The organism is Blastococcus saxobsidens (assembly GCF_002938435.1).
GTDB lineage: Bacteria > Actinomycetota > Actinomycetes > Mycobacteriales > Geodermatophilaceae > Blastococcus > Blastococcus saxobsidens.
In genome coordinates, this window is the sequence record NZ_POQT01000008.1 from 114280 (window position 1) to 160039 (window position 45760).

Consider the following 45760-nt stretch of genomic DNA (forward strand, 5'->3'; position numbering starts at 1 on the left):
GGCGGTTCCCAGGGTCTGTCGGCGCGCTTCGCCGACAACCCGGAGTGGACCGGGCTCTACGACGACCAGTGGCAGCTGTACATCGTGCTGGTCATCGGCGGCATCGTCTTCCTGCTGACCCGCTACCTCGTGCGCGGCAAGTACGGCCGGGCCTTCGCCATCGTGAAGGGCAACGAGAACGTCGCGTCCTCCATGGGCATCTCGCCGTACCGGTACAAGGTGCTGGCGTTCACGATCGCCTCCCTCATCGGCGGCGTGAGCGGCTTCCTGTACATGCTCGTCGTCCAGTACACCTCGCCGGAGACCATGAGCTTCGGGCACTCGATCGAGCTGCTCGCCGCGATGGTGATCGGCGGCGCCGGGAGCATCGTGGGCTCGATCCTCGGTGGCGCCTGGTACGTGCTCGTCCCCCAGCTGACGAACGCGGTCGACGCCAGCCTCACGGCGTTGCTGCAGGGCGCCGTCCTGCTGCTCGTCCTGTTCGTCCTCCCCGGCGGCCTCGCGTCGCTTCCCCGCGCCCTCACCCGCGGCCGCCGGCGCTCCGGCGCCGACCGCGGAGTCGGCGCGCCACCAACCACTCCGTCGTCGACCGCAGGGTCGGGCACCGCGGCGGAGGGATCTGAGAGAGAGAGGCAAGGTCCCGCATGAACACGCACTTTCGATCGCGGACTGCCCGCGGTGTCGCTGTCGTCTCGGCGCTCGCGCTGACCCTCACGGCCTGCGGTCGTGAAGGCGGCGGTGGCGGCGGTGGCGGCGGTGGCTCGGCCAGCCCCGGCATCACCGACGACTCGGTCACGCTCGGCGTCACCACGCCGCTCAGCGGCGCCACCGCCGGGCCGGGCACCTGCACCGTCGCCGGCGTCAAGGCCTACTTCGGCGCGAAGAACGCCGAGGGCGGCGTCGAGTTCGGCGACGGGAAGACCCGCACCGTCGACATCCGGGCGCTGGACGACACCTACGACCCGCAGCAGGCGAAGGCCAACTACGACCAGCTCAAGAACGACGTCTTCGCGATGACCGCGGGCCTCGGGACGCCGACCAACCGTGCGTGGCGTGACGCGGCGATCGCCGACGAGGTGCCGCAGGTCCTGATCATGACCGGCGACCCGCTGTTCAGCGACACCGAGGAGAGCCCCTGGCAGCTCGGCTTCGTGCCGATCTACCAGAACGAGGGCGAGGCCTTCGGCGAGCTGCTCGCCACCTCGAGCGAGGAGCACAAGGTCGCGATCCTGTCGCAGAACGACGACTACGGCGAGGGCTACGTCGAGGGCTTCAAGTCGGCCATCGAGGGCGCGGACAACATCGAGATCGTCGACGAGCTGACCTACGAGGCGACCGACACCTCCGTCGACGCGCAGATCACCGAGCTCGCCAGCAGCGGCGCCGACATCTTCTTCAACGCGATGTCGGTGACCCCGCTGATGATCGCCTCGCTGCAGAAGGCGCAGCAGCTCAACTGGAAGCCCAGCTGGTTCCTGCCCTCGAACACCTCGAGCCCCGGGGCGATCCTGGAGCCCGGCGGCGCGGCGGCCTACCCCGGCATCTACTCCGTCTCCTTCGCGAAGGCGCCGCAGAGCCCGGCCTTCGCCCAGGACGAGGACGTCGTGGAGTACCTGGCGGCGCTCAAGGAGCACGGCGACTACCCGGACCCGCCGGCCTTCCCGCACTGCCAGTGGAGCTGGATGATCGGCGCGACGCTGGAGCAGGCGTTCGGCGAGATGACCGAGCCGACCCGGGAGAACTTCATGGAGGCGCTGCGCTCCATCGAGGACTTCCAGGCCCCGCTCATGCTGGAGGGCACCGCTGTGAACACCAGCGAGGAGGGCCAGCCGGCCGTCTCGACGCTGAACGTGCAGAAGTTCAACGGCAAGGGCTACGACACGGTCGAGTCCTTCGGGTGACCTCGTCGTGACGCGGAGGGGCGGCTAGTCCAAGGACGGGTCGCCCCTCCGTCCCGGCGCCCCGCCGGTGCGTCGGGGCACCCGGCAGGGGGACGTCGGCGTACCGGAAGGGTCGCATCTGTTGAGATCCCCGGCCCGCGGTCCCTACGGTGGGCCGGTGGCGCACACGACGGGGGAGAGCGCACACCTGCTCCGCGGCGCGCACGCCAAGCGCCTCGCCGAGCAGCGGCTGCGCGAGGAGATCGTGCGCGGGGTCGTCGTCCCGGGGCAGTGGCTGGTCGAGCCCGAGCTGGGGGAGCGGTACGGCGTGACCCGCAACAGCGCCCGGCTCGCCCTGGACGTGCTGATCACCGAGGGCCTGGTCGAGCGGATCCCGAACCGCGGGGCGCGGGTCCGGGTCGTCTCCACCGCCGAGGCGGTGGCCGTCCTGGAGTGCCGGCAGGTCCTCGACGGGCTGCTCGCCCGCAAGGCGGCGCAGCACGCGACCGCCGGCCGGACCGACTCCCTGCGCGACAACCTCCGGCGGATGCGTCGGGCCGGGGCCGAGCAGGAGCTGCTCGAGTACTCGGCGCTGGTGCGGGAGCACCACCGGCTCCTGCGGGAGCTGGCGTCCCAGCCCAGGGCGTCGGCGCTGGTCGAGCAGTTGGAAGGGCGGATGGTGCGGCACGAGTTCCAGCTGCTGCTGCGTCCGGGGCAGGCCCGGCAGTCGCTCGCCGGGCTGACGCGCGTCGTCGACGCCGTCGTGGAGCGCGCGGCCGACCGAGCCGAGTCCGCCGCCCGGGCGCACCTGCAGGACGTCATCGACGCACTGCTCCTTGAGCCGGCCGCGGCCTGATCCGGCCCCGCGTCGGAACGCCGGCGGTGGCGGTGCCCGCGGCGCCTCGCCCGTGCCGGCCGAGGGGCGCGACGATTGCATGCAGAATCGTTGGCAATCCCGCCCGGGTGGATTAACGTGCGCCCATGGCGTCCGCGGCTCAGGAAATGGCGGAGCGCGCCCTCCGGGTCGCGATCTCCCGCGGTGACATGCCGCCCGGATACCGGCTGGTCGAGGCCGAGCTCGTCACCCTGACCGGCGTCAGCCGCAGTGCCGTGCGGCAGGCGATCGACGTGCTGGCCGCGGAGGGTCTCGTCGAGCGGATCCCGAACAAGGGGGCGCGGGTACGGATCGTCTCCGCCGAGGAGGCCATCGAGATCACCGAGTGCCGGCTCCCGCTCGAGGGCCTGCTGGCCCGCAAGGCGGCCGAGCGGATCACCGACGCCGAGGTCGACCGGCTCCGCGCCCACCTGCACACGATGACGGCGGCGGTCGACTCCGGCGACGTCCAGAAGTACTCGCAGCTCATCCAGCAGCTGTACGGCATGGTCGCCGAGGCTGCCCGCCACCCGATCGCGGCGGACATGGTCGGCCGGCTGCAGGCGCAGCTGGTCCGCCACCAGTTCCGGCTCTCGCTGCGGCCCGGCCGTCCCCGGGTGAGCCTCGGCGGGCTCACCGCCCTGGTCGACGCGATCTCCGCCCGCGATCCCGAGCGGGCCGAGGCCGCGGTAGCCGCCCACCTCGGCAGCGTCATCGCCGCGCTGTCCGAGCCCCACCCGTCCGGAGGAGCAGCATGAGGAACGTCGTCGTCACCGATCCGCCGCGTGCGGACGTCGGAGATGCCCAGCAGCTCGGCGAGTACGGCGTCGCCACCGTCCACGAGGCGCTGGGCCGGGTCGGCTACCTGGGGCCCGAGTTCCGCCCGGCATGGTCCGGTGCGCGGATCGGCGGCACCGCGGTCACCGTCCTCTGCTGGCCCGGCGACAACCTCATGATCCACGTGGCGGTGGAGCAGTGCCGGCCGGGCGACGTGCTCGTCGTCGCCACCAACTCCCCGTCCAGCGACGGGTTGTTCGGCGAGCTGTTCGCCACCGCCCTGGCCCAGCGCGGGGTGCGCGGCGTGGTGCTGGCCAGCGGCGTGCGCGACGTCGCCGAGCTGCGCGAGATGGGCTTCCCGGCCTGGTCGCGGGCGGTGAGCGCCCAGGGCTCGGTGAAGGCCACGGCCGGCGCGGTGAACGTGCCGGTGGTCGTCGGCGGCCAGACGGTCCACCCGGGCGACGTCGTGGTCGCCGACGACGACGGCGTGATGGTGGTGCCCCGCGCCGACGTGCCGCGCGCGCTCACCTCGTCGCAGGCTCGGCTGGACAAGGAGGCCGCCAGCCGCGCCGCCTTCCAGGCGGGCGAGCTCGGGCTGGACCGCTACGGCCTGCGCGACCGCCTCGCGGACTTCGGCATCGAGTACGTGCCGTACGAGAAGTACGCGGAGGGAGAGAGGTGAGCTACGACGACGGCGGCGTCCGCTGCACGATGCTGCGCGCCGGTACCTCCCGCGGCCTGTACTTCGAGGCGGAGCACCTGCCGGCCGACCCGGCCGAGCGCGACGACCTGCTGCTGCGGCTCATGGGCACGCCCGACCCGCGGCAGATCGACGGCCTCGGCGGCGGCACCACGCTCACCAGCAAGGTCGCGGTGGTCTCCCGGTCCGAGGACCCGGAGGTCGACGTCGACTACCTGTTCCTCCAGCTCGGCGTCGACGAGGCGACGGTCAGCGACCGGCAGAACTGCGGCAACATCCTGGCCGGGGTGGGGCCCTTCGCCGTCGAGCGCGGCCTGGTCCCGGCCGCCGGCGACGAGACCAGCGTGCGCATCCGGATGGTCAACTCCGGGAGCGTCGCCGTCGCCACCTTCCCGACGCCGGAGGGCCGGGTCGAGTACCGCGGCGACGTGGCGATCGCCGGGGTGCCCGGCACGGCGGCGCCGGTGGTGCTGGGCTTCACCGACACGGAGGGTTCGGCGACCGGGGCGCTGCTGCCCACCGGGCACGTCCGCGACACCGTCGAGGGCATCGAGGTCACCTGCGTCGACAACGGCATGCCCGTCGTCCTCGCCCTCGCCGAGGCGTTCGGGCTGACCGGCTACGAGTCGCACGAGGAGCTGGCCGCCGACGCGGCCCTGCTCGAGCGGGTCGACACCTTCCGCCGCAAGGCCGCCCAGCTGATGGGCATGGGCGACGTCGCCACCGCGTCGGTGCCCAAGACCGTGCTGCTGGCCGCGCCCCGCGACGGCGGGCAGGTGTGCACCCGCTCCTTCATCCCGGTCCAGCCGCACTCCTCGATCGGCGTGCTCGGCGCGGTCAGCGTGGTCACCGGGATGCGCCTGCCCGGCGCGGTCGGCCACGAGCTGACCAGCGCCTGGCCGACGGACACCTCGCAGGTCGACGTCGAGCACCCGACGGGGCACCTGCTCGTCGACGTCGTCGTCGACGCCTCGACCACACCGCCGCGCGCCGTCCGGTCCGCGGTCGTGCGCACCGCCCGCAAGCTCTTCGACGGGACAGCGTTCCCGCGCTGAGGAGACACCCCGTCCCCTCGCGGGGCCGGGACGAGCCTCCGGACGACGCCACCGAACCTTCCGCCCCCGACTCCTAGGAGTGCCCGTGCCACCCCTGCACGACATCGCGCACCTCGCCCACATCGAGCTGCTCACGCACAAGCCGGAGGAGAGCCTCGACTTCTTCGTGCGGTACCTGGGGATGACCGAGAACGGCTCCTCCGGCGACTCGGTGTTCCTGCGCGCCTGGGACGACTACGAGAACACCACCATCAAGCTCACCGCCGCCCCGCAGCCGGGCGTGGGTCGCACGAACTTCCGGGCCAGCACGCCCGAGGCCCTCCAGCGCCGGGTGGCGGCCATCGAAGCGACCGGCCTCGGCAGGGGCTGGCAGGACGGCGACCCCGGCTACGGGCCGGTCTACGTCTTCACCGACCCCGACGGCCACGAGATGGGCGTCTACTACGAGACCGAGTGGTACCGGCCGGAGGGTGACCTCAAGCCGGCGCTGAAGAACCAGGCGCAGGCCTACCCCGGCCGCGGGGTCGGCGTCCGCCGGATCGACCACATCAACTACCTCGGTGTGAACCCGAAGGAGAACCGCGACTTCTTCGTCGACACCCTCGGCGCGATGACCACCGAGCAGATCGTGCTCGACAGCGGTGAGATCGCCGGCACCTGGACCACGTTCACCAACCAGGGCTACAACGCGGTCTGGACCAAGGACCGGACCGGTACCTCGGGCCGGCTGCACCACATCTCCTTCGCAGTCGACAGCCGGGACGACATCATCCGGGCCGCCGACCTGGCCCTGGAGCACGGCGTCCACATCGAGACCGGACCGCACAAGCACACCATCCAGCAGAGCTTCTTCCTCTACGTCTGGGAGCCGGCCGGCAACCGGATCGAGCTGGACAACCCCGCCGCCCGGCTGGTGCTCGCGCCGGACTGGCAGCCGGTCGACTGGTCGGAGGCCGAGCGGGCCAAGGGCCAGGCCTGGGGCCTGCAGACCATCTCCACGTTCCACACCCACGGCACGCCGCCGGTCGAGGGCCAGGAGTGACCCCGGTCGTCGCCGTCCTCGGGCTGGGCGAGGCCGGGTCGGAGATCGCCCGCGACCTGGTCGCCGTGGGCGCGGACGTCCGGGGGTACGACCCGCTGGGCCTGACCGTGGACGGCGTCGCCCGCTGCGGTTCCGAGGCGGAGGCGGTGGCCGGCGCCGACGTCGTCCTCAGCGTCAACAGCTCGCACGACGCCATGACGGCGCTGGAGAACGCACTGACCGGGCTGCGCCCGGACACCCTGTGGGCCGACCTGAACACCGCGAGCCCCGGGGCCAAGGTCGCCCTGGCGGAGCGGGCCGCGGCGCACGACGTGCGGGTGGTCGACGTCGCCCTCATGTCGCCGGTGCCGGACAAGGGCCTGCGCACGCCGATGCTCGTCTGCGGCGACGGCGCCGGCCGGTTCCTCGAGCTGCTCTCCGGGCTGGGCGCCGAGGTGACCCTGCAGGACGGTCCGGTCGGGACGGCGATCTCCCGCAAGCTGCTGCGCAGCGTCTTCTACAAGGGCCTGGCCGCAGCCGTGGTCGAGGCGCTGCGCGGCGCCGAGGCGGCCGGCTGCGCCGACTGGCTGCGCGGCAACATCGCCGCCGAGCTGGCCGGGTTCGACGAGCGCACGCTGGACCGGCTCGTCGACGGCACCTACACGCACGCCGGGCGACGGGCCGACGAGATGGCCGCGGCCACCGAGCAGCTGCAGGAGCTGGGGGTGCCCGCCCGCGTCGCCCCCGCCGCCCGCGACCTCCTGGTCGAGCTCCGGGACGCCGCCGACAAGGGGACGACGTGATCATCGACTGCCACGGGCACTACACGACCGCCCCCGCCGCGCACACCGCGTGGCGCGAGGAGCAGGTGTCGGCGTGGAAGGCGGGGACCACGCCGCCGGCGTACCCGTCGATCAGCGACGACGAGATCCGGGAGACGATCGAGACCAGTCAGCTGCGGCTGATGGACGAGCGCGGCATCGACGTCACGCTCTTCTCGCCCCGCGCCTCGGCGATGGCCCACCACGTCGGCGACGCGGCGGTCAGCCTGGAGTGGGCCCGCCGGTGCAACGACCTCGTCCACCGGGTCACCACGCTGTTCCCCGACCGCTTCGTCGGCGTCGCGCAGCTGCCCCAGTCCCCGGGCACGGGCATCACCGGGTCGATCGACGAGCTGCGCCGCTGCGTGGAGCAGCTCGGCTTCGTCGGCTGCAACCTCAACCCCGACCCCAGCGGTGGCCACTGGACGTCGCCGGCGCTGACCGACCGGAGCTGGTACCCGTTCTACGAGGCCATGGTCGAGCTCGACGTGCCGGCGATGGTGCACGTCTCGGCGTCGGCCACCCCGGTCTTCCACGCGACCGGTGCGTACTACATCAACGCCGACACCACCGCGTTCATGCAGCTGCTCCAGGGCGACCTGTTCACCGATCTCCCGGACCTGCGCCTGGTGATCCCGCACGGTGGGGGAGCGGTGCCCTACCACTGGGGCCGGTACCGGGGGCTGGCCGACATGCTCGGGCGGCCGCCGGTGGAGACCAACGTCATGGGCAACGTCTTCTTCGACACCTGCGTCTACCACCAGCCGGGCCTGGACCTGCTGCTGGACGTGGTCGACACCCGCAACGTCCTGTTCGGGTCGGAGATGGTCGGGGCCGTGCGCGGCGTCGACGAGCGCACCGGGCACCACTACGACGACACCCGCCGGTACGTGGAGGCCGCGTTCGAGAGGGGGGCGCTGGACGAGGAGTCCCGCGCCGCCGTCTTCGAGCACAACGTCAGGCGGGTCTACCCCCGGCTCGCCGCCGCGCTCGACTGACGCCGGCCCCCAGGGGTCCGGCAGCTCGTCGTGACGGTCGTCGAGCGGGCCCGTATCGCGGGCAGCTGCCCGGTGCGGTTCGGTGGCGGCCCGGCTGCCGGTCCGGCACAGAATGGCTCCCCGTCGGCGTCCGACAGGACGGTGGGGAGTTGGCCACCCGTCCGAGACAGATGTCGCAGGCGGCATGGGCTATCACGCCCTGTGACCTGGAACACCCCCGTATGAGGATGGCGTCGCCGGTGGCGAAGCGCCGGCATCGCACAGTCGTTCGGCCGGATGCCGGGCGGCCGGCTGCACCGAACCTGAGGAGACAACGCCCATGCGGTCACGTCCACGTCCGGGACATGCGCGCGCGACGCTCACCGTCCTTGCCACCACTGCGTCGAGTCTCGTGCTCCTCGCCCCGACCGCGCAGGCGGCACCCGGGGGGAAGAGCCCCCAGGCGCCCCACCCGGATCGGCCGGCGATCGCCTGCGAGGCGCTCAAGGCACGGGCCTTCGCGCCGGCGAACGCGACGGTCACGGAGGCGACGTCGGTCCCGGCGAGCAGCACGGCGCCGGCGACGTGCCAGGTCACCCTGACCGTCTCCGACCCGGAGGACGGCGGGAAGGTGACCGTCTGGGTGCACATGCCCGAGCGCACGTGGAACGGGCGGTACCAGGCCGTCGGGGGCGGCGGCTTCTCCGGCGGCGACCCCGGCCGCCTCGCCGGGGCGGTCCAGCAGGGCTACGCGGCCTCGGCCACCGACGCCGGGCACGTGGGCAGCTCCGGCACCTTCGGGCTGAACCCCGACGGCACCCCCAACCACACCGGCCGTGAGGACTTCGGCCACGAGGGCGTCCACGACATGGCCGTCGCCGCGAAGTCCGTCGTCACCACCTTCTACGGCCGGGCGCCGGAGTACTCGTACTGGAACGGCTGCTCCACCGGTGGCCGGCAGGGCCTCATGGAGGCCCAGAATTACCCGGACGACTTCGACGGCATCTTCGCGGGCGCGCCGGTCATCAACTTCCCGGAGATGCAGACCGGCCAGATCTGGGGCCAGATCGTCATGCTCCAGGAGAACAACCCGGTCCCCGCCTGCAAGTTCGAGACCGCGCTGAAGGCCGCGGTCGCGGCCTGCGACACCGTCGGTGACGGCGTGGTGGACGGAGTCATCGGCGACCCCTTCGCCTGCGACTTCGACCTGACCACGCTCATCGGAACCGAGACGGCGTGCGGCACCATCACGGCGAAGGACGTCGCGGTCATGCAGCGCATCCACGAGGGGCCACGCGGCACCGACGGCCGCTTCCTCTGGTACGGCCTGCCCTACGGCGCCCCCTACGCGGGCCTGCACAACACCAAGCTGGACGACCAGGGCCAGCTCGTCGGGGACCCGTTCATCTACGACATCTGGTGGATCAGGTACTTCCTGACCGACGACCCGTCGTTCGACTGGCGGACCCTGGACTACGCGTCGTTCGAGGGGCTGTTCGACCTGGCCGTCGAGCGGTACGGCGACATGATGGGCGCCAGCGACACGGACCTCTCGGCGTTCCGCGACAGCGGCGGCAAGCTGCTCATGTGGCACGGCGCAGCCGACTTCGGCGTCACCGTCAAGGGCACGGTCGACTACTACGAGCGCCTGGAGGAGCGGTTCGGCGAGGGGACGGACGACTTCGCCCGGCTGTTCCTGGCGCCGGGCGTCGGCCACTGCAGCGGCGGGGCCGGACCTGAGCTGACCAACGGCTTCGGCGCCCTGGTCGAGTGGGTGGAGAACGGCACGGCACCGGCGACCCTCGACGCCGCCAAGGCCGGGGTGACCCGCCCGGTCTGCGCCTACCCGCTGGTGGCCGAGTGGACGGGTTTCGGCGACTGGAGGGACGGCAGCAACTTCGAGTGCGTCGCCGGCACCAGGATGGAGCTCCGCCAGCCCTGACGGTCCGAAGGTGAGACCGGGCCCGGCCACGGCAGCCACCGCTGCCGTGGCCGGGTACCGGCGCGCCGGGCAGCATGTCCGCATGCCGCTGCGGGCGCGGCTGCCGATACCGAAGGAGGATGCGGTGCCCGACCTCACTGACAGCTCCGCCCCCGGCCCACCGCGGGCGGAGGCGTCCGGTCCGCCGTTCCCCGCCGACCACGTCGGCAGCCTGCCGCGCCGCGGCGCGGGGCCGGGAGCCTGGGAGCCGGTGACCGACGACCCGGCCGCCGCGAAGGCGACCCTGCGCGCGGGGTTCCTGGCGCGCCGGGTGGCCCGGCCGGAGAACGAGCGGGCGGCGGCCGCCGACGCGATCGCCGACGTGCTCGTCGCCCGGCTCACCGGGGTCCGCACGCTCGCGGCGTTCGTGCCCGACCCCACCGAGCCCGGGCACGGCCGGATCCCCGCGGCGTTCGCCGGCCTCGGCGCGCGGGTGCTGCTCCCGGTCGTCCCGGCGCAGGGGCGGCAGCTGGACTGGGCGGTCGACACCGGCCGGCACGAGCCCGGCCGCTTCGGCCTGATGGAGCCCGGAGGGCCCCGCCTCGACGCCACGGCGATCGGTGCCGCCGACGTCGTCGTCGTGCCGGCCCTGGTCGTCGACCGGGCCGGCATCCGGCTCGGCCGCGGGGGCGGCTACTACGACCGGGCGCTGGTGCACGCCCGCCCCGACGCGCTCCTGGTCACGCTCGCGTTCGACGACGAGGTCGTCGACGAACTGCCCGCGGAGGAGCACGATCGGCCCGTGGACGCCGTCGTCACGCCGTCCGGCTGGCTGGACCTCCCTGGACGGTCCCGGTGAGCGCGCGCTCGCGGGCCGTCGCCGCGTCCCTCCGGGGCGCCCCCACCCGTGGCCTGCGGACGCAGGTTCCGATCCCTATCCGAGGAGAGAACGATGGTGTCTCTGGATCAGCTACCGGAGATCAGGACCGAGCTGTTCATCGCCGGCGAGGTGCGCAGCACGGATGACCACCTGCAGGTGATCGACCCGTCCGACGGCCGGTCGGTCGTGGGTTATGCGGGCGCGGCCAGTGCCAAGCAGGCCGAGGAGGCCGTCGCCGCGGCGCACCGCGCCTTCCCGGCGTGGTCCGCCCGGACGCCGCAGGAGCGGGCGGAGATGATCGTCGCCGCGCTGGCCCCGCTCGAGGCCGACCGCGACGCGACGGCGGAGATCCTGACCCGCGAGAACGGGAAGATCCGGATGGAGTCGTTCATCGACTCCATCGTCTTCGCCCACCGCTGCCAGCTCGCCGCCGGGCTGGCGGACCGGGTGGGGGAGACGGTCACGCTGCCGGCGCCGCCGTGGCGGACCGAGGTCTCCTACCTGCCGCTGGGTGTCGTGACGATCATCGTGCCGTTCAACTGGCCGATGGCGATCCTGGGCGCGTCGCTGCCGTACGCCCTCGTGGCCGGGAACACCGTGGTGGTCAAGCCGCCGCCGACCACCCCGCTGGCCACGACCCGCACGGTGCAGAAGATGGCCGAGCTGCTGCCGCCGGGCGTGCTCAACGTGGTGACCGGGCACGACGCCGAGATCGGCTCCGCGCTGATCCAGGACGACCGGGTGAAGAAGGTCTGCTTCACCGGCAGCCCCGGCGGCGGCAAGCGGATCATGGCCATGGCGTCGGAGTCGCTGACCCGGGTGGCCCTGGAGCTGGGCGGCAACGACCCGGCGATCGTGCTGCCCGACGCCGACCTCGGCCCGGAGGCGCTGCAGAAGATGTTCGGGGGCACCTTCGACTCCACCGGCCAGATCTGCATGGCGACCAAGCGGCTCTACGTGCACCGCTCCCGGTACGAGGAGGTCGTGGAGGGGCTGTCGGGTCTGCTGTCGGCCACGCGCCTGGGCCACGGCCTGGACGAGGGCGTCACGATGGGCCCGCTGCACCAGAGCCGGCAGAAGGAGTACGTGCTGGAGCTGCTCGCGCAGGCGCGCGAGTCCGGCGCGGAGGTGCGCGAGTTCGGCGAGGCGGTGGACGGCGCCGACATCTCGGTCGGCAACTTCCTCAGGCCGAGCCTGGTCCTCGACCCGTCCGACGACGCCCGCGTCGTCGGTGAGGAGCAGTTCGGGCCGACCCTGCCGATCCTGCCGTTCGACGACGTCGAGGACGCGGTCGCTCGCGCCAACGACACCTGGTCGGGCCTGTGCTCCTCGGTGTGGACGGCGGACATGGACCGGGCGGCGGACATCGGCAAGCGGCTGCGCACCGGCTACACCTTCGTCAACTGCCACGGTGCGGCGTTCCTCGACGAGCGGGCGCCCTTCGGCGGCTTCAACCACAGCGGCTTCGGTCGCGAGATGGGCATCGAGGGTCTCCGGGAGTTCATGGACACCCACTCGGTCGGCTTCCCGGCCTGACCGGATCCCCCGTGGGGGTCCGCACCGTCGCGGTGCGGGCCCCCACGGGCACGTCGAGGCCCGGATGGTCCCGGGGGTGCGGCGACGGGCGTCCGGGCGGAGTCATCCGTCGTACGCCGCGCGCGACGGGGGAGGGCCGCCGGGGACGTCATCCGCGGGATCCACCGCGCGCACCGGTCGCCCTAGCGTCGCAGTCCAGCCCGGCTGCTCGGAGCCGGCCCGGCGGACGAGGAGGAGCGGACGGATGCTGATGAAGGCCACCGCCCGGCCGTCCGTCGTCCGGACGCCGGCGATCGTCCGCCCGCCGGACGGGCGGTGCGTCGTCGTCGGCATCCTCAACGTCACCCCCGACTCGTTCTCCGACGGCGGGCTCTGGTCCTCGCCCGCGGCGGCCGTCGAGCACGGCCTGGCCCTCGCGGCGGCCGGGGCCGACTACGTCGACGTCGGCGGCGAGTCGACCCGTCCCGGCGCCTGCCGGGTGGACGCGGCGGAGGAGCTCCGGCGGGTGCGGCCGGTCGTCGCCGAGCTGGCGGCGGCCGGCATCGCGGTCAGCGTGGACACCATGCGCGCATCGGTCGCCGAGGCAGCCGTCGACGCCGGTGCCGTGCTGGTCAATGACGTCAGCGGTGGGCTGGCGGACCCGGCGATGGCCGACGTCGTCGCAGCCACAGGGGTGCCCTGGGTGCTGACGCACTGGCGGGGCCCGAGCCGGCAGATGTACGCCGGTGCGGAGTACCGCGACGTCGTGGCCCAGGTGCGCGAGGAGCTGCTGGCCCGGGTCGACGCGGCGCTGGCCGCGGGGGTCGACCCGCAGCGGCTGGTCCTCGACCCGGGGCTGGGTTTCGCCAAGCTGCCCGAGCACGACCTCGCGCTGCTGGCCCGCCTGGAGGAGTTGACCGCGCTGGGGTTCCCGCTGCTCGTCGGCGCCTCCCGCAAGCGCTTCCTCGGCGCGGTCCTGGCCGACGCCGACGGCGAGCCCCGGCCGGCGGACCGGCGGGACGCCGCCACGGGAGCGACGACGGTGGTCTCGGCGCGGGCCGGCGCGTGGGGCGTGCGCGTGCACGACGCCGCCGCCAGCGCCGACGCGGTGCGCCTGCTCGCCGCGCTCCCGCCGCACGCCTGACCCGGCCGCTCGCGGTGCCGGGTCGTCGCCGTGCCGACCTCCCGGCACGGCGACGACCCGTGCGCCTCAGCGCTGGGCCAGGTAGGCCGCTCCGGTCTGCCGCAGCCGGTCGTGCACGCCGTCGGCGACGCGGACACCCTCGGTGCCCAGGTACCGCTTGGCCAGCTTGGCGACCATCGTGTAGTTCGTGTCCACGACGTTGCCGGCCGGCGCGAGACCCGCCTGGCTCACCAGCTGGTAGGCGTCTAGCGTGTCCCACCCGGTGAGCTCGGCGGCCCAGGTGACCAGGTCGTGCTGGCTCACCCGGTAGGCGTCCTCCAGCGGCCGGGCCGAGCCGGTCGACATGAGGAAGTCGTCGGTCTCCAGCCGCGGCCACGGGGTGCCCGCGCCCTTGATCAGGTCGACGACGACGACCGTGCGCATGGCCGCCTCGACGGCTGTGCCGCACACCTCGCCCTCGCCCTGCCGGCAGTGCCCGTCCCCGATGGCCAGCTGGGCACCGGGCACGTTGACGCCGAAGTACGCCGTCGTCCCGGCGCGCAGCTCCGGGGTGTCCATGTTCCCGCCGTGCGCCCCCGGCGTGATGGTGGCGAAGACCTCGCCGCCGGCGGGCGCCACGCCCACAGTGCCGTGCATGGGGTCGAGCGGGAGTTCCACCTCCGGGCCGCCGCGGCGCGGCCGGAACAGGCAGGTGCCCCGCTCCCGGTCCACCTCGTAGACCCACACGACCTCCTCCAGGGGGTCGTGCAGCATGGCCGTGCTGTGCGTGGCGGTGAGCGCCCCGAAGTGCGGGAACGTGGTGGACACCGCCCAGTCGCGGGCCGGTGCGATCTCCACGAAGTGCACGGCGAGCGTGTCGCCGGGCTCCGCGCCCTCCACGTGGATCGGGCCGGTGACCGGGTTGAGCTGCGAGAAGTCGCAGACCTGGCTGGGCAGGTCGCCGGTGCCGGTCACCCGGCCGCCGAAGCAGTCCTCGGTGGTGAGCTCGACGACGGTGCCCGGCCGCACCCGCAGCAGTGGCTCCGGCGCTCCGCCGAAGGTGTAGCGGTACTGGCCCGGTCCGGGGTCGAGCGGGACGACCTCGAGGGTCACAGGTTCTCCTCCGTCTTCAGCTCGGGCTTGCGGCCGGTGGCCAGCAGGAAGACCAGCAGCGCGACACCGATCGCGAACCACACGAAGCCGAGCTCCTGCGCGGCCACCTGCGCGTTGTAGACGACGTAGGCCAGGATCGCGAACCCGACGACCGGCACCACCAGGTGCAGCCACCAGTTCCGGCTGCCGAGCCGGCCGACGTAGTGGACGACCACCGAGACGTGCAGCAGCAGGAAGGCCGACAGGGCGCCGAAGTTGACCAGGGTCGACAGCAGCGTGATCCCGTCGTCGCGGGTGCTCATGTAGATGCCCAGCACCAGCGAGATGGCGGCGACCAGGAACGTGGCGTTCACCGGCACGCGGCGGACCGGGTGCACCGTGGCCAGGAAGCCCGGCAGCTGGCGGTCACGGGCCATCGCGAACAGCAGCCGGGAGGTGGCGGCCTGGGCGACCAGCGAGTTGGCGAAGCCCCAGGCGATGGCGGTGGCCACGGCGGTGAGCGTGGCCAGCCACGCGCCACCGGCGACCCCGGCGGCGTCGTAGAAGGCGGTGCCGGCGGCGTCGCCCTCGGCGATCAGCGTGTCCGGGTCGGGCACGAGCAGCGCGGCGACCCAGGTCTGTACGACGAACAGCGTCCCGGCGAGCACGAGCGCGCCGATCATCGCCTTGCCGAGCGAGCGCGCCGACTCCCGGTTCTCCTCGGCCAGCGTGGAGATCGCGTCGAAGCCCAGGAAGCTCAGCACGGCGATGGAGACCGCGCCGAACACCAGCTCCAGGGAGAACGTGTCGGAGTTGTAGATCGGGGTGAGGTCCCAGCCGCGGCCCTCGCCGGAGGACAGCGCGATGACGCCCACGACCAGGAAGACCGCCAGCACGACCAGCTCGGCGACCAGCACGACCTTGTTCACGCGGGCGGTGAACTCGATGCCGAAGTAGTTGACCACCGTGTTCAGCACGACGAACGCGACGACCCAGATCCAGACGGGGACGCCCGGCACGATCGAGTTCATGGCGAAACCGGAGATCAGGTACAGCAGGCCGGGGATCAGCAGGTAGTCCAGCAGGACCATCCACCCGGCGATGAAGCCCACCGGCCGCGCGATGCCGCGGCCGGCGTAGGTGTAGACCGATCCGGCCATCGGGAACGCGCGCGACATCTGGGAGTAGGACGCGGCGGTGAACGCCATGGCCAGCCCGCCGACCACGTAGGCCAGCGCGACCATGCCCCCGGAGGCCTGGAAGACGCCGCCGAAGATGCCGAACGGCGCGATGGGGACCATGAAGACCAGGCCGTAGACCAGCAGGTCGGTGAAGCTCAGCGAACGCTTGAGCTCCTGCTCGTAGCCGAAGGACTCCACGCCCTGCTCGCTCGCGGCAGGGGTCACGCCGCCGAGGGTGGGACCGGGGGTGGTGCGGGGTTCGCTCATGGGCGGTCTGCTCCGTCTCTCCTCCCGGCCTGTGCCGGGGCGCGAGCAGAGTAGGACGCTTTCCTTCCATCTGGAAGTAACCGTCTCAAGCGGTGAGAAGACCGGGGATCTCGCGCAGTGCCAGACCCTCGGCGCGGGCCAGCCGGGCAGCGGGTGTGCGGCGGGCCGCCCGGCGCGTGCCGCCGGGGGAGACGGCCAGCCGGACGCCGTCGTAGAGCCCGCGGGCGTAGGCGCACACGACCGGCGCGTCGGGCCCGGAGCGGGAGGCGTGCCGCTCCTCGAGCGCGAGCTGCGCCTCGTCGGGCCCGCTGCCGCCGGAGGCGAAGGACGGCATGCAGGCGTAGAGCTCGCCGGTGCCGTCGCCGCCCACGGCGTAGAGGCCGTTCTCCTCCAGCGCACCCGACAGCCGCACCACCCGCCGGTCGAGCCCGGCGCGGACGAACTCGCGGTTGAACGTGACCAGGTCACGGCCCACCATGCTCAGCAGCACCCCGTCGGCGCGGGTGCGCCGCACCAGGTCCAGCAGCGGGCCCATGTCCGTCGGGCCGAACGGCACGAGCGCCTCGCCGACCACCTCGGCGCCGGTGCCGGCCAGCGCCCGGTGCGCGGCGCGGTGCACGGCGCGCGGCCAGACGTAGTCGGTACCCAGGAGCACCCAGCGACGGGCGCGGCGGTGGCGGACCAGCCAGGCCAGCGCGGCGGCGTGCTGGTTCGCCGGGGAGACCCCGGTGCGCACCACCCCGGTCCGGTGGCGGCCGCCCTCGTGCGGCGGGGTGAACACGTAGCGCGCCCCGGGCGGCAGCACCCGCTCAAGCGCCCGGTGGACGTCGCTGGTGTGGAACCCGACCAGGACGTCGAACGCGCCCGCCTCGAACAGGGCCGCAGCCTCGGCCGCCACGACGGCCGGCGCGCGGCCGGAGTCGACCGCGACCAGCCGCAGCTCGCGACCGTCCACGCCACCCGTGGCGTTCACCTCGTCGACGGCCAGCCCGGCCAGGTCGAGCGCCGAGGGCGCGGTCAGCGCCAGCGGCCCCGACAGCGGCACCGCCAGGCCGACGTGCAGCACCCCGGACTCCGGACCCGTGAGCAGGAGGTCCCACGGGTCCAGCGGACGGAGGGAGCCGGGCACACCGAGAAGTATGGTGCCCCCATGGTCCCGGGAGCTCGCGGTGGCGTCGGGGCGCGCGAGGAGCGCGTCACCGACGACCTGGTCGAGCTGCTGACGGTCACCCAGCGCCGGGTCGCCGGTGGTGTCGCCGCGGCACTGGCCGAGGACGGCACCACGCTGGACGGCTACCGGTTGCTGCGGGCGCTGGCCGGAGGGGGCCGCACGATGGGGCAGCTGGTGGCGGTCCTGCACCTGCCGGCCCCCACCTGCACGCGGCTGGTCGACGCCGCCGTCGACCAGGCGCTGGCCTACCGGCTGCCGCACGCCGAGGACGGTCGCAAGGTCGTCGTCCACCTGTCGGACCCGGGCCGCTCCCGGCTGCACCGCTGGGAGGCGCTGGTCGCGGCGCACGAGGCGTCGCTGGCCGCGGCGCTCGGTCCCGACCGCGTGGCGGCGCTGCGCCAGGCGCTGACCGAGCTGGCCGGCCCCGGGGACTGAGGCCGCCGGCTCGCGGGCGACCACGGCCCCGCCGGGTGCCCGCGGGTCCGCAGCCTCGTGCGAGGGTGCCCCGAGACGCGATGGAGGAGGTGGCATGACCTGGCCCCGGCCGGTCCCGGTGATCGGTGACCGCACCCACGCCGCCGAGCGGGCCGCCGACCCGTCGGGCTGGGCGTTCGACCCGGCCACGGTCGAGGCGCTGCACACCGTGATCGGCGCCCGCCGCGACATCCGCCGCTACCGACCCGACCCGGTGCCGCCGGAGGTGCTGCGCGGCGTGCTGGAGGCAGGGCACCGCGCGCCGTCGGTGGGGCACTCCCAGCCGTGGCGGTTCGTCGTCGTCACCGGGCAGCAGACCCGCGACCGCGCCGCGGTGCTGGCCGACCGGGAGCGGCTGCGCCAGGCCGGGCAGCTCACCCCGGACCGGCGGGCCCGGCTGCTGGACCTGCAGCTGGAGGGCATCCGCGAGGCGCCGGTCGGCGTCGTCGTCGCCTGCGACCGCCGCACGCACGCCACCGGCGTGCTCGGCCGGGCGACGTTCCCCGACGCCGACCTGTGGAGCTGCGCCTGCGCCATCCAGAACATGTGGCTGGCCGCCCGGGCCGCGGGGCTGGGCATGGGCTGGGTGACGCTGTTCCGGCCGGCCGACCTCGCCGCGCTGCTGCACCTGCCCGACGGCGTGGAGACCCTCGGCTGGTTGTGCCTCGGCTGGCCGGACGAGCGCCCGCCGGAACCGGGCCTGGTGCGGCACGGCTGGTCCAGCCGCGCGCCGCTGGACGAGGTCGTCCTGCACGAGCGCTGGCCGGCCGACGGGAGCCCCGAGGCGCCGGTCTCGCACCTGGCCGGGCCGCAGCCGGAGGCCGTGGTGGCCGCCAGGGACACCGGTGACGACCTGCTCGCCGTGCCCGGATCGCTGGGCGTGCTGGACCGGGCGGTCGACCGGGTGCTCGCGCTGCCGGGCGCCGAGCCCGCGGGCGGCACGCTGCTGGTCGTCGCCGGCGACCACCCCGTCGCCGCCGCGCACGCCGTCTCGGCCTACCCGTCGTCGGTGACCGCCGACGTCCTCGCGGCCACCGGCACGGGGGAGTCGCTCGGGGCGTCGACCGCGCGCCAGGCGGGGCTCCGGGTGGTCGCCCACCACGCCCTCTCCCCGGACCCGCAGGGCGACCTCCTCACCGCCGACGCGCTCACCCCCGCCGCGGCCGCGGCGCTGGTGGCGGAGGGGCGGGCGCTGGGGCGCGCGCTCGCCGCACACGGGCTGGTCTGCCTCGGCGAGGTGGGCATCGGCAACACCACGGTGGCCGCCGCGCTCGCCTGCGGGCTGCTCGGTCTCGGTCCCGACGACGCGGTCGGTCTCGGCGCGGGGGCCGACGCCGCGATGCTGGAGCGCAAGCGGGCCGTGGTGCGCGGGGCGCTGGACCGCGCGCGGGCGGCGCACGGCGCCGCGCTGGCCGAGCCGATGACGGCCCTCGCCGCCCTGGGTGGCCCCGAGGTCGCCGTGCTGGCCGGTGTCACGCTCGGCGCCGCCGCGGCCGGTGTGCCGGTGGTGCTCGACGGCCTGGTCACCTCCGTGGCGGCCGCCGTCGCCGTCCGGCTGGAGCCGGCCGCGCAGGCGGCGCTGGTCGCCGGGCAGCGCAGCCGGGAGCGCGCGCACGCGGAGGTCCTCACCGAGCTGGGCCTCGAGCCGCTGCTCGACCTGCGGCTGCGCGCCGGCGAGGGCGTCGGCGCGGCGCTCGCCGCCCAGCTCCTGCTCACTGCGCTGCGCGCCCGCCGCACCGCCGGGCGGGTGTCGTGAACCTGCGGCGCCCCCGCCGCACGCTGGTGCTCGGCGGTGCCCGCTCGGGCAAGTCGCGGTACGCGGAGCAGCTGCTCGCCCGGGCACGCCGGGTCGAGTACGTCGCCTGTGGCCTCCCCGCGGACGACGGCGACCCGGAGTGGGCGGCGCGGGTGGCGCTGCACCGCGACCGCCGGCCGGGCAGCTGGCGCACCGTCGAGACCGTCGACCTGGTGCGCGTGCTCGGCGAGCCGGGCCCGCCGGTGCTGGTCGACTGCCTGTCCACCTGGCTGGCGCGGGTCATGGACGACTGCGACGTCTGGACCGGTGCCGAGGGCGCCGACGAGCGGCTGGCGCGGGCCGTCGACGACGTCGTCGCCGCCTGGGTCGGCACCCGGCGTCGGGTGGTCGCGGTGAGCAACGAGGTCGGCTCCGGCGTCGTGCCCGCGACGGCGTCCGGCCGCCGCTACCGCGACGAACTGGGCATCCTCAACGCGCGGGTGGCCGCGGCCTCGCAGCGGGTGTGGCTGCTGACCGCCGGGCTGCCGCAGCGGCTGCGGTGACCGGTCTGCTCGCGGCGCTCGGCATGTTCAGCGTGCTGCCGGTGCCCGCCTCCGCCCGCATGCCCGGCCCCGGGGTGCTGCGCTGGCTGCCGGTCGTGGGAGCGTTGCTGGGCGCGCTGTCCTTCCTCCCGGCGCTCGCCGTCTGGCGCGGAGGGGAGCAGGGGGCGCCACTGCTCGCGGCCGCCCTCGTCGTCGGCGCACTGGCCCTGCTCACCCGGGGGCTGCACCTCGACGGGGCCGCAGACCTCGCCGACGGGCTGGGCAGCGGGCGGCCCGCCGAGCAGGCGCTGGCGATCATGCGCCGGCCCGACGTCGGGGCGTTCGGCGTCGCGGCGCTGGTCTGCGGTCTGCTCGTGCAGGTGACGGCGCTGGCCGCCGTGCTGGGACGGTCCACCGTGGCCGAGGGGCTCGTCGTGGTGCTCCTGGCGACGACCACCGGCCGGGTCGCGGTGCTGCAGGCGGCCGCGCGGCCGGCGGCGCTCGGCTCCTCGTTGGGTGCCCTGGTCGCCGGGGCGGGCTCGCCCGCGACCCGGTGGACGCCGGCCCTCCTCCTGCTGGTCGCCGCCGCCGGGCTCCGGCTGCTGTCCGGCGGGTCGGCGGCCGACGCCGTGTGGGCCTTGGCCGCGGTGGTGGTCGCACTGGTCGCTGCCGCCGCGCTGACCGCGCACGCCGCCCGGCGCCTGGGCGGGGTGAACGGCGACGTCTTCGGTGCGGTCGTCGAGATCGGGACCGCGGCGACCCTGGTCCTCCTCGCCGCCGGCGCCACCTGGACCTGAGGACGTCCTGGGCGGGCCACCCGGCCTGGTCCCCGTCGCTGCCCGGGCCGGCATGACCGTGCCCAGTCCCGCAGCGCCCTGTTGACATGCGGGTCGAGCCGCGTCAGCGGACGTTGAGCCGCGCCCTGACGCGGCTCAACGTCCGCTGGAACGGCTTCACCTGTCCTTCGTGAGCTCCCTGGTCCTCAGCTTCCCGTCGCTGCCCGGGACGACCGCGCCCAGCGCCGCGGGCTGACCCCGGTCCACCGCTGGAAGGCGTGCACGAACGCCGAGGCCTCGGAGTAGCCGATGCGCTCGGCGACCTGTTCGACGGTGAGGCCCACGGTCACCAGCAGCTCCTCGGCCAGGTGCCTGCGTGTCTGGTCGACGATGGCGCGGAACGTCGTGCCCTCTTCCTCCAGGTGCCGGCGCAGCGTCCGGACGCTCATGTGCAGCTCCGCGGCCACCGCCTCCTGGCCGGGCATGGCCTGCGGACGGCGCAGCAGCAGGTCGCGCACCCGACCGCTCACCCCGCGGCGTGTCTGGCGCCGCTCGAGCAGCTCGCGGCACTGCGCCTCGCACAGGGCGGCGGTGAGCGGTGCGGCCTGGGGGAGCGGCTCGTCGAGCAGCGTCGCGGCGAAGACCACGACCGACCGTGGTGCCTCGAACCGGGGCAGCACCCCGAAAGCCGCCTCGTACGGAGCCGGATCCGCGGGGCGGGGCACCTGCAGCAGCACGCGCAGCGGGACGACGGGGCGGCCGAGGGACTCCCGCCACAACTGCACCGCAGCCGAGGTGTCGCGCAGCAGGACGAACCGGCGGACGGGTTCGGTCAGGTCCAGGTCGTCGAAGAACAGCGACAGCTCGCCGTCCTCCTCGTGCGCACTGATCCGGGTGAGCGCGTAGGTCAGGTCCAGGAAGCGCATCGCCACCTCGTGACCGGCGCGCAGGGTCGGGCTGGAGAGGAGCGCGAACCCCCAGATGCCGTAGGTGGCCAGGCGGTAGCGCGTGCCGGCCGCGAGACCGCCGTCAGCGGGCAGTTCTGCGGCGAGGGTGGCGACGAGCCGGGCCTCCTGCTCGGCGCTGATCTCGGCCAGGGGATCGCTCAGTGCAGCCGCGCTGATGCCCGTGCCGGCGAGCACCCGGACGTGCGGGATGCCGTGCTCCTCGGCCAGGGCGCACATCAGGGCCGCGCTGCCCGTGCCCCGGGCAGCGGCGTGGCGGGGGTTGGCCGAATTCATCAATTGGCGGCCGATTGTGCCATGGCTCACACCCGTCGCCCGTCGTTAGGTTCCGCGGACGAGCCAGATCGTGTCGCGAGTGGGGGCAGACCATGACAGTGACCGCGGAACAGCCGGTGGCGGCGGGGATCGAGCACGTCGACGTGCTCGTCGTCGGGGCCGGGATCTCGGGCATCGGGGCCGCGTACCACCTCAGGGAGCGGCTGCCGGGCCGGACCTTCGCGATCCTCGACGCCCTCGGCGCCCGGGGCGGCACGTGGTGGACCCATCGCTACCCCGGCGTCCGTTCCGACAGCGACCTGTTCACCTTCGGCTACGGGTTCAAGCCCTGGCGCGGCCCCTCGATCGCCACGTCGGAGGAGATCCTCCGCTACCTGGACGAGGTCATCGACGAGGGGCAGCTCGCCGGGCGCATCCGCTACCGCTCCCGCGTCACGAGCGCGAGCTGGTCGTCGGCGGACCGGCGCTGGACGGTGCAGGTCCGCCGCGAGAACACCGGTGAGGACCACACGGTCACGACCGACTTCCTGTGGATGTGCCAGGGCTATTACGACCACTCCCGGCCCTACCGCCCCCAGTGGGAGGGGATGGAGAGGTTCCGTGGGGTGGTCGCGCACCCGCAGCAGTGGCCCGAGGACCTCGACCACGCCGGCACGCGCGTCGTCGTCATCGGTTCGGGCGCCACCGCGGCGACGATCGTCCCGGCCATGGCCGAGACCGCCGCGCACGTGACGATGCTGCAGCGGTCCCCGACGTTCTTCTTCGCCCGGCCCCGCACGCACGAGCTGGCCGAGACGCTGCGCGCGCTCGACGTACCCGACGACTGGACGCACGAGATCCTCCGCCGGGCCTACATCGCCGAGGGTGACGAGATCACCCGGATGTCGTTCGAGTCGCCCGGCGAGCTGCGCGAGATGCTCCTCGAGGCGATGCGTCCCCTCCTTCCCGAGGACTTCGACATCACCAGGCACTTCAGCCCGACCTACCGGCCCTGGCAGCAGCGGCTCGCCCTGCTGCCCGACGGCGACCTGTTCACCGCCATCCGGGAAGGGAAGGCGTCGGTCGTCACGGACACGATCGACAGGTTCACCGAGACCGGCGTCCGCACCTCCTCGGGGGAAGAGCTGCAGGCCGACGTCGTGGTGACCGCGACCGGGTTCGACCTGTGCCTGTTCGGTGGGATCACCTTCACGGTGGACGGCGAACCGGTGGACTTCACCCGTCGGGTCACCTGGCGCGGCACGATGATCAGCGGCGTGCCGAACATGGCCTACGTGTTCGGGTACTTCCGGGCGAGCTGGACGCTGCGCGCCGACCTGGTGAGCGACCTCGTCTGCCGCCTGCTGGACCACATGCAGGAACGCGGCGCCACCGTCGTCGTCCCGACGCTGCGTACGGAGGACGCGGACATGCCCCTGCGGCCGTGGGCGGATCCGGAGAACTTCAACTCCGGCTACGTCATGCGCTCGGTCGACCGGATGTTCAAGCAGGGCGACCGCGAGCCGTGGACCCACCTGCTCGAGTACGCGCAGGAACGGACGGCGCTGCCGGCCGTCGACCTCGACGACTCCTCGCTCGTCTACCGATGACCGCGCACACGCCCGACCCTGCCCGTCCGTCCCGCGACTCCCAGGAGACTCCCGTGCCCGTCGACCCGCACATCGCCGCGATGCTCACCATGATGGAACAGGCGGGGCTGCCGCCGATGTACGAAGGCACCCCTGAGGCCGGCCGCGCCCTGTACCTGGCGCTGACCCACGGGGCACGCACCCCGGAACAGCTGGTACCCGTCGGCGGGACCGAGGACCGGGCCGTCCCCGGCGCCGAGGGCGACCTGAAGGCCCGCGTCTACCGTCCCGACGGGGACGGGCCGTTCCCGACGGTCGTCTTCTTCCACGGTGGCGGCTGGGTCATCGGTGATCTGGACACCCACGACAACATGGCCCGCAACGTCTGCCGGGGCAGCGGCGCCGTCGTCGTCGCGGTCGACTACCGGCTGGCCCCGGAGCACCCCTTCCCGGCGGCGGCCGAGGACGCGGTGGCCGCGGCGCGCTGGATCGCCGCGCACCTCGACGAGTTCGGCGGCGACCAGCGGCTGGGGCTCGCCGGGGACAGCGCCGGTGGCAACCTCGCCGCTGTCGTCGCCCAGGCCCTGCACGACGACGGCACGCCTCTGGCGGCGCAGTTCCTCATCTACCCGGCGGTGGACGCCGAGGGGGAGTACCCGTCCCGGATCGAGAACGCCACGGGCTACTTCCTCGAGAAGGACACCATGGACTGGTTCTACGGGCACTACGCCGAGGGCTGGGACGACGCCATGGACCCGCGCCTGTCGCCGCTGCACGGTGCCGACCTCGCGGGTCTGCCGCCGGCGGTGGTCGTCACGGCCGAGTACGACCCGCTGCGTGACGAGGGGGAGGCCTACGGCGAGGCGCTGCGCGGGGCGGGCGTGACCGCCGACGTCCGGCGCTACGACGGGATGATCCACGGCTTCTTCGACATGGGGACGATCTCGCCGGCCGCCCAGTCGGCGATCGACGAGAGCAGCGCCCGCTTCGGGGAGCTCCTGCGCGGTTGAGCGGCCGCACTGCGGCGGAGGACGTCGGCCCGTCCTCCGCCGCACCGGTCAGTCGGGAGGGAACAGGGCGCGCACACCGAAGCGGGTGGGGCGCTGGAACGGGCGCCAGGCGCCCTGCGGCTGGGCCAGCCGATCGGCGACGATCCACAGCACGGCCGGGTCGATGCCCATCCCGAGGTGGCCGGCGTGCACGGCCACGTTCTCGCTGATCGGCCCCTCCTCCTGCAGGCAGGTCCGCCAGTCGACGACGCCGTCCCACCGCGAGTAGACGGAGGTGCTCGGCACCCGGAGGGCCGGGGCCCGGCGCACCGTCCCGACGGCGCGCAGCTCCCGGTGGGCCTGGTACATCCCCGCCCCCGACGGCGCACGCTTCCGGGCCACGACCCCGGCAAACGGCGAGCCGAGCGAGACCACCTGGCGGACCAGGTGCGGGCTGCGCTCGGCCAGCCTGCGGGCGAAGATCCCGCCGAGGCTCTGGCCCACGATGCTCACCGTCGTCCCGTGCCGGTCGGCCAGCCGCTGGACGAGGGTGCGGACGCCCTCGACCACCTCCGCCCGTGCCCCGCGGTTGCGGCCCAGGTCCCAGCCCACCGTCGGGTGACCGAGGCCGCCCAGCCAGCGGCGCAGGGTGCGCGTGGAGACGTCGGAGGCGAGCCAGCCGGGCAGCACCAGCACGGGGTGCGGCTCCCCGCGCGGGGCCAGCCGCAGCAGCGGGAAGCCGGCGGCCAGCGCGCCGGCGCTGACGAGGGCGCGGGCCGGCTCGGTGACGGCCAGCAGGTCGTCGGCGCGGGCGCCGCGGGGGCGGGAGCTCACCGGTGCTCGATGCCCGGACGGGGCAGCGATCAGTCGCGGGATCAGTCGGCCGGCGGCAGGACGCGCGGGACGAACACCTCGTCGACCGGCCGCGGGCCGACGTACTGCCGGCACGTGCAGGGCACCCAGCTGTGGCCCGACCAGCGGCCGCGCTTGTCGTAGGTGTCGCGTCGCAGCTCGGCGTAGCAGGTGTTGGTCTCCGTGTCGTGCTGGCTCAGCGTGTGACCGCACCCGCACAGCGGCGTCACCGGTGGGGGTGGGGTCGTGCGCCGGCCCCGGCCCAGCCGCCCGGCGACGAAGCCGGCGCCGAGCAGCGCGGCGCCCACCAGCAGGCTGACCGGATCCATCCGCATGCACCTTCCGACCGGGGCCTTCGACGGTAGCGCGCCCGGGTGCTCCGGTCGGGTGACCGGCCCCCGGCCGGCGCCGCCGGAACTGCGGGGCGTGACCGTCGTTCCCGTCCGGTGCCGTCCGTATTCGCCCGATCGTGGGGATTGGCCGGCCGGCGTCGCGGGAATGGATGTGTCCGTGAACACGTACGCCGTAGGGTTCGCGCGCCCCGACCGCTGGTCGGGGACGGAGAAGGCCCAGCAGACCTACCCGTGGCACGCCGTCGAGGCGCACCGCCCGCCGGTGGAGCTGGACGGCGAGGTGGAGCTGGCCGTGTGCGGGGCGATCGTGCAGGTGTGGGGCTCGCAGAAGTGGGAGCGGGTCGGTATCGGCCGCACCGGCTGCCCGGAGTGCGCCCGCATCACCGCCGTCGACAACCGGCTCACCAGCGCCCGCTGACGCCCTCCGCCCCGGACCTCATGGCGGTGGAGCCCCCGGCCCCACCGCCATGACGCCTCAGCGCTGCTCGGGCTTGCGCCCGCTGATCGCCGACAGCCCGGTGATCGCGCGCCCCACGATCAGCGCCTGCACCGAATCGGTGCCCTCGAACGTGAAGACCGCCTCCATGTCGGCGAAGTGCCGGGCGACGTGGTGGTCGATCAGGATCCCGTCCCCGCCCAGGATGTCCCGGGCGTCCGCGACGATCGCCCGGGCCTTGGCCGCGTGGTTCATCTTGGCCAGCGAGGCCATCGCCGCGGTCATCCGGCCTTCGTCGGCGAGCTTGGACAGCCGCCAGCACATCAGCTGCATCGAGGTGATCTCGGCCAGCATCCGCGCGAGCTTGTCCTGCACGAGCTGGAAGCCGGCGATCGGCTGGCCGAACTGCTCCCGCTGCAACGCGTGCGCCAGCGCCAGCTCGTAGGAGGCGGTCGCGAGACCGAGCGCCCGCCAGGCCACGGTGTACCGGGTGCGGTCGAGCACCTGGGAGACGTCCTTGAACGAGTGGCAGTTGGCCAGCTTGTTCTCCGCCGGCACCCGCACGTCCGTGAGCGTGATCTCCGCCTGCCACACCGCCCGCAGGGCGGTCTTGCCGGTCATCACGGTGGCCTCGTAGCCGGGCGTCCCCTTCTCGACGACGTAGCCGCCGACCTTGCCGTCCTCACCGCGCGCCCAGATGATCACGAAGTCGGCGATGGAGCCGTTGCCGATCCACTTCTTCTGGCCGTCGAGCACGAAGTGGTCGCCGTCCTGGCGGGCCGAGGTCTCCAGGCCGACGGCGTCGGACCCGTGCTGGGGCTCGGTGAGACCGAAGGCGCCGATCTTCTCCAGCCGCGCCATCGGCGGCAGGAACCGCTCGCGCTGCTCCTCGTCGCCCAGCAGCGCGATCGACTGCATGGCGAGGAAGCTGTGCACGCCGTTGAACGTGCCGATGCTGCCGTCGGCGCGGGCCAGCTCGGCGGCGACCAGACCGGCGGCGACGTTGCTCATGCCCGGGCAGCCGTAGCCCTCGATGGTGCCGCCGACGATGCCGGTCCCGGCGAGCAGCGGCACGAGGTCGAACGGGAACTCCGCCCGCTCCCAGTACTCGTTGATCCGGGGCAGGACCTCCTGCTCGCCGAAGGCGCGCACCCGGTTCCGGATCTCGATCTCCGCCGGCTCGAGCAGGTCCTCGAAGGCGTAGAAGTCAGGGCTCTCGACTGTCACGCGCCCGAACGTACGGCGATCAGGGGCATGCTGCCCGTCGTGCGCATCGTGATCGCCCCGCACTCGTTCGCGGGCAGCCTGCCGGCGGACGAGGTGGCGTCCGCGATCGCCACCGGCATCCGCCGGGTGCTGCCCGGCGCCGAGCTGGTGCTGCGGCCGGTGGCCGACGGGGGAGAGGGCACGGTGGCCGCCGCACTGCGGGCCGGCTGGTCGGCCCGGACGGTGCGGGTGAGCGGCCCGGACGGGACCCCGGTCGAGGCGACCTACGCGGTGGACGGCGCGACGGCGGTGCTGGAGCTCGCCTCGGCCGCGGGGCGGGGGCTGCTGCACCGGCCCGCTCCGCTGACCGCCGGCACCCGCGGGGTGGGCGAGCTCGTGCTGGCCGCCCTCGACGAGGGTGCCCGTCGGATCGTCCTCGGGCTGGGTGGCAGCGCCTCCACCGACGGCGGCGCCGGGATGCTGCAGGCCCTCGGCGTGCGGCTGACCGACGGCGACGGGGCGGACATCGGCCCCGGTGGCGCCGGCCTGGCGACGCTGGCGCGGATCGACCCGGCGGGGCTGGACCTGCGGATCGCGGCGACCGAGGTCGTCGTCGCCACCGCCGTGGACAACCCGCTCACCGGCCCGGCGGGTGCGGCAGCGGTCTTCGGCCCGCAGAAGGGTGCGACCGCCGACCACGTGGCGGTGCTCGACGCCGCCCTCGCCCGGTACGCCTCGCTGCTCGCCCGGACCAGTGGCGCATGGGTGGAACGCCGTCAGGGGGCGGCAGCCGCGGGCGGTACCGCGGCCGGGGCCATGGCGCTGCTCGGCGCGCGGGTCGTCTCCGGTGCCGAGCTGGTGTGCGACCTGATCCGGCTGGACGAGGCGTTCACCGGCGCGGATCTGGTGATCACCGGCGAGGGCGCCCTGGACGAGCAGACGCTACGGGGCAGGGCGCCCGCGGAGGTGGCCCGGCGGGCCGCCGCGGCCGGTGTGCGCTGCGTGGCCCTGGCCGGTGTCGTGCGGCTGGCGCCCGACCGGCTGGCCCCGGCCGGCTTCGCGGCCGCCTCCGCGCTCACCGAGGTGGAGCCGGACGTCGCCCGCCGCCTGGCCGCGCCTGCTGCGGTGCTGGCGGAGCTGGCCGGCCGGATGATCGTCGCCGCACTGCCCGCCGACGGCCCGCGGTAGCTTGCGTCGTCCTGCTCCCGCACCAGGAGGTCCGGTGCCCTTCCTGCTCCGCCGCTTCTCGCGGTTCTTCCGGCGGCGCCTGACCGGCTGGCGGCTGCCCCTGGCGGTCGCGGTGTTCGTGTACCTGAGCAGTTGGCTGGCGATGACCCTGGTGGAGCCGCCGGGCAGCGACATCGTGGCTCCGGGCACGTACTGGTGGTACTTCCTCGTCACGGCCGCCACCGTCGGCTACGGGGACGTCTTCCCCGAGTCCCTCGGCGGCCGGATCGTCGGCGCCTACGTGATCATCGGTGGCATCGTCACCCTGACCCTGCTGTTCACCCGGTTGTCCGACGCCCTGCAGTCCGTCCGGGGCCGGCGCCTGAGAGGTGTGGTCCCCCTGGAACTGACCGACCACGTCGTGCTGCTGGGCTACTGGCCCGGGCGCACCGAGCGGATCGTCGCCGAGCTCACCGCCGAGGGTCGTGCCGAGGTGGCGCTGTGCGCCTGGGACGACGTCGCCGAGAACCCGATGCCCGACCGGCCGGCGGTGCACTTCGTGCGCGGGGACCTCACCGGGGAGGACGTCATGCAGCGGGCATGCGTGCCGGCCGCCCGCACCGTGGTGATCGACGCCCGCGACGACAACGAGACCCTCGCGGTCGCGGTCGCCGTCGACCACGCCCATCCGGGAGTGCACCTCGTCGCAGCGCTGCGGGACCTGGGGAGGCGGGACACCCTGCGCTACGTCAGCCCCAGCGTGCAGGCGGTGCAGTGGCACATGCCCTTCCTGCTCACCGAGGAGGCGACCGACCCGGGCATCACCCAGGTCTACGCCGACCTGATGAGCAGCCACGGGCACGGCAACACCTACTCCTCGACCGTGCCGGCCGGTTTCCCGCACCGCACGTTCGGCGACTGCCAGGTCTGGTTCGGCCGGACCTTCGGCGCGACGGTGCTCGCCGTGCGCGGGCCCGACGGGCTGCGGGTGAGCCCGGCCTGGGACACCCCGGTGCCGGAGGGGGCGACGCTCTACTACGTCGCCGGGCAGCGCATCCCGGCCGAGCAGCTGGCCGGGCGCTGACGGGCTAGACGCACCCCTAGGACGGGTGGCCCTCGACGTCCTCCTCATCGCCCTGCGGGGCCTGCGGGGTGCCGCTCTGGGCCTCGAGGTCGGCGGCCATCTCCGGCGTCTCCTGCTCGAGGGCGATGTCGCGGGGCTGCGGCGTCTCCGAGGGCGTGTCCGACGGCGTCGTCATGCGCCCAGCCTGCCGCAGGCCGCGCTGATCCGCCCGGTCACCGGCGGGGTCAGTCGAAGAAGGCGCCGATCGCCAGTGCCGCGCCGACGAGCAGGACCAGCAGCACCAGCACGGTGGTCACGACCGGCACGACCACCCAGCGGCGCTTGAACCTGCGTCTGCGACGCGGCGGGGGAGGCGCGGGGCGTTGCTCGGCCACCGGACGCGGCGCCTCCTTGCGCTCGCGCCTGCGGTCGGCCATGTGCCGGGCCTGGTCGCGGGCGTCGCGGGCGACGGATCCCAGGAGAGCGCGGGACGCGGACGCCAGGGCGATGAGGTCCGCGGCGTCGATGCGCTCGAGCGAGTTGCCCCCGACCGGTCCCGGCGGGGGAGAGGGCGGTGCCGCGGCTGCCGCGACCGGTGCGCGGCCGTCGGCCACCTCCGCGAGCTGTGCCCGGGCGACGGCGGCCGTGCTGCGCTGCGCGGGGTCCTTGGTGAGCAGCCCCTGCAGCACCGGCTCCAGCGGCCCGGCGCGGAGCATGGGGGCCGGGTGTTCGGACACGACGCTCATCAGGGTGGCCATCGCGTCCCCCTTGTCGAAGGGCGGGCGGCCCTCCACCGCGGCGTAGAGGGTGGCGCCGAGCGACCACAGGTCGACGGGCGGGCGCGGTTCGTCGCCATGCGCCCGCTCGGGTGCCATGTAGGACGGCGAGCCGATCAGCGCGCCGTGCGTCGTCAGGCTGGAGTCGCCGGTGGTGGTGGCGATGCCGAAGTCGGTGAGGCAGCCGGAGCCGTCCGCGCCGACCAGCACGTTGGCCGGCTTGACGTCGCGGTGCACGATGCCGATGTCGTGCGCGGCCTCCAGCGCGTCGAGCACGTCCAGGCCGATGCGGGCGACCGAGGCCGGCGCCAGCGGTCCCCGCTCCTCCAGGATCTGCTGCAGGCTCCGGGCGTCGACGTGCTTCATGACCAGCCAGGGCTTGCCGCCCTCCTCGACCACGTCGTAGACGGTCGTGACGTGCGGGTGCTCCAGCCGGCCGGCGGCCCGGGCCTCGCGCATCGTCCGCTCGCGCAGGACGGCGCGCTCCTCGTCGGTGACGTGCAGGGAGAAGGTGACCTCCTTGAGCGCCACCTGGCGCTCCAGGACCAGGTCGGTCGCCAGCCAGACGGTGCCCATGCCGCCCTGGCCGAGCAGGTCGCCGAGCGCGTAACGGCCCGCAACGACCCGGGTCTCTGGTCCGGTGCCAGCGCTCACGGGAGCATCCCTACCCCGCGGGCCGGTGTCCACTCGGGGAGCGACGTTCGCCAGATAGCACCGCTCACGTCAGCCGGACCGGTCGGCGCGGCGGGTCCGGCTGACGTGAGCGCTGTCCCGGGCCCCGTTCCGGGCGGCGTACCAGAGCCCGCCGAAGGCCAGGGCGAGCGCGCCCAGGAAGGAGGCGGTCGAGCCGTTGCCGCCCAGCCAGTTCGGGTCCCGGCCGAACTGGGCCAGCTGCAGCAGCGAGGCGGCCAGCGCGACGCCGGCGACCGCGGCGAACAGTGCGGGCCGGCCGGTACGCGAGGCCAGAGCGCCGAGCGCGGCGATGACCAGGAGCACCACCACGACCGGCCCGGTGACGGCGACGAAGCGGATCGCGTCGGTGCGGGGGGCGAAGACGAACAGCGTGGCGACGGCGGCGGCCGCGCTCGTGGCGTAGCCGCCGCGGACGGCCGTGGCGGAGGCGGTCACGAGACCCTCATCAGGATGCGGGCGACCCGGCCGTCCGACCGGTGCCACAGCGGCCGGAGCAGGCCGTCCAGCCCGGCGGTCCGCCCGGCCGCCGTGGCGAACAGGACGACGTGGGCGGCGAACATGAGGTAGTACGTCCACGGGAACTCGTCGGGCGCGTTGAGCACCGACAGGGTGATCGCCGTGGTCTGCACCATGCCGAGCACGGCCCACAACCGGGTGGCCAGGCCGACGAGGAGGAAGGCACCGAGAGCGGCCTCCAGGAGCAGCACCGCGTACCCGAAGAGGACGAAGTTGGGCAGCACCACGTTGTCGACCAGCCACGTGTAGGGCGGGAACACGGGGTGCTCGACGGCGTAACGCGTGAACCGGAAGAGCCCCGTGCCGGTGTCCTGGCCGAAGTCCGGCGGTGTCTTCCACCCGGAGTTGGCCACCCACAGCATGCCCACCACGACGCGGACGGCCGCCACGGCGCCGCGGGACCCGCGACCGGTGTCCAGGGGCTCGACCGGGGACCCCCGGTCGCTGACGGTCTCGTGCATGCGGACCTCCGTGCGGTCGAGCCGCAGACCTGGCTGGTGCGGACCTCCGGTGCAGGGCGCCCGACCGGGCGCCGTGGCTTCACGCCTAACGGATGTTGAGCGTGCTGTCCGCACCGGCGGGCCGCCCGCCGAGCACGGTGAGCATCGCGTCGACCGGCCGCTGGAGCGGCCGGGTGGTGCGGCTGAGCAGCAGATCGGTGTCGAGCACGCCCTGCCGGACGGTGGGGGCGAACGGCGACCAGAAGGCGCCGTCGGCGGTGAGGGTCAGCTCCGGCGGCAGGTCGAGGTAGCGAGCCCGCACACCCATGTCGCCGGACTCGGCCCGCCCGCGCCGGAGGATCGGTCGGACCACGTGGTCGTCGTCGCCGACGCCGAGCTCGCGGTGCAGCATGCACAGGCGCGGCAGGTCCTCGGCGTCGCCGTCCTCCAGCGTGGTCGCGATGCGAACCGGGATGCCCAGGCCCAGCAGTGCGGGCACCGCCTCGACGACCTTGCGGAAGTTCGCCGGGCCCCGCATGACGTCGTTGGTCACCGGGTCGGGGTGGTCCAGCGAGATCTGCAGGGTGACGTCGGCGGCCCCGAGGGGGGCCATGCGCTCGAGCAGGGAGCGTTGGAACAGCGTGCCGTTGGTCAGGACGAGCACGGGGAGCACGGCGGAGAGCTCGAGCAGCATCTCCGGCAGCTCGGGCACGAGGAAGGGCTCTCCGCCGGTGATGCCGATCCGGGTGAAGCCCATGCCCTTCGCCTCGTGGGCGATGTCGAGCATCGTCGCGGGGTCGAGCTCCCGGCGCTCGACCTTCGGCCCGGACTCCGTCAGGCAGTAGGAGCAGGCGAGGTTGCAGTGGTAGTTGCTGTACAGCCACACCCGGTCGCCGAGCTGGTCGGCGGCGATGGCTTCGGCCAAGGTGGTCACAGGGCCTCCTGCAGCAGCCGGTCGCGGACGTCGGGGGAGGTCGGCAGCGCCAGGGCGGTGGCGTACCGGTTGAGCATGACCGTGGTGGCCACCAGCAGCGTGAGCTCGACGACGCGGGCGTCGTCGATGGTCAGGGCTGCTCGTGCCGGCCGGATGTCGGCCTCGACGCCGAAGGCGACGGCGTCGCACCAGGCGATCAGCGCCCGATCGTCGACGTCGGGAAAGGCCGCGGCGGCCGGCAGGTCACCCCGTAGCGCGCGCACCTCGGTGTGGCTCAGCCCGGAGTCCAGTGCGACGACGGTGTGGGTGTCGGTGCAGTACCGGCAGCCCATGACCGCCGACGTCCGCAGGATGACGATCTCCTTCTCGCGCATCGGGATCCACGACGGGCCGAGCACGGTGCCGAGGAAGGGCAGCGTCGGCCCGACCAGCTCGGGGACCTGCGCCAGCGAGGCGACGATCGGTCCCGGGTCGCCCCCGGCGAAGTGGTCGCGCACGAGCAGCGGTGCGCTGTCGGCATCGATCAGCCGCACGCGGGGACCGCCGGGTGCGCGCAGGATCTCGCGCTCCGTCATCTCGCTCACGGGCCACCTCGTCTCGGTAGGAGCCGGGCATCGGTCGAACCCGCCGTCGGGCCGGTGCGCGTCAGCAGGATCGAGTGTCACCCGCGACGGGTATTCGTGCGCGACGGGCCCTCCGGATGGCGGTGCCGGAAGTTCTCTCATCCGGCGGCCGACCGTCAGGTGCCGCGCAGCTCCCGGCGGAGGATCTTGCCCGTCACCGTCTTGGGCAGTTCGTCGACCAGCACCACGCTGCGCGGGTACTTGTAGGCGGCCATCCGCTCCTTGCAGTGGGCGATGAGGTCCGCCTCGGTGGCCGTCGCGCCCGCCTTGAGGCTGACGAAGGCCTTCACGGTCTCGCCGCGCTTCTCGTCGGGAACGCCGACCACCGCGGACTCCCGCACGGCCGGGTGCTCGGCCAGCACGTCCTCGACCTCGCGGGGCCACACCTTGTAGCCGGACGCGTTGATCATGTCCTTCTTGCGGTCGACGATGAACACCCAGCCCTCGGGGTTCATGAAGCCGACGTCACCGCTCTTCAGCGCCCTGCCCGGCAGGTTCGCCGCGGTCTCCTCGGGCTTGCCCCAGTAGCCGGCGACGATCTGCGGCCCGGATGCGACGATCTCGCCCACCTCGCCCAGCGGCAGGTCGCGGCCGTCGTCGTCCCGGATGCGGACGACCGTGTTCGGCGCCGGGACGCCCACCGACAGCGCGCCGGACGTCGGGTCGACCGGGGAGGGCGAGCCGAACGGCGTCACCGTCATCGGCGACGTCGTCTCGGTCAGGCCGTAGGCGTTGTGCACCTGCTTGCCCGTCGCGGCCTTGAAGTTCTGCTCGGCGGTGGGGGAGATGGCCGCCCCGCCGGAGTAGATCGACTCGAACGAGGCGAAGTGGTCCTTCGTGAACCCCGGGGCGTTGAGCAGGGCGGAGAAGGCGGTGATCGCGCCGATGGTGAAGGTCGGCCGGTGCTCGGCGAACGCGTCGAGCACCACCTGCGGCTCGAACCGGTACGCCAGCACCAGCGGCGCGGGCGCCAGCATGCTCACCGCGATGTGCCCGATGAGCCCGGTGATGTGGAAGAGCGGCGCGACGCCGAAGATCGCCCCGCCGTCCCGGCCGGCGTGCACCCAGTCCCGGTAGACCTGCGCGGTGAAGACGACGTTGCGGTGGGTGTTCATCGCGCCCTTGGGCACGCCCGTCGTCCCGGAGGTGTAGGTCAGGAACGCGACGTCGTCCGGGGCGAGGTCGACCGGCGGCGGCGGGGAGCCGCGGTGCTGGGCGATGAACTCGGAGAGGTCCGTCGTCCCCTCGTGCCGCTGCCGGCTCATCCCGGCGAAGAGCCGCTCGTCGTCCCGTGTCTGGAACTCCAGCTCGCTGGTGGTGAGGACCAGGCGCACGTCGGTGCCCGGCACCACCTCCCGGGCCACCGAGTCGTACAGGGCTTCGAGGGAGACGAGCACCGTCGCGCCGGAGTCCTTCAGCAGGTAGCCCAGCTCCCGCTGCCGGCTCATCGGGTTGACCGACACCATGACGCCGCCGGCCTTCCAGGCGGCGACCATCGCGATGACGAACTGCGGCACGTTCTGCAGGTAGACCGCCAGCCGGTCACCCGGTGCGAAGCCGTGCGCGAGCAGACCGGCGGCCAGCCCGTCGCTGAGCTCGTCCAGCTCGGCCCGGGTGACGACGCCGTCGAAGTAGCGCAGCGCCACCGCGCCGGGGTCTCGGGCCACCCCGGCGCGGAACATCTCCAGGGCGTTGCCGAACTCGACGTCGTAGTCGGCCGGGTGGTCGCCGTACAGCGCCAGCCACGGGCGCTCGTCGTAGGCGCTCATGGTGGCGCGCTACTTGATGACGACGGGGTTGACCGGCGAGCCGCTGCCCTTGGCGACCTTCAAGGGGGCGGCCACGTAGAGGAAGGCGTACTGACCGTCCTCCGCGCAGTCGGCGGCGAGCTGCTCGAGGTCGGTGATCTCGGTGAGCGTGACGCCCAGGTTGCGCATCAGGGCGTTGTGCAGCACCAGGGCGACGCCGTTGTTCGGGTCGAAGGTGACCTCGTTGGCGATGGTGTCGGTGACCAGGTTGGGGATCTCCATGTCCTGGAACCACTGCACGAGCTCGGGGCTGTAGACCAGGCCCGGCTCGTTGAACCCCTCGTAGAACGCCTCGCCCTGCTCGAAGAACAGCCGGAGGAAGTTCGTCCGGATGATCAGGATGTCGCGCTTCTGGATCGGCGTGCCCTGAGCCTCGGCACAGGCCATCAGGTCCTCGTGGGTGTACGTCTCGGCCTTGTCCAGGTTCTCCCTGCCGCGGAAGCGGGCCATGTCGAGCAGCACCGCGCGGCCGACGACGCCCCGCTCGGCGATGGGCTGCACGCTCGCCCTGTCCAGCCCACCGACGGTGGTCCGGGCGTCGTAGCCGTTCCAGATCTTGCCGTCGTACCAGACGTGGCCGAGCGCGTCGTACTGCGTCGAGCCCTGCAGGAAAGCGTTGATCTTGTCGTCGGCGTAGTGCAGCCCGCCCGGGTACTCCGCGCCCTTGCCGCCTTCGTCCCAGTCGCTCTCGTCGAGGATCTGGGTGCGTTCCGCGGGGGAACGACCCGGCCACACCGGGTCGCCCTTGGGATCGCCGATCAGCCGCTGGAGGGTGAAGACCTTGCCGGAGCTGACCAGCTGGACCGCGGCGAGGACCTGCTCCGGGCCGAGGTAGTTGAGCGCGCCGACCTCGTCGTCCGGACCCCACTTGCCCCAGTTGGTCGGCGAGTCCTTGAGCAGCTCACCGAGGTACGGGGCGGTGGGGGTGTCGGTCACGGGAGCCTCCAGGGGGGAGCGCGAACGGGATGGGGCCGACACCACCACGACCCCCCTGTGGTGTCAATCACGGGACTCTGCAAGGTTCGGGTGCTCCACCACGACGCCCACGCAGCCCCGGGGGAAGCCATGAGCAGCACCGTCACCGGTACGCCCGAGACCGTCTTCACGTACGGCGCGCCCCAGTTGAAGTTCGGCAGCGGCGCGTCGGACGAGATCGGCTACGACCTCAGCCGGTACGGGGTCCGCCGGGTGCTCGTCGTGACCGATCCGGGGGTGGCGGCCACCGGTCATCCGCAGCGCGTGGCCGACCAGATGGCGCAGTTCGGCATCGAGGCGCGGGTGTTCGACGGCGTGCACGTCGAGCCGACCGACGTCAGCCTCGTCGCCGCCATCGAGGAGGCGCGCTCGACCGGGCCGTGGGACGCGTTCGTCGCGGTCGGCGGCGGGTCGAGCATCGACACCGCCAAGGCGATCAACCTGCTCACGACCAACCCCGGCGAGCTCATGGACTACGTGAACGTGCCGGTGGGGAAGGGGCAGGCGCCGCCGGAGCCCCTCAAGCCGCTGGTCGCCGTCCCGACCACGACCGGCACCGGCGCGGAGAGCACCACGATCTGCGTGATGGACGTGATCTCGGCGCGGGTGAAGACCGGGATCAGCCACGCGCGGCTGCGGCCCACCCTCGCCGTGATCGACCCGGACCTGACGTTCACCCAGCCGTCCGGCGTGACCGCGGCATCGGGGATGGACATCCTCTGCCACGCGCTGGAGAGCTACACCGCCCGCTGGTACACCACCTACGACCACCGGACGCCGGAGCAGCGGGTGCCCTACTGCGGGTCCAACCCGATCTCGGACATGTGGTCGGAGAAGGCGCTGACCCTGCTGGCCGGCTCCTTCCGCACCGCCGTGCGCGACGGCGAGGACGCCCAGGCGCGTGCGGACATGGCGATCGCGGCGACGTTCGCCGGCATGGGCTTCGGCAACGCCGGGGTGCACATCCCGCACGCCAACGCCTACCCGATCGCCGGGCAGGTGAAGGGCTTCCACCCCAAGGACTACCCGGCCGGCGAGGCGATGGTCCCGCACGGGATGTCGGTGTCGCTCACCGCGCCGGAGGCCTTCCGGTTCACCTTCGACGCATCCCCCGAGCGGCACGTCCGGGCCGCCGAGCTGCTCGCGCCCGGCGCCGACCGCCCCGCGGACCTCGTCGAGTTCCTGCCCACCGTGCTGGCCGACCTCATGCGCGACATCGACATGCCCAACGGGATCGGCGCCGTCGGGTTCGACGAGGGCGACATCCCCGACCTGGTCGAGGGCACGATGAAGCAGCAGCGGCTGCTCGCCACGAGCCCCAAGGCGGTCACCGAGGACGACGCCGCCGGGATCTTCCGGCGCTCGATCGAGCTGTGGTGAGCCCGCTCAGCTGAACATCGCGGCCAGCGCCGCGTCGGACTCGGCGAGGGCGTCGCGGTCGAAGGTGCTGCTGCCGGCCACCAGCTCGGCGGCGCCGGTGCGGTCCAGCAGCTCGGCGAGCCGGCTCTCCACCTGGGACGGGGTGCCGGCGATGGCCGCCGCGGCGGTCTGCTCCAGGTACTGCTGCTGGCGTGGAGTGCGGGAGGCGGCCCGGACGGCGGCCACCGGCTCGAGCGCGGGGAAGGCCCCTTCGGTCCGCGACCGCGCCATGGCCCACGCCTCGGGCAGCAGCAGGTCGGCGGCCTCGGCGGCGGTGTCGGCCACCAGCACGTCCAGGCTGATCGACACCCGCGGCTCCGGCTGCTGCGCCGACGGCCGGAAGTCCCGCCGGTAGCCGGCCAGGGCCTGCAGTCCGGGCCCCGGGTCGCCGGCCACGCCCAGCAGGGGGCCGCCGACGATCACCGGCAGACCCAGCGCCGCGGCCACCTGCAGGCCTCGGCCGGTGGCGAGCACGTGCACGGGTACGGAACCGACCGGCTGCGGGCGCAGCGTGATCTCCGCGGTCCCGGTCAGGAAGGCGCGCAGCTCGGCCAGGTCGGCGGCGAAGTCGCGCTCGGCCTCCCGCAGCGCACGGCGCACCGGCGCGGTGAAGCCGGGGGAGCGGCCCAGGCCGAGATCGACCCGGCGGGGGGCGAAGGCCGACAGCGTGGCGAACTGCTCGGCGACGACGAGCGGCTGGTGGTGCGGCAGCATCACGCCGGCCGAGCCGAGCCGGATGCTCGTCGTCCGCGCGGCGACGGCGGTCAGCAGCACCGCGGGTGCGGCACCGGCGATGCCCGGCACCCCGTGGTGCTCGGCCACCCAGAACCGGCCGAACCCGAGCTGCTCGGCGCGGGCCGCACGGGCCACGGCGCCGGTGAGCGCTGCATCGTCCGGCTCACCCACCCGGGTGCGGGCCCGGTCCAGCAGGGACAGCCGGGGCCTCGGGGCGATCACGCCTCTGCCAGCACCGCCCGGGCCGGAGGTGTTCCGGTCGCCCGTCCGCCGGGGGAGCGGATCAGCGGGGCGCGATGACGGTCTTGGTCACCTGGCCGGTGGCGACGAGCTGGCCATCGACGGTCGCCTCCGCGCGCATGAAGGCCACGGCGCGGCCGCGGCGCAGCACCGTCGCGGTGACGTCCACGGTGGCGCCGGCCCTGACCGGCCGGAGCAGCGACGCCGACACGTCGTGGGTGACGGCGTGCTCTCCGTCGGCGAGGGAGGGGAGCAGCGCGAGGAACGACGCGACGTCGAGCAGGGCGTAGACGACGCCGCCGTGCAGCATGCCGGCCGGGTTCTGCGCGGCGGTGCCGACGGGGAAGCGGATGCCGGCCGACGGATCGGCGTCGTCGCGGAGCTCCACGCCGAGGAACCGGTGCAGCGGGATGTCCAGCACGGCCTGCACGGAAGCCTCAGGTGCTCGGTCGGAGGGCACGGGCGCCGCCTCTCGTCGGGATGTCCCGGCAGCCTCGCACGCGGCCCAGGTCGGCCCGTGAGGTGGCCGGTCGGCCGTGGACGACGCCGTCCACAGGTCGGCTGGGCGTCCACACGGGCGTCCTGGCGCGCCGCTCGCCAGGTGGCCGCCGCTTAGGCTGACGCCCCAGTTCAGCAACCGAGGAGGGCGGCCGTGGGCATGTACGGGGACCCCGACGCCCTGGACGCGCTGGCGGCCGAGCTCTCCCAGCGCGCCCGGGAGGTGCGCGCCGCGGGGGAGGAGCACCGCCGCGAGGGCGAGCGCGCGCGGTGGGTGTCCGAAGCCGCCTCGGCCTACCGCCGCCAGCTCAGCCGGGACTGCGCGGCCGTGGACTCCGCGGCCGACGAGATGGAACAGGCCGCCGACGAGCTGCGCCGGCACGCCGACGAGGTGCGGTCGCGCCTCGAAGCGATCGCCCGCGCCGAGCGGGCGGTGCGGGCGTGGCTCGCCGAGCAGACCGCCCGCGGCGGTGCGCTGCTCGACGACGTCGGCGACGTCCTGGGCGAGCTCCCCGACGCCGGTGCAGATGCCTGGCGCTCCGTGTCCGGGCAGCTGAGCAGGCTGGGCCTGTGGTGAGCGCGGCGCCGCGGCGGCTGACCCTCACCGCCGGTGAGTGGGCGGTGTTGACCGACGGTCGGGTGGGCACGGCCCCGGGCGCCTTCGCGCCCGTGGCGATGACCCCGGAGGACCGGGACGGCGCCTTGGCCTCGCTGGCGCGGGCAGCGGTGGTGGACGCCGCCGACGGTGCGCCGGTGCCGGCGGTGGCCGCCCAGCTCCAGCTGCTCCGCCGTCCGCTGCTCACGCTCCGGTTGCAGATCTCCGGCCGCGCAGGGATCCGCCAGGGCTGGTTCGCCGTGCGGTCCGGGGTGGTGGCCGGCGTGCTGACGCTCGCCGACGGCCGCAGGGAGCTCTCGCTGGCCCCCGAGGTGCGGCTGGGCCCCGAGCTGGCACGCGCGGTGCCCGCTGCCGGCGAGGTCACCGGGCCGTGGCCGGCCGAGCAGGAGCCGGGCGACGGCATGCCGCTCACCGGGCAGTTGCCGCTCGCGCTGCTGGAGGACCGGCCGTCGCCGGGCAGCACGCCCGAGGAACTGGCGCTGGCGCAGGAGCTGGAGCGGCGGGCGGCGGGCTCGCTGAGCTGCCTGGTGCTCGGTCGCGCCGGCGGCGGAATGGCGGCCGGGCAGGTGTCGTGGCTGGCGACGGACACGGGCTGGACCGGCCTGCGCCCGCGGCCGGACGGCTCGGCCCGCCGTCCGGTCGACCTGGTGCCCGTGGAGCCGGCCGACCTGGGCACGTGGGTCACCCCCACCGTCGCCGCCCTGCTGGAGGGGACCGATGAGCAGTCCTGAGATCTCGGTCAGCGGCGGCGCCGGGGGTATCGAGGCCGAGCTGGCCGATCTCGTCGCGCTCGCCCGGAGCAGCAGCGAGCTGGCGGAGGAGCTGGCGTCGACCAGCCTCACCTGCCACGGGCTGCTGGCCGACCCCGACCTGCTCGCCTCGGCCGTGCTCGACCCCGCCGGCGTGGCGCGGTTCAGCGCGGCCCTGCTCGACGCGCTGGACGGCCCGCGCGGCCTCACCGTGCTCGCGGCCACCTTCGCCGCCCGGGCGATCACGCTGCAGGGGGCAGCCGCCGCCTACGAGGCCGCCGACGCCGCGCTCGCCGAGTTGGCCGACACCGTCGACTGGGCGCAGGGCTTCTTCTGGCCGGCCACGGTGGGCGGTCTGCTTCTCGAGGGCGCCGGCCGGCTGCTGGCCGACCCCGTGGGCACGGCGGTCGACACCGCCGCCCTGGTCGACGACCCGGAGCGCTGGCTCACCGAGCACCCCGGCGTGGTCGACGAGCTGGTGGGGTCGCTGCCCGGCGCCGGCAGCCTGGTCGGTGTCCTCACCGGCGGGCTGGCCTCACCGTGGCTGTGCGGCGGGGACGTCCGCTCGGCGGCGCGCCGCCTCGGGCTGCTGTGGCCCGACGGGACGCCGGTCGTGACCACGCTGCCCGACGACGACAAGGTCGGCGCGGTCACCCCGCCGCGGACCGTGGCCGACCTGATGGTGGCGCTCAACCGCCGGGCGACCGCATCGCGCGCGGAGCAGGACCAGATCGACGTCCGGGTCCTCACCCACGCGGACGGCACCCGCGCCTACATCGTCGACATCCCCGGCACGGCCGACTGGAGCCTGCCGGGCGGCCCGGTGAACCCGCAGACGCACGACCTCGGCACCAACGTGCGGGTGCTCGGCGGGGACGTGACCACCCGCCAGGAGGCGATCGCCGAGGCGCTGCGCCGAGCGGGTGCCGGTCCCAGCGATCCAGTCATGCTGGTCGGCCACAGCCAGGGCGGCATGGTCGCCGCCCAGGCGGCCCACGACGCCCGCACCCCGGCGTTCGACTTCGACGTGCGGAGCGTGGTCACCGCCGGGTCGCCGATCGCGCGGGCCGGCGTACCGCCGTCGGTGCAGGTGCTGGCGCTGGAGAACGCGCACGACGTCGTTCCGCACCTGGACAGCCGGAAGAACGACGACGACCCCAACGTCACCACCGTCACCTTCGACGTGCAGCGGGGGAGCATCGGCGACAACCACGGCATCGCCGGCGCCTACCAGTACGGTGCGGAGGCCGTCGACCGCAGCGATGATCCGTCGATCGCCGCCTTCCGCGTCCACTCCGCACCGTTCTTCGTGCGGCCCGGCGAGCAGGCCACCGTGGTGGCCCACGTCTACGAGATCGGCAGGAAGTGACCCGAGTGCCCACCACCCGCGGCCGCGCGCGTCGAGCCGCCCGGATCTCCGTGCTGCCGCTCGGCGCCGTCCTGCTGGCCGGCTGCGCCTTCGCGACCGGGGGAGCGGCCTCGCCCAGCAGCAGCCCTGCCGAGGACCCGGCGGCGGCGGTCGGCGCGGACATCGAGCGGCAGCTGCTCGCGCGGGACGACGTGGCCGACGCCGAGGTCCGCTACCGCGACGACGTCACCGTGCCGGCGAGCGCGGCCGTGGACGTGACGATGGAGCCCGGCGCCGACGCCGAGGCGCTCGCCGACGAGGCCGTGCGGCTGGTGTGGCTGAGCGCCCTCGAACCGCTGCACTCGATCACGCTGGAGATCGGCGACCCCGAGGACCCGCCGAGCGGCGTCTCCCGGATCGTCGACCTGCTGGACGACGCGCAGCGCGACGCGATCGAGAGCGAGCACGGCCCCCGTCCGGAGTAGCCGGCGGGGTGCGGGCAAGCGTCCGGGAGTCCGCTCGGACGTAACCGGTGAACAACTCGGTGGGGCGGGTGGGGCTCGAACCCACGACCCAGGGATTATGAGCCCGGTCGACCAGGTGTCGGCGGCGGTCGGCCATGACCTCTGCGCGCCGTTTATGCAGGTCAGCCGCCTGTGGCCGTTCGCTCCCGTTCGGCCCTGGCCGTGAGTCGGCGGCGCGTCCGTGCCCACCGTGTGCCCACGGGCGAGGTGTGGCGTGACCGCCCGCGGCACGTGCGCTGTCTGCGGCGGCACGTACGCCGTCCGCCGGGACGGCACCCTGCGCACCCACTGGGAGAACGGCACCTCGCACCGGTGCATGGGCTCCGGCTGGGCCCCGGCACCCCCCGAGACTGTCCCTGGCGTCCGCTAGGAACAAGGCGGCCCCGCCCGGTGCGCAAACACCGGAACGGGGCCTTGATCACTCACCTGCATGGAGGAGAGAGACCCATGAACGACGCTAGCGCCAACCCTGCCCCGCACCCCATCGCCCGATGGGTGGAAGTCGACGGGCAGGACATGCTCGAGGTGCGGTCCGGTGACCGCACGTGGCTGCTCACCGAGGACGAGGCCGGGGAACTGTCCCTGTTCCTCGACCGGACCGATGACCGGCCGGGCACGCCGCTGCCGTGCCCGCCCTGGTGCGAGTACGAGCCCGGCCACGGCTTCGACTCGGCCATGCCCGGCGGCGGGGAACTGGTTCGCTTCCACGGCCGCAACCTGGGCGAGCACCTGACGGTCGTCGCCGAGGAGCAGGCCGCCTCCAAGCGGGGACCGGTCACGGCCACCCGCGGCCCGTACCTGGACATCTCCGCGGAGGGCCCGTTCACCGCCGAGGATGCCCGGCAGCTCGCCGCGGGCATCGAGTCGGCCGTCGAGTTCCTGGCCGGCCTCCGGTGAGCATGACCGCCCGCCCCCTCCCGGAGGAGTGGCGGCAGCCGATCGCGGCGTGGGAGCAGCAGCTGCGCGCCGACGGGTTCACCGACAGCACGGTCTACGACCGCATCCGGGCGGTGCGCCGCGCCGCGCCCGCGTTCGCTGGCTGCCCCTGGCAGGTGACCTCCGAGGGGCTCACCGGCTACGCCGACGAGCAACCGTGGAGCGCACAGACCCGCGGCACGTGGCTGCGCAACGTCCGCCTGTTCTACGAGTTCGCCGTGACGAAAGGGTGGACCGACCGCACCCCCACCCCCGACCGGTACGCGGCGCTGGTGCGTCAACCGCAGGCCACGATCTGGGCTGTGGAGCTGGCCGCGTGGGCGGGCTGGCTGGCCGCGTCGGGGCAGAGCCCGAACACGGTCAAGCTGCGCACCTACGTGCTGCGGCGGCTGGCCTGCGCCCACCCCGAGTGGGGGCCGTGGGACCTGGGCGCCGATGACCTCGCCGGGTGGCTCGGCGGGCTGGGGGTGGGTCCGGCGGCGCTGCGGGTGGCCCGGCAGTCGCTGCGGGCGTTCTACCGGTGGGGTGCGGCCACGGGCCGGGTGCGGGTGGATCCGTCCGCGGAGCTTCCGGCGGTCCGGCACCCCCGCGCGCTGCCCCGCCCGGTCCCGGACACGGTGATCGTGAGCGCCCTCGAGGAGGCCGACGAGCGGCAGCGGGACGCGATCGAGCTGGGCGCGGTCGCCGGGCTGCGGCGTTCGGAGATCGCCCGGGCGCGCACCGACGATCTGACGCGCCGGCCGGACGGCTGGTGGCTGCGGGTGGTCGGCAAGGGCGGGCAGGCGCGGGACGTGCCCCTACCCGACGAGCTCGGCGACCGGTTGGCGTCCCGCCCGGCGGGCTGGCTGTTCCCCAACGGCAAGGGCGGGCATCTGACCGCCGCCTACCTGGGGCGGCTGATGCGTGGGCGGCTGGCCGAGCACTGGACGCCGCACACCCTGCGGCACCGGTTCGCCTCCACCGCGTACGCCGCGCAGCGGGACTACCGGGCCGTGCAGGAGCTGCTGGGCCACGCCAACGTCAACACCACGATGATCTACACCGCGGTGCCCGAGGGCGCCCGGCGGGCGGCGGTGACCGCCGCCGCGATCATCGGCTGAGCAGGAGAAGTCCCCGGCCGGAAGCGGCGGGTAAGGACATGAGCGACGACGTCGGCCGCGTTGGACGTCACCCCTGCCAGGGTCGCTCGTGTCGCCGGGGCGCCACCTGCAGGGCCGTCCCTGCCTTCTTGGGCGGGGCAGGGCCGGTCCTGCAGCTCAGGCCACCGACCCCGGGGCCAGCTTCCCGGCGGCCACCGCCTGGGCCACGATCTGCCGCACACGGGCCGTCTTGACGCCGGTGGTCCGGTAGATCGCCCGGGCGGTCACCGGGCCACCGGCGCGGCGTACCGCCCGCAGCACCTTCTCCTCCGGACTGAGCGGCCGCCGCCTCTGGGGCCGGCGTCCGCGGCGGATCGCGGCGTCGCCCTCCTTGGCCACGCGGTCAGCGATGTACCGACGTTTCGCTTCGCGGCAGTCCGCACAGGCGCGGCCGTCGTCCTCCTTGCAGCTCACGTATCTCGCGTACGTCCCATGCTGCGCGGCGCCCGGGTTGGGGTAGCCGTGCCGGCGGGCCAGGCGCCTGCGGTCACCGGGGTCCAGGCCGCCGTACATGCCGTGCGCGATGGAGCCCTCCAGCGCCTCCAGCGCGCACGGGTAGCGGACCGGGCAGGCGGCGCACACCCGGCGTGCCACCGCGAACTGCGCGGCCTTGGTTGCGGCCGGCAGGTCGTCGTGGGGATGCCAGTAGTCGTGGTCGCGGGTGACCAGCCCGGCGCACGCCGCTGAGCGTGTCCAGGTCGGGGGTCGCAGCAGGGAAGGGGCCTTGTCCACAGGGTGACGGTCGGTCACGGTGTGGCAGGCCTCAGTTGCCCCGGGAGCGGAGCTCGAGGTTCAGCTTGCGGGCCACGTCGTCGGCGGTGCCCTCGATGATGTTGATCGTGTCGGCGCGCACCATCGAGTCGAACCCGCCGGGGCCACCACTCATACCGCCGCCTGTGGGCTCGGCCGCGGCACCAGCAAAGCTCATCCCGACTGGCGCGGGCAGCCGAATGGCGGCCGGTGCCGGGAAGGAAGCCATGCGGCCCATCTCGGCGGCCACCGCGGGGCGCATGTGCGCCATGCCCTCGATGAAGCCCTCGCCAACCATCTCGCCCATCCACCTGGTCACCCGCGACGGGGAGTTGATGTCCAGCTTCTTGCCCATCGCAGCCGACAGCGCCCCGGCGACCGCCC

The 45760-nt window shown here is 74.1% G+C and carries 48 protein-coding genes (1 of these 48 cut by a window edge); 29 read left to right on the forward strand and 19 right to left on the reverse strand.

The features are described 5' to 3' along the window. The 13 genes from C5507_RS07335 to folP all read left to right on the forward strand — a co-directional run. Window positions 1-648, forward strand: partial view of a branched-chain amino acid ABC transporter permease gene (locus C5507_RS07335; RefSeq protein WP_207225949.1) — the 3' portion only. The gene continues 378 nt to the left of window position 1, outside the view; only the last 648 of its 1026 coding nucleotides appear in the window; the start codon falls outside the window, past its left edge; its stop codon occupies window positions 646-648. Next, window positions 645-1901: an ABC transporter substrate-binding protein gene (locus tag C5507_RS07340; protein WP_104527871.1), complete on the forward strand. Its 1257-nt coding sequence runs from the start codon at window positions 645-647 to the stop codon at window positions 1899-1901. Before C5507_RS07335 ends, C5507_RS07340 begins: the two co-directional genes overlap by 4 nt. A 157-nt stretch (window positions 1902-2058) precedes the next feature. Then, entirely contained in the window at window positions 2059-2736 is a 678-nt protein-coding gene (locus tag C5507_RS07345) for a GntR family transcriptional regulator (protein WP_242610961.1), read from the forward strand. 125 nt (window positions 2737-2861) lie between these two features. After that, entirely contained in the window at window positions 2862-3512 is a 651-nt protein-coding gene (locus C5507_RS07350; RefSeq protein WP_104527872.1) for a GntR family transcriptional regulator, read from the forward strand. After that, window positions 3509-4213 carry a 4-carboxy-4-hydroxy-2-oxoadipate aldolase/oxaloacetate decarboxylase gene (locus C5507_RS07355; RefSeq protein WP_104527873.1) on the forward strand — a complete coding sequence of 235 codons (705 nt, stop codon included), beginning with the start codon at window positions 3509-3511 and terminating at the stop codon, window positions 4211-4213. Before C5507_RS07350 ends, C5507_RS07355 begins: the two co-directional genes overlap by 4 nt. Beyond that, window positions 4210-5286, forward strand: a complete 1077-nt coding sequence (locus tag C5507_RS07360) for a 4-oxalomesaconate tautomerase (protein WP_104527874.1) — start codon at window positions 4210-4212, stop codon at window positions 5284-5286. The genes C5507_RS07355 and C5507_RS07360 overlap by 4 nt, the downstream gene beginning before the upstream one ends. An 85-nt stretch (window positions 5287-5371) precedes the next feature. Next, window positions 5372-6328 carry a VOC family protein gene (locus C5507_RS07365; protein ID WP_104527924.1) on the forward strand — a complete coding sequence of 319 codons (957 nt, stop codon included), beginning with the start codon at window positions 5372-5374 and terminating at the stop codon, window positions 6326-6328. Further along, entirely contained in the window at window positions 6325-7110 is a 786-nt protein-coding gene (locus C5507_RS07370) for a DUF1932 domain-containing protein (protein WP_104527875.1), read from the forward strand. Before C5507_RS07365 ends, C5507_RS07370 begins: the two co-directional genes overlap by 4 nt. Continuing rightward, window positions 7107-8126, forward strand: a complete 1020-nt coding sequence (locus tag C5507_RS07375; protein ID WP_104527876.1) for an amidohydrolase family protein — start codon at window positions 7107-7109, stop codon at window positions 8124-8126. The genes C5507_RS07370 and C5507_RS07375 overlap by 4 nt, the downstream gene beginning before the upstream one ends. Window positions 8127-8517: 391 nt before the next feature. Beyond that, window positions 8518-10047: a tannase/feruloyl esterase family alpha/beta hydrolase gene (locus C5507_RS07380; protein ID WP_130504160.1), complete on the forward strand. Its 1530-nt coding sequence runs from the start codon at window positions 8518-8520 to the stop codon at window positions 10045-10047. Between the two features lie 124 nt (window positions 10048-10171). After that, complete coding sequence (locus C5507_RS07385) at window positions 10172-10885, forward strand: 5-formyltetrahydrofolate cyclo-ligase (protein ID WP_242610962.1); 714 nt, start codon at window positions 10172-10174, stop codon at window positions 10883-10885. A gap of 93 nt (window positions 10886-10978) precedes the next feature. Beyond that, window positions 10979-12442, forward strand: coding sequence for an aldehyde dehydrogenase family protein (locus C5507_RS07390; RefSeq protein ID WP_104527878.1), 1464 nt, complete (start codon window positions 10979-10981; stop codon window positions 12440-12442). A gap of 244 nt (window positions 12443-12686) precedes the next feature. After that, complete coding sequence (gene folP, locus C5507_RS07395) at window positions 12687-13565, forward strand: dihydropteroate synthase (RefSeq protein WP_242610963.1); 879 nt, start codon at window positions 12687-12689, stop codon at window positions 13563-13565. Between the two features lie 66 nt (window positions 13566-13631). Here the strand turns inward: folP and C5507_RS07400 are convergent, their stop codons facing one another. The 3 genes from C5507_RS07400 to C5507_RS07410 all read right to left on the reverse strand — a co-directional run bounded on the left by C5507_RS07400 (window position 13632) and on the right by C5507_RS07410 (window position 17213). Continuing rightward, entirely contained in the window at window positions 13632-14657 is a 1026-nt protein-coding gene (locus C5507_RS07400; protein ID WP_104527879.1) for an acetamidase/formamidase family protein, read from the reverse strand. Continuing rightward, complete coding sequence (locus C5507_RS07405) at window positions 14654-16084, reverse strand: APC family permease (RefSeq protein ID WP_104527880.1); 1431 nt, start codon at window positions 16082-16084, stop codon at window positions 14654-14656. Before C5507_RS07405 ends, C5507_RS07400 begins: the two co-directional genes overlap by 4 nt. An 85-nt stretch (window positions 16085-16169) precedes the next feature. Then, a complete protein-coding gene (locus C5507_RS07410) occupies window positions 16170-17213 on the reverse strand; it encodes an ABC transporter substrate-binding protein (RefSeq protein ID WP_104527881.1) in 1044 nt (347 codons plus the stop codon). Window positions 17214-17234: 21 nt separating this feature from the next. On the opposite strand from C5507_RS07410, the gene C5507_RS07415 reads away from it, so the two are divergent. The 4 genes from C5507_RS07415 (at window position 17235) to C5507_RS07430 (ending at window position 20803) form a co-directional block, all read left to right on the forward strand. Further along, a complete protein-coding gene (locus tag C5507_RS07415; RefSeq protein ID WP_104527882.1) occupies window positions 17235-17690 on the forward strand; it encodes a MarR family winged helix-turn-helix transcriptional regulator in 456 nt (151 codons plus the stop codon). A 94-nt stretch (window positions 17691-17784) separates the two neighbouring features. Next, complete coding sequence (gene bluB / locus C5507_RS23300; protein ID WP_104527883.1) at window positions 17785-19485, forward strand: 5,6-dimethylbenzimidazole synthase; 1701 nt, start codon at window positions 17785-17787, stop codon at window positions 19483-19485. Continuing rightward, entirely contained in the window at window positions 19482-20027 is a 546-nt protein-coding gene (locus C5507_RS07425) for a bifunctional adenosylcobinamide kinase/adenosylcobinamide-phosphate guanylyltransferase (protein WP_242610964.1), read from the forward strand. Before bluB ends, C5507_RS07425 begins: the two co-directional genes overlap by 4 nt. After that, the gene (locus C5507_RS07430; protein ID WP_104527884.1) at window positions 20024-20803 is read left to right on the forward strand and encodes an adenosylcobinamide-GDP ribazoletransferase; all 780 of its coding nucleotides are present in this window, start codon (window positions 20024-20026) and stop codon (window positions 20801-20803) included. The genes C5507_RS07425 and C5507_RS07430 overlap by 4 nt, the downstream gene beginning before the upstream one ends. A gap of 185 nt (window positions 20804-20988) precedes the next feature. Here C5507_RS07430 and C5507_RS07435 read toward each other — a convergent pair whose 3' ends face one another. Then, complete coding sequence (locus C5507_RS07435) at window positions 20989-22023, reverse strand: AraC family transcriptional regulator (RefSeq protein ID WP_104527885.1); 1035 nt, start codon at window positions 22021-22023, stop codon at window positions 20989-20991. Between the two features lie 92 nt (window positions 22024-22115). Here C5507_RS07435 and C5507_RS07440 point away from each other — a divergent pair, with 92 nt between their 5' ends. Further along, on the forward strand, window positions 22116-23612 hold the full coding sequence (locus C5507_RS07440) for a flavin-containing monooxygenase (protein WP_104527886.1): 1497 nt from the start codon (window positions 22116-22118) through the stop codon (window positions 23610-23612). Between the two features lie 53 nt (window positions 23613-23665). Continuing rightward, window positions 23666-24601, forward strand: coding sequence for an alpha/beta hydrolase (locus tag C5507_RS07445; RefSeq protein WP_104527887.1), 936 nt, complete (start codon window positions 23666-23668; stop codon window positions 24599-24601). 48 nt (window positions 24602-24649) lie between these two features. Here the strand turns inward: C5507_RS07445 and C5507_RS07450 are convergent, their stop codons facing one another. Then, window positions 24650-25414: an esterase/lipase family protein gene (locus C5507_RS07450; protein ID WP_104527888.1), complete on the reverse strand. Its 765-nt coding sequence runs from the start codon at window positions 25412-25414 to the stop codon at window positions 24650-24652. A gap of 41 nt (window positions 25415-25455) precedes the next feature. After that, window positions 25456-25761: a hypothetical protein gene (locus C5507_RS07455; RefSeq protein WP_104527889.1), complete on the reverse strand. Its 306-nt coding sequence runs from the start codon at window positions 25759-25761 to the stop codon at window positions 25456-25458. Between the two features lie 181 nt (window positions 25762-25942). Between C5507_RS07455 and C5507_RS07460 the strand changes: the two genes are divergently transcribed. Then, the gene (locus C5507_RS07460) at window positions 25943-26203 is read left to right on the forward strand and encodes a hypothetical protein (protein WP_104527928.1); all 261 of its coding nucleotides are present in this window, start codon (window positions 25943-25945) and stop codon (window positions 26201-26203) included. 57 nt (window positions 26204-26260) lie between these two features. On the opposite strand, the gene C5507_RS07465 is transcribed toward C5507_RS07460, so the two are convergent. Next, window positions 26261-27448, reverse strand: a complete 1188-nt coding sequence (locus C5507_RS07465; protein WP_104527890.1) for an acyl-CoA dehydrogenase family protein — start codon at window positions 27446-27448, stop codon at window positions 26261-26263. 39 nt (window positions 27449-27487) lie between these two features. Here C5507_RS07465 and C5507_RS07470 point away from each other — a divergent pair, with 39 nt between their 5' ends. Both C5507_RS07470 and C5507_RS07475 read left to right on the forward strand, forming a co-directional pair. Beyond that, window positions 27488-28615 (forward strand): glycerate kinase, encoded by a 1128-nt coding sequence (locus C5507_RS07470; RefSeq protein ID WP_242610965.1) that lies wholly within the window; start codon window positions 27488-27490, stop codon window positions 28613-28615. 34 nt (window positions 28616-28649) lie between these two features. Then, on the forward strand, window positions 28650-29678 hold the full coding sequence (locus tag C5507_RS07475; RefSeq protein WP_104527892.1) for an ion channel: 1029 nt from the start codon (window positions 28650-28652) through the stop codon (window positions 29676-29678). Between the two features lie 16 nt (window positions 29679-29694). On the opposite strand, the gene C5507_RS22650 is transcribed toward C5507_RS07475, so the two are convergent. The 8 genes from C5507_RS22650 to C5507_RS07510 all read right to left on the reverse strand — a co-directional run bounded on the left by C5507_RS22650 (window position 29695) and on the right by C5507_RS07510 (window position 36383). Next, window positions 29695-29853: a hypothetical protein gene (locus C5507_RS22650; protein WP_165400423.1), complete on the reverse strand. Its 159-nt coding sequence runs from the start codon at window positions 29851-29853 to the stop codon at window positions 29695-29697. 49 nt (window positions 29854-29902) lie between these two features. Further along, a complete protein-coding gene (locus C5507_RS07480; protein WP_242610966.1) occupies window positions 29903-31087 on the reverse strand; it encodes a serine/threonine-protein kinase in 1185 nt (394 codons plus the stop codon). Between the two features lie 69 nt (window positions 31088-31156). Beyond that, a complete protein-coding gene (locus C5507_RS07485; protein ID WP_104527893.1) occupies window positions 31157-31561 on the reverse strand; it encodes an Rv1678 family membrane protein in 405 nt (134 codons plus the stop codon). Next, the gene (locus tag C5507_RS07490; protein WP_104527894.1) at window positions 31558-32103 is read right to left on the reverse strand and encodes a DoxX family protein; all 546 of its coding nucleotides are present in this window, start codon (window positions 32101-32103) and stop codon (window positions 31558-31560) included. Before C5507_RS07490 ends, C5507_RS07485 begins: the two co-directional genes overlap by 4 nt. A gap of 85 nt (window positions 32104-32188) precedes the next feature. Further along, window positions 32189-33016, reverse strand: coding sequence for a radical SAM protein (locus C5507_RS07495; RefSeq protein WP_158657534.1), 828 nt, complete (start codon window positions 33014-33016; stop codon window positions 32189-32191). Then, entirely contained in the window at window positions 33013-33591 is a 579-nt protein-coding gene (locus C5507_RS07500; protein WP_242611357.1) for a carboxymuconolactone decarboxylase family protein, read from the reverse strand. The genes C5507_RS07495 and C5507_RS07500 overlap by 4 nt, the downstream gene beginning before the upstream one ends. 164 nt (window positions 33592-33755) lie before the next feature. Next, window positions 33756-35408, reverse strand: a complete 1653-nt coding sequence (locus tag C5507_RS07505; RefSeq protein ID WP_104527897.1) for an AMP-binding protein — start codon at window positions 35406-35408, stop codon at window positions 33756-33758. 9 nt (window positions 35409-35417) lie between these two features. Beyond that, a complete protein-coding gene (locus C5507_RS07510) occupies window positions 35418-36383 on the reverse strand; it encodes a cyclase family protein (protein ID WP_104527898.1) in 966 nt (321 codons plus the stop codon). A 129-nt stretch (window positions 36384-36512) separates the two neighbouring features. On the opposite strand from C5507_RS07510, the gene C5507_RS07515 reads away from it, so the two are divergent. After that, complete coding sequence (locus C5507_RS07515; RefSeq protein ID WP_104527899.1) at window positions 36513-37802, forward strand: hydroxyacid-oxoacid transhydrogenase; 1290 nt, start codon at window positions 36513-36515, stop codon at window positions 37800-37802. A 6-nt stretch (window positions 37803-37808) separates the two neighbouring features. On the opposite strand, the gene C5507_RS07520 is transcribed toward C5507_RS07515, so the two are convergent. Together C5507_RS07520 and C5507_RS07525 are read right to left on the reverse strand one after the other, a co-directional pair. Further along, window positions 37809-38798, reverse strand: a complete 990-nt coding sequence (locus C5507_RS07520) for an MsnO8 family LLM class oxidoreductase (protein ID WP_104527900.1) — start codon at window positions 38796-38798, stop codon at window positions 37809-37811. Between the two features lie 61 nt (window positions 38799-38859). Beyond that, a complete protein-coding gene (locus tag C5507_RS07525; protein ID WP_242610967.1) occupies window positions 38860-39237 on the reverse strand; it encodes a PaaI family thioesterase in 378 nt (125 codons plus the stop codon). A 237-nt stretch (window positions 39238-39474) separates the two neighbouring features. Between C5507_RS07525 and C5507_RS07530 the strand changes: the two genes are divergently transcribed. The 6 genes from C5507_RS07530 to C5507_RS07555 all read left to right on the forward strand — a co-directional run bounded on the left by C5507_RS07530 (window position 39475) and on the right by C5507_RS07555 (window position 44587). Further along, window positions 39475-39891: a hypothetical protein gene (locus C5507_RS07530; RefSeq protein WP_479722890.1), complete on the forward strand. Its 417-nt coding sequence runs from the start codon at window positions 39475-39477 to the stop codon at window positions 39889-39891. After that, window positions 39888-40661 (forward strand): hypothetical protein, encoded by a 774-nt coding sequence (locus tag C5507_RS07535; RefSeq protein WP_130504162.1) that lies wholly within the window; start codon window positions 39888-39890, stop codon window positions 40659-40661. Before C5507_RS07530 ends, C5507_RS07535 begins: the two co-directional genes overlap by 4 nt. Next, the gene (locus tag C5507_RS07540) at window positions 40648-42048 is read left to right on the forward strand and encodes an esterase/lipase family protein (protein WP_104527904.1); all 1401 of its coding nucleotides are present in this window, start codon (window positions 40648-40650) and stop codon (window positions 42046-42048) included. The genes C5507_RS07535 and C5507_RS07540 overlap by 14 nt, the downstream gene beginning before the upstream one ends. 5 nt (window positions 42049-42053) lie before the next feature. Next, on the forward strand, window positions 42054-42512 hold the full coding sequence (locus tag C5507_RS07545; protein WP_104527905.1) for a hypothetical protein: 459 nt from the start codon (window positions 42054-42056) through the stop codon (window positions 42510-42512). 486 nt (window positions 42513-42998) lie between these two features. After that, entirely contained in the window at window positions 42999-43448 is a 450-nt protein-coding gene (locus C5507_RS07550) for a hypothetical protein (protein WP_104527906.1), read from the forward strand. A 2-nt stretch (window positions 43449-43450) separates the two neighbouring features. Then, window positions 43451-44587 (forward strand): tyrosine-type recombinase/integrase, encoded by a 1137-nt coding sequence (locus C5507_RS07555; protein WP_104527907.1) that lies wholly within the window; start codon window positions 43451-43453, stop codon window positions 44585-44587. Between the two features lie 156 nt (window positions 44588-44743). On the opposite strand, the gene C5507_RS07560 is transcribed toward C5507_RS07555, so the two are convergent. Both C5507_RS07560 and C5507_RS07565 read right to left on the reverse strand, forming a co-directional pair. Next, the gene (locus C5507_RS07560; protein ID WP_158657535.1) at window positions 44744-45358 is read right to left on the reverse strand and encodes a WhiB family transcriptional regulator; all 615 of its coding nucleotides are present in this window, start codon (window positions 45356-45358) and stop codon (window positions 44744-44746) included. A gap of 31 nt (window positions 45359-45389) precedes the next feature. After that, window positions 45390-45760, reverse strand: a 371-nt coding sequence (locus C5507_RS07565) for a hypothetical protein (protein WP_211295504.1), incomplete at its 5' end; no start/stop codon positions are given.

Excerpts from the sequence above, each read along its gene's own strand:
- C5507_RS07340 (WP_104527871.1), top strand. The coding sequence starts at position 645 with ATGAACACGCACTTTCGATCGCGGACTGCCCGCGGTGTCGCTGTCGTC.
- C5507_RS07350 (WP_104527872.1), top strand. The coding sequence starts at position 2,862 with ATGGCGTCCGCGGCTCAGGAAATGGCGGAGCGCGCCCTCCGGGTCGCG.
- C5507_RS07355 (WP_104527873.1), top strand. The coding sequence starts at position 3,509 with ATGAGGAACGTCGTCGTCACCGATCCGCCGCGTGCGGACGTCGGAGAT.
- C5507_RS07390 (WP_104527878.1), top strand. The coding sequence starts at position 10,979 with ATGGTGTCTCTGGATCAGCTACCGGAGATCAGGACCGAGCTGTTCATC.
- folP (WP_242610963.1), top strand. The coding sequence starts at position 12,687 with ATGCTGATGAAGGCCACCGCCCGGCCGTCCGTCGTCCGGACGCCGGCG.
- C5507_RS07405 (WP_104527880.1), bottom strand. The coding sequence starts at position 16,084 with ATGAGCGAACCCCGCACCACCCCCGGTCCCACCCTCGGCGGCGTGACC.
- C5507_RS07415 (WP_104527882.1), top strand. The coding sequence starts at position 17,235 with ATGGTCCCGGGAGCTCGCGGTGGCGTCGGGGCGCGCGAGGAGCGCGTC.
- bluB (WP_104527883.1), top strand. The coding sequence starts at position 17,785 with ATGACCTGGCCCCGGCCGGTCCCGGTGATCGGTGACCGCACCCACGCC.
- C5507_RS07435 (WP_104527885.1), bottom strand. The coding sequence starts at position 22,023 with ATGAATTCGGCCAACCCCCGCCACGCCGCTGCCCGGGGCACGGGCAGC.
- C5507_RS07440 (WP_104527886.1), top strand. The coding sequence starts at position 22,116 with ATGACAGTGACCGCGGAACAGCCGGTGGCGGCGGGGATCGAGCACGTC.
- C5507_RS07455 (WP_104527889.1), bottom strand. The coding sequence starts at position 25,761 with ATGGATCCGGTCAGCCTGCTGGTGGGCGCCGCGCTGCTCGGCGCCGGC.
- C5507_RS22650 (WP_165400423.1), bottom strand. The coding sequence starts at position 29,853 with ATGACGACGCCGTCGGACACGCCCTCGGAGACGCCGCAGCCCCGCGAC.
- C5507_RS07490 (WP_104527894.1), bottom strand. The coding sequence starts at position 32,103 with ATGCACGAGACCGTCAGCGACCGGGGGTCCCCGGTCGAGCCCCTGGAC.
- C5507_RS07500 (WP_242611357.1), bottom strand. The coding sequence starts at position 33,591 with ATGACGGAGCGCGAGATCCTGCGCGCACCCGGCGGTCCCCGCGTGCGG.
- C5507_RS07505 (WP_104527897.1), bottom strand. The coding sequence starts at position 35,408 with ATGAGCGCCTACGACGAGCGCCCGTGGCTGGCGCTGTACGGCGACCAC.
- C5507_RS07515 (WP_104527899.1), top strand. The coding sequence starts at position 36,513 with ATGAGCAGCACCGTCACCGGTACGCCCGAGACCGTCTTCACGTACGGC.
- C5507_RS07530 (WP_479722890.1), top strand. The coding sequence starts at position 39,475 with ATGTACGGGGACCCCGACGCCCTGGACGCGCTGGCGGCCGAGCTCTCC.
- C5507_RS07540 (WP_104527904.1), top strand. The coding sequence starts at position 40,648 with ATGAGCAGTCCTGAGATCTCGGTCAGCGGCGGCGCCGGGGGTATCGAG.
- C5507_RS07550 (WP_104527906.1), top strand. The coding sequence starts at position 42,999 with ATGAACGACGCTAGCGCCAACCCTGCCCCGCACCCCATCGCCCGATGG.
- C5507_RS07555 (WP_104527907.1), top strand. The coding sequence starts at position 43,451 with ATGACCGCCCGCCCCCTCCCGGAGGAGTGGCGGCAGCCGATCGCGGCG.